The organism is Spirosoma luteolum (assembly GCF_054778875.1).
This window is the reverse complement of record NZ_BAAGZE010000001.1, coordinates 285,216-342,886: the sequence shown is the minus strand read 5'-3', so window position 1 is coordinate 342,886 and position 57,671 is coordinate 285,216. Positions and strand designations below refer to the sequence as shown.

At 59.6% G+C, this 57,671-nt stretch carries 48 protein-coding genes (2 of these 48 cut by a window edge); 26 read left to right on the top strand and 22 right to left on the bottom strand.

Features of this window, described 5'->3' with window-relative positions; genetic code table 11:
* Both ACYVAC_RS01515 and guaA read left to right on the top strand, forming a co-directional pair.
* Positions 1–1,509 carry the 3' portion of a sialate O-acetylesterase gene (locus tag ACYVAC_RS01515; protein WP_461095779.1) on the top strand. Its footprint begins 543 nt before the window's first position, so only the last 1,509 of its 2,052 coding nucleotides appear in the window; the start codon falls outside the window, past its left edge; it ends in the stop codon at positions 1,507–1,509.
* Positions 1,510–1,571: 62 nt separating this feature from the next.
* Positions 1,572–3,104 carry a glutamine-hydrolyzing GMP synthase gene (gene guaA, locus ACYVAC_RS01510; RefSeq protein ID WP_461095778.1) on the top strand — a complete coding sequence of 511 codons (1,533 nt, stop codon included), beginning with the start codon at positions 1,572–1,574 and terminating at the stop codon, positions 3,102–3,104.
* Positions 3,105–3,192: 88 nt separating this feature from the next.
* Here the strand turns inward: guaA and ACYVAC_RS01505 are convergent, their stop codons facing one another.
* The 3 genes from ACYVAC_RS01505 to ACYVAC_RS01495 all read right to left on the bottom strand — a co-directional run bounded on the left by ACYVAC_RS01505 (position 3,193) and on the right by ACYVAC_RS01495 (position 8,985).
* The gene (locus tag ACYVAC_RS01505) at positions 3,193–3,756 is read right to left on the bottom strand and encodes an RNA polymerase sigma factor (protein ID WP_461095777.1); all 564 of its coding nucleotides are present in this window, start codon (positions 3,754–3,756) and stop codon (positions 3,193–3,195) included.
* 170 nt (positions 3,757–3,926) lie between these two features.
* On the bottom strand, positions 3,927–8,015 hold the full coding sequence (locus tag ACYVAC_RS01500) for a hybrid sensor histidine kinase/response regulator transcription factor (RefSeq protein ID WP_461095776.1): 4,089 nt from the start codon (positions 8,013–8,015) through the stop codon (positions 3,927–3,929).
* A gap of 253 nt (positions 8,016–8,268) precedes the next feature.
* Positions 8,269–8,985: an SDR family oxidoreductase gene (locus ACYVAC_RS01495; protein WP_461095775.1), complete on the bottom strand. Its 717-nt coding sequence runs from the start codon at positions 8,983–8,985 to the stop codon at positions 8,269–8,271.
* A gap of 112 nt (positions 8,986–9,097) precedes the next feature.
* Here ACYVAC_RS01495 and ACYVAC_RS01490 point away from each other — a divergent pair, with 112 nt between their 5' ends.
* The 4 genes from ACYVAC_RS01490 to ACYVAC_RS01475 are packed head-to-tail and all read left to right on the top strand — an operon-like array spanning position 9,098 to position 13,219.
* On the top strand, positions 9,098–10,081 hold the full coding sequence (locus ACYVAC_RS01490) for an NAD(P)H-quinone oxidoreductase (RefSeq protein ID WP_461095774.1): 984 nt from the start codon (positions 9,098–9,100) through the stop codon (positions 10,079–10,081).
* Positions 10,082–10,127: 46 nt separating this feature from the next.
* On the top strand, positions 10,128–11,315 hold the full coding sequence (locus ACYVAC_RS01485) for a glycosyltransferase family 2 protein (protein ID WP_461095773.1): 1,188 nt from the start codon (positions 10,128–10,130) through the stop codon (positions 11,313–11,315).
* Positions 11,312–11,959: a glycosyltransferase gene (locus tag ACYVAC_RS01480; protein WP_461095772.1), complete on the top strand. Its 648-nt coding sequence runs from the start codon at positions 11,312–11,314 to the stop codon at positions 11,957–11,959. The genes ACYVAC_RS01485 and ACYVAC_RS01480 overlap by 4 nt, the downstream gene beginning before the upstream one ends.
* A 27-nt stretch (positions 11,960–11,986) precedes the next feature.
* Entirely contained in the window at positions 11,987–13,219 is a 1,233-nt protein-coding gene (locus ACYVAC_RS01475) for a glycosyltransferase family 4 protein (protein WP_461095771.1), read from the top strand.
* A 5-nt stretch (positions 13,220–13,224) separates the two neighbouring features.
* On the opposite strand, the gene ACYVAC_RS01470 is transcribed toward ACYVAC_RS01475, so the two are convergent.
* Both ACYVAC_RS01470 and ACYVAC_RS01465 read right to left on the bottom strand, forming a co-directional pair.
* Positions 13,225–15,063, bottom strand: a complete 1,839-nt coding sequence (locus tag ACYVAC_RS01470; RefSeq protein WP_461095770.1) for an ABC transporter ATP-binding protein — start codon at positions 15,061–15,063, stop codon at positions 13,225–13,227.
* A gap of 27 nt (positions 15,064–15,090) precedes the next feature.
* Positions 15,091–16,116: a glycosyltransferase family 4 protein gene (locus tag ACYVAC_RS01465; protein WP_461095769.1), complete on the bottom strand. Its 1,026-nt coding sequence runs from the start codon at positions 16,114–16,116 to the stop codon at positions 15,091–15,093.
* 397 nt (positions 16,117–16,513) lie between these two features.
* On the opposite strand from ACYVAC_RS01465, the gene ACYVAC_RS01460 reads away from it, so the two are divergent.
* Both ACYVAC_RS01460 and ACYVAC_RS01455 read left to right on the top strand, forming a co-directional pair.
* Positions 16,514–17,584 (top strand): glycosyltransferase family 4 protein, encoded by a 1,071-nt coding sequence (locus tag ACYVAC_RS01460; RefSeq protein WP_461095768.1) that lies wholly within the window; start codon positions 16,514–16,516, stop codon positions 17,582–17,584.
* Positions 17,585–17,656: 72 nt separating this feature from the next.
* On the top strand, positions 17,657–17,803 hold the full coding sequence (locus ACYVAC_RS01455) for a hypothetical protein (protein ID WP_461095767.1): 147 nt from the start codon (positions 17,657–17,659) through the stop codon (positions 17,801–17,803).
* 142 nt (positions 17,804–17,945) lie between these two features.
* Here the strand turns inward: ACYVAC_RS01455 and ACYVAC_RS01450 are convergent, their stop codons facing one another.
* The 4 genes from ACYVAC_RS01450 to ACYVAC_RS01435 form a co-directional block, all read right to left on the bottom strand.
* Entirely contained in the window at positions 17,946–19,523 is a 1,578-nt protein-coding gene (locus ACYVAC_RS01450; protein WP_461095766.1) for a RagB/SusD family nutrient uptake outer membrane protein, read from the bottom strand.
* A 36-nt stretch (positions 19,524–19,559) separates the two neighbouring features.
* Positions 19,560–22,784, bottom strand: coding sequence for a SusC/RagA family TonB-linked outer membrane protein (locus ACYVAC_RS01445; protein ID WP_461095765.1), 3,225 nt, complete (start codon positions 22,782–22,784; stop codon positions 19,560–19,562).
* Between the two features lie 310 nt (positions 22,785–23,094).
* Complete coding sequence (locus ACYVAC_RS01440) at positions 23,095–26,340, bottom strand: TonB-dependent receptor (protein ID WP_461095764.1); 3,246 nt, start codon at positions 26,338–26,340, stop codon at positions 23,095–23,097.
* Between the two features lie 177 nt (positions 26,341–26,517).
* Positions 26,518–27,093, bottom strand: coding sequence for a Crp/Fnr family transcriptional regulator (locus ACYVAC_RS01435; protein ID WP_461095763.1), 576 nt, complete (start codon positions 27,091–27,093; stop codon positions 26,518–26,520).
* A gap of 198 nt (positions 27,094–27,291) precedes the next feature.
* On the opposite strand from ACYVAC_RS01435, the gene arr reads away from it, so the two are divergent.
* From arr to ACYVAC_RS01410, 5 genes are all read left to right on the top strand, one after another.
* The gene (arr, locus tag ACYVAC_RS01430; protein WP_461095762.1) at positions 27,292–27,747 is read left to right on the top strand and encodes an NAD(+)--rifampin ADP-ribosyltransferase; all 456 of its coding nucleotides are present in this window, start codon (positions 27,292–27,294) and stop codon (positions 27,745–27,747) included.
* A gap of 237 nt (positions 27,748–27,984) precedes the next feature.
* The gene (locus ACYVAC_RS01425) at positions 27,985–29,121 is read left to right on the top strand and encodes an acyltransferase family protein (RefSeq protein ID WP_461095761.1); all 1,137 of its coding nucleotides are present in this window, start codon (positions 27,985–27,987) and stop codon (positions 29,119–29,121) included.
* Positions 29,122–29,272: 151 nt separating this feature from the next.
* Positions 29,273–30,151, top strand: coding sequence for an SDR family NAD(P)-dependent oxidoreductase (locus ACYVAC_RS01420; RefSeq protein ID WP_461095760.1), 879 nt, complete (start codon positions 29,273–29,275; stop codon positions 30,149–30,151).
* A gap of 80 nt (positions 30,152–30,231) precedes the next feature.
* Complete coding sequence (locus ACYVAC_RS01415) at positions 30,232–31,152, top strand: helix-turn-helix domain-containing protein (protein WP_461095759.1); 921 nt, start codon at positions 30,232–30,234, stop codon at positions 31,150–31,152.
* Between the two features lie 170 nt (positions 31,153–31,322).
* Entirely contained in the window at positions 31,323–32,339 is a 1,017-nt protein-coding gene (locus ACYVAC_RS01410) for an alkaline phosphatase D family protein (protein WP_461095758.1), read from the top strand.
* Between the two features lie 97 nt (positions 32,340–32,436).
* Here the strand turns inward: ACYVAC_RS01410 and ACYVAC_RS01405 are convergent, their stop codons facing one another.
* The 4 genes from ACYVAC_RS01405 to ACYVAC_RS01390 form a co-directional block, all read right to left on the bottom strand.
* Positions 32,437–33,420 carry a Kelch repeat-containing protein gene (locus ACYVAC_RS01405; protein WP_461095757.1) on the bottom strand — a complete coding sequence of 328 codons (984 nt, stop codon included), beginning with the start codon at positions 33,418–33,420 and terminating at the stop codon, positions 32,437–32,439.
* A 92-nt stretch (positions 33,421–33,512) separates the two neighbouring features.
* The gene (locus ACYVAC_RS01400; RefSeq protein ID WP_461095756.1) at positions 33,513–34,871 is read right to left on the bottom strand and encodes a glycoside hydrolase family 88/105 protein; all 1,359 of its coding nucleotides are present in this window, start codon (positions 34,869–34,871) and stop codon (positions 33,513–33,515) included.
* A gap of 102 nt (positions 34,872–34,973) precedes the next feature.
* A complete protein-coding gene (locus ACYVAC_RS01395; protein WP_461095755.1) occupies positions 34,974–35,867 on the bottom strand; it encodes an alpha/beta hydrolase in 894 nt (297 codons plus the stop codon).
* Positions 35,868–35,923: 56 nt separating this feature from the next.
* Positions 35,924–36,331 carry a helix-turn-helix domain-containing protein gene (locus ACYVAC_RS01390; RefSeq protein WP_461095754.1) on the bottom strand — a complete coding sequence of 136 codons (408 nt, stop codon included), beginning with the start codon at positions 36,329–36,331 and terminating at the stop codon, positions 35,924–35,926.
* Positions 36,332–36,521: 190 nt separating this feature from the next.
* Here ACYVAC_RS01390 and ACYVAC_RS01385 point away from each other — a divergent pair, with 190 nt between their 5' ends.
* From ACYVAC_RS01385 to argB, 7 genes are all read left to right on the top strand, one after another.
* On the top strand, positions 36,522–37,196 hold the full coding sequence (locus tag ACYVAC_RS01385; protein ID WP_461095753.1) for a ClpP family protease: 675 nt from the start codon (positions 36,522–36,524) through the stop codon (positions 37,194–37,196).
* A 343-nt stretch (positions 37,197–37,539) separates the two neighbouring features.
* On the top strand, positions 37,540–38,772 hold the full coding sequence (gene clpX / locus ACYVAC_RS01380) for an ATP-dependent Clp protease ATP-binding subunit ClpX (RefSeq protein ID WP_461095752.1): 1,233 nt from the start codon (positions 37,540–37,542) through the stop codon (positions 38,770–38,772).
* Between the two features lie 160 nt (positions 38,773–38,932).
* A complete protein-coding gene (locus tag ACYVAC_RS01375) occupies positions 38,933–39,547 on the top strand; it encodes a hypothetical protein (RefSeq protein WP_461095751.1) in 615 nt (204 codons plus the stop codon).
* A 178-nt stretch (positions 39,548–39,725) separates the two neighbouring features.
* On the top strand, positions 39,726–40,355 hold the full coding sequence (locus ACYVAC_RS01370; RefSeq protein ID WP_461095750.1) for a hypothetical protein: 630 nt from the start codon (positions 39,726–39,728) through the stop codon (positions 40,353–40,355).
* 203 nt (positions 40,356–40,558) lie between these two features.
* Positions 40,559–41,692 carry an aspartate aminotransferase family protein gene (locus ACYVAC_RS01365; protein WP_461095749.1) on the top strand — a complete coding sequence of 378 codons (1,134 nt, stop codon included), beginning with the start codon at positions 40,559–40,561 and terminating at the stop codon, positions 41,690–41,692.
* A 40-nt stretch (positions 41,693–41,732) separates the two neighbouring features.
* A complete protein-coding gene (locus tag ACYVAC_RS01360; protein WP_461095748.1) occupies positions 41,733–42,692 on the top strand; it encodes an N-acetylornithine carbamoyltransferase in 960 nt (319 codons plus the stop codon).
* Between the two features lie 280 nt (positions 42,693–42,972).
* Complete coding sequence (gene argB, locus ACYVAC_RS01355) at positions 42,973–43,755, top strand: acetylglutamate kinase (RefSeq protein ID WP_461095747.1); 783 nt, start codon at positions 42,973–42,975, stop codon at positions 43,753–43,755.
* A gap of 87 nt (positions 43,756–43,842) precedes the next feature.
* Here the strand turns inward: argB and ACYVAC_RS01350 are convergent, their stop codons facing one another.
* From ACYVAC_RS01350 to ACYVAC_RS01335, 4 genes are all read right to left on the bottom strand, one after another.
* The gene (locus ACYVAC_RS01350; RefSeq protein WP_461095746.1) at positions 43,843–44,394 is read right to left on the bottom strand and encodes a C40 family peptidase; all 552 of its coding nucleotides are present in this window, start codon (positions 44,392–44,394) and stop codon (positions 43,843–43,845) included.
* 231 nt (positions 44,395–44,625) lie between these two features.
* Entirely contained in the window at positions 44,626–47,616 is a 2,991-nt protein-coding gene (locus ACYVAC_RS01345; protein ID WP_461095745.1) for an outer membrane beta-barrel protein, read from the bottom strand.
* Between the two features lie 307 nt (positions 47,617–47,923).
* Positions 47,924–48,871, bottom strand: a complete 948-nt coding sequence (locus ACYVAC_RS01340) for a hypothetical protein (protein ID WP_461095744.1) — start codon at positions 48,869–48,871, stop codon at positions 47,924–47,926.
* Positions 48,872–49,105: 234 nt separating this feature from the next.
* Positions 49,106–49,954: a GLPGLI family protein gene (locus tag ACYVAC_RS01335; RefSeq protein WP_461095743.1), complete on the bottom strand. Its 849-nt coding sequence runs from the start codon at positions 49,952–49,954 to the stop codon at positions 49,106–49,108.
* Between the two features lie 112 nt (positions 49,955–50,066).
* On the opposite strand from ACYVAC_RS01335, the gene ACYVAC_RS01330 reads away from it, so the two are divergent.
* Entirely contained in the window at positions 50,067–50,810 is a 744-nt protein-coding gene (locus tag ACYVAC_RS01330; protein ID WP_461095742.1) for a helical backbone metal receptor, read from the top strand.
* Positions 50,810–51,823, top strand: coding sequence for an AraC family transcriptional regulator (locus ACYVAC_RS01325; RefSeq protein ID WP_461095741.1), 1,014 nt, complete (start codon positions 50,810–50,812; stop codon positions 51,821–51,823). The genes ACYVAC_RS01330 and ACYVAC_RS01325 overlap by 1 nt, the downstream gene beginning before the upstream one ends.
* Here ACYVAC_RS01325 and ACYVAC_RS01320 read toward each other — a convergent pair.
* Together ACYVAC_RS01320 and ACYVAC_RS01315 are read right to left on the bottom strand one after the other, a co-directional pair.
* A complete protein-coding gene (locus ACYVAC_RS01320; RefSeq protein WP_461095740.1) occupies positions 51,820–52,185 on the bottom strand; it encodes a DUF4260 domain-containing protein in 366 nt (121 codons plus the stop codon). The two genes, ACYVAC_RS01325 and ACYVAC_RS01320, sit on opposite strands and share 4 nt — an antisense overlap.
* 19 nt (positions 52,186–52,204) lie before the next feature.
* Positions 52,205–53,218, bottom strand: a complete 1,014-nt coding sequence (locus ACYVAC_RS01315) for an NAD(P)H-binding protein (protein ID WP_461095739.1) — start codon at positions 53,216–53,218, stop codon at positions 52,205–52,207.
* Positions 53,219–53,387: 169 nt separating this feature from the next.
* On the opposite strand from ACYVAC_RS01315, the gene ACYVAC_RS01310 reads away from it, so the two are divergent.
* Both ACYVAC_RS01310 and ACYVAC_RS01305 read left to right on the top strand, forming a co-directional pair.
* Positions 53,388–54,029 (top strand): acyltransferase, encoded by a 642-nt coding sequence (locus tag ACYVAC_RS01310; protein WP_461095738.1) that lies wholly within the window; start codon positions 53,388–53,390, stop codon positions 54,027–54,029.
* A gap of 26 nt (positions 54,030–54,055) precedes the next feature.
* A complete protein-coding gene (locus ACYVAC_RS01305; protein ID WP_461095737.1) occupies positions 54,056–54,421 on the top strand; it encodes a DUF1304 domain-containing protein in 366 nt (121 codons plus the stop codon).
* A gap of 88 nt (positions 54,422–54,509) precedes the next feature.
* Here the strand turns inward: ACYVAC_RS01305 and ACYVAC_RS01300 are convergent, their stop codons facing one another.
* The 3 genes from ACYVAC_RS01300 to ACYVAC_RS01290 form a co-directional block, all read right to left on the bottom strand.
* Positions 54,510–55,742, bottom strand: coding sequence for a 3-phosphoshikimate 1-carboxyvinyltransferase (locus ACYVAC_RS01300; protein ID WP_461095736.1), 1,233 nt, complete (start codon positions 55,740–55,742; stop codon positions 54,510–54,512).
* Between the two features lie 38 nt (positions 55,743–55,780).
* On the bottom strand, positions 55,781–56,353 hold the full coding sequence (locus ACYVAC_RS01295) for a hypothetical protein (protein WP_461095735.1): 573 nt from the start codon (positions 56,351–56,353) through the stop codon (positions 55,781–55,783).
* A 71-nt stretch (positions 56,354–56,424) separates the two neighbouring features.
* Positions 56,425–56,712, bottom strand: coding sequence for a hypothetical protein (locus ACYVAC_RS01290; protein ID WP_461095734.1), 288 nt, complete (start codon positions 56,710–56,712; stop codon positions 56,425–56,427).
* Positions 56,713–56,847: 135 nt separating this feature from the next.
* Here ACYVAC_RS01290 and ACYVAC_RS01285 point away from each other — a divergent pair, with 135 nt between their 5' ends.
* Positions 56,848–57,285: a hypothetical protein gene (locus ACYVAC_RS01285; protein ID WP_461095733.1), complete on the top strand. Its 438-nt coding sequence runs from the start codon at positions 56,848–56,850 to the stop codon at positions 57,283–57,285.
* Between the two features lie 197 nt (positions 57,286–57,482).
* Positions 57,483–57,671 carry the start of a hypothetical protein gene (locus ACYVAC_RS01280; RefSeq protein ID WP_461095732.1) on the top strand. 312 nt of this gene lie beyond the right edge of the window, so the window shows 189 of its 501 coding nt (coding positions 1–189); it begins with the start codon at positions 57,483–57,485; the stop codon falls past the right edge of the window.

Genomic DNA, 57,671 nt, shown 5'->3' with positions numbered 1-57,671 from the left:
TGGGGAATCGAACTGCAGCGCTACATCGAGCAAAACCACGGTATTCCCACGGCGGTTATCAACGGTGCCGTAGGCTCCACCGATCTGCTGGCCAACCTGCCCGGCCCCGCCAACTATATCTACGACAACATTCGCTGGCGCCTGCAGAAAGGAAACCTGGCCGATAAAGCCTTTACCATGATCTGGCGGCAGGGAGAGGCCGAAGCCAGCAACAATACCGACACGTACCCGACCCTCTACGAGCGGCTGCTGTCGACCTGGCGACGCGACTACCCGAAGATGGCCCGCGTGTACATGCCGCAACTCAACATCCTGACCGATGTGGCCAACAATGCGGGCAGTATCCGGGAGTTTCAGCGCCGGATCGGCGAGATATACGCCAACCACGTTACGCTGGCTACCATCGGCCTGCCTGGCTACCAGGGGCTGCATTACAGCGAAGCTGGCTACCGGCAATTTGGCCTCGAACTCTACCGGCTCATCGCCCGCGACAACTACCGGTCGGCCGATACCAGCAACATCAGTTCGCCCAATCTGCGCCGGCTGTTTTACAGCAAACCCGACTACAGCGAGCTAACGCTGGAGTTCGAACCGGGGCAGGAGCTGCGCTGGCAGGCCGATACGCTCGTCACCAATCCGGCCAATAACAACACCTACAGCCGGCGCATGACCGATTTTATCTACACCGATTTTCCAACCGGCGAGTCGGGTGTGGTGCAGTCGGGCGTGGCGCAGGGCAACCGCGTGGTGCTGACCCTGAGCCGGCCCGTTGTGGCCCGCACGCTGACGTACCTGCCCTCGTCGTACAAAGACAACGAACTTGGCTACTACGCCGGCCCGACGCTTAAAAATCGGCGCGGCATGCGGGCGCTGTCGTTTCATCAGGTGCCGATTACGGCTCCGCTGCCGGTAGCCACCGACCTGCGGGCGGTGCCGCTCGATACAACGGCGATCCGGCTGAGCTGGAATCAGCCCATCAGCGGAGTCGAAGGCTGGCTCGTCGAACGGGCCGACTCGGGTGGCGTATTCCGGACGATCGCGAGCGTATCGCCACTGGCCAGCAACTACGACGATCGGCGCCGGCCCGGTACGGCCGATTCGCTGCGCATTGGCCGCGTGTATCGCTACCGGATTCGGGCCATCAGCAAAAACGCCGAAGCCGCTTATTCGCCCGAGGTGTCGGCGTCGCTGCAGGTGGTGCTGGCCATTAAGCCCGGGCAGATACTGCCCACCGGCGAGCCCGATGGCAACTACACCAGTGCCCTGCTGTATCCGAATCCGGCCAGCGACCTTACCTGGGTACGGATGCCGCCCGAATGGGCGGGGGGGGCGGTACTGTTTACGCTGACCAACAGTGCCGGCGTGGTGGTGATGATGCAGACGCGCACGGTGCGGGCGGGCACGGCCCGACTGCCTGTTTCGGTGGCGTCGCTGCCCACAGGCAGCTACGTGCTGACCATCCGGATCGGTACGGGTGTACTGCGTGAGCGGCTGGTGATCGCCCGATGAGTGGCCGTTTGGGGGTGCGCGTATAGAAAAATGCCCTACCTTTGCATTTTAGAGACCAATCCATGGCCACCGAACAGATTCTGATTCTGGATTTCGGTTCGCAGTACACCCAACTCATTGCCCGCAGGGTACGCGAACTCAATGTCTACTGCGAAATCCATCCCTACAACAACCTGCCGACCATCAGCCCCGATGTTAAAGGAGTAATCCTGTCGGGGAGCCCGTCGTCGGTGCGCGATGCCGATGCACCTGACCTGCATCTGGCAGCCTTTCGCAACAAACTGCCCCTGCTGGGGGTCTGCTACGGCGCTCAGCTGCTGGCACACACCAGCGGTGGCGAAGTGCAGCCCTCGTCGATTCGGGAGTATGGCCGGGCCCGGCTCGGCACCGTCGACGGCAGCAGCCCGCTCATGCGCGGCCTCGACCAGCACTCGCAGGTCTGGATGTCGCACGGCGATACCATCACGAGCATTCCCGAGTCGTTTCATATCATTGCCTCGACCGAGTCGGTGCGGGTAGCTGCGTTCCAGATCGAGGGCGAGCCTACTTACGGCATTCAGTTTCACCCCGAAGTAACGCATTCGCTGCAGGGTAAGGAACTGCTCAAAAACTTCGTGGTCGACATTTGCGGCTGCTCGCAGAACTGGACCGCCGAGTCGTTCGTCGAATCGACCATTGCCCAGCTGCAAACCAAACTGGGCGACGATAAAGTGGTGCTGGGACTGTCGGGTGGTGTCGATTCGTCGGTGGCCGCCATGCTCATTCACCGGGCCATCGGCAAAAACCTGTACTGCGTTTTCGTCGACAACGGACTGCTGCGTAAAGATGAGTTCGAGAGTGTACTGGCGTCGTATGAGTCGTTGGGTCTCAACGTGAAAGGGGTCGATGCCAAAGAGCAGTTCTACACCGCACTGGCCGGCCTGACCGATCCGGAAGCCAAACGCAAAGCCATCGGCAAAACCTTTATCGACGTGTTCGACCACGAAGCGCACCTGATCGAAGGGGTGTCGTGGCTGGGGCAGGGTACGATCTACCCCGACGTGATCGAGTCGGTATCGGTAAAAGGGCCATCGGCGACTATCAAATCGCACCATAACGTAGGCGGCCTGCCCGATTTCATGAAACTGAAAGTGGTAGAGCCCCTCAATACGCTCTTTAAAGATGAGGTTCGGCTGGTTGGGCGCACGCTCGGTTTGCCCGAAGCCATTCTGGGCCGGCACCCCTTCCCCGGTCCGGGGCTGGCCATCCGGATTCTGGGCGACATTACACCCGAGAAAGTCGCCATTCTGCAGCAGGTCGATGCGCTGTTCATCGACGGGCTGAAACGCGACGGTCTGTACGACAAAGTCTGGCAGGCGGGCGCCATGCTGCTGCCCGTGCAGTCGGTTGGCGTCATGGGCGATGAGCGGACCTACGAACGCGTAGTGGCCCTGCGCGCCGTTACGAGCATCGATGGCATGACCGCCGACTGGGCGCACCTGCCCTACGAGTTTCTGGCCAACGTTTCCAACGACATCATTAACCGGGTCAAGGGCGTCAACCGCGTCGTGTACGACATCTCGTCGAAACCCCCCGCTACCATCGAGTGGGAATAACTGTCTTGTTTATACAGCAGGGCCTCCGCAACGTGCGGAGGCCCTTTTTTTTATCGGCTTAGTGTAGGTGTGTCTGGTAGGGAAAGAATCAGTCCAGGTGGTTGCGCTGCAGTTGCTGAAGCCGGTCGCGGCTGCGCTTGAGCCGCATCTTGACGGCGCTCACCGAAAGCTGATACTGATCGCTGAGCGCCTGAATCGAAACGCCCTGTTCGTATTTGAGCCGCAACAGGTGTATCTCGTCGTCGGGCAGCGTGTGCAGGATGGCGAAACGCTGCTGCAGCAGCGTTTCGGCGCCCGGCAGCTCATCGTCGTAGGCCTGGCTGGCCACCGCTTCCTGCGTCTGTTCGTCAGACAGCGAATCGGTAGGCAGGCGATCGCTGCGTCGCATCTGGTCGAGGCAGTAATGATAGGCCACTGAGTAAAGCCAGGTTGAAAAGGCCGACTGGCTCCGGAAGTTGTGCAGCTTGTTGTAGACGCGCAGAAAAATGTCCTGGGTATAGTCCTGGGCCGTAACCGGGTCGTGGGTCATCGACACACAGGTACGATACACTTTCCTGACATAGCGCTGGTAAAGCTGGCTGAAGCTATCCGACGACTGGGTAATCTGAAAACGGTCGACCAGGTCCTGGTCGGCGGGGCGTGGCATCTTCATGGGTTGGGTTGGGTAAGCTGATCAATTGTGCAAAGCTGTTTTTTTGTCACCGATCGCACTTAACTCGTTTTCACCAATTTGTTGCTCATTTTCGGCAAATAGCGCAGAATGCCCCTCCAGGCGAATCTGCACACCCGCGCCCGTACCACGCCGGCCCCGGTAGCTCCCTGTCAGCCGGGGCGTCGGGTAACTGCGCCGTTGCCCGACAGCAGGGTGGAAGGCAGTACACCATAGACCGCCTGGAAAGCCCGGGTGAAATAAGACAGGCTCTCGAACCCCACCGCGTAGGCAATTTCCGACACCGTTCCGTCGCCCCGCCGGAGCCGGTCGGCCGCCTGCCGAAGCCGCACATGCCGGATAAATTCAACGGCGGTCTGTCCCGTCAGGGCTTTCAGCTTACGTACGAGCTGACTCTGGCTCATGCCCATCTGCAGGCAGAACGTGTCGACACCGAACTGGCTTTGGCTTAGGTTGTCGAGCACCACCTGCCGGGCTTTCTCCAGAAAAATGGCTTCGGGTTTCAGGGCTACAGGGGCCGTGATGGGGTCGCCCACGGGGGGACGGTTGCTGAAGTAAGCCTGCAGCCGGGCCTGTTTCTGCAGCAGATTGCGCAGGCGGACCTGCACTTCGGCGCGGCTGAACGGTTTGGTCAGGTACGCATCGGCGCCCAGCTCGAATCCTTCAAGGCGGTCTTCGGTGCCGGCCCGGGCGGTTAGCATCATGACCGGAATATGACTGGTTACCGACTGAGTTTTCAGCTGCTGGCAAAACGCGAACCCATCGAGCCGGGGCATCATCAGATCGCAGATGATCAGATCAGGCAGATAGCGGGTAGCCAGTTCCAGCCCTTCCTGGCCGTCGGTCGCTTCCAGAATCCGGCAGGTGGGCGCCAGCAGAAGCCGCAGGTAAGCTCGAATATCAGCATTGTCGTCGATGATGAGCAGCAGCGTATCGGTACCTGCTCCGGCCTCTGCTGGCTCCGGCGTGGCTAAAGCGCCTGGCTCGTGGTCAGACAGGTGTGAACCGGCGGGGGACGGGGAGGTTGGTGCGTCGATGGGGTCGACCGGCAGGTGCATGGTAAAGGTGGTTCCCACGGCTTCGGTACTGGTCACACCAATGGTGCCGCCCAGTACCCCCACCAGTTCGCGGACCAGCGCCAGGCCAATGCCAGTACTGTCGTTCAGGCGGTTGACGGGCCCGTCGACCTGGTAAAATCGCTCGAAAATGTGCGGCAGATGAACCGCTGCAATGCCCGTGCCTGTGTCGGCAACGGTAAGGATCAGGCTGCGCGGGGTATCGGTGGGGGCTGGGTACGCAACCGTCAGACAAACCGTCTGGCTGGCGGTTGTAAACTTGATGGCGTTGGCCAGTAGGTTGGTCACGATTTTTTCCAGCTTGTCGTGATCGAACCGGGCCCAGTAACTGGCGCAGTTCTGCTCAATCGTCAGCGACACCTGACGACTGTCGGCCAGGGGGTAAAAGGCACTGCCGATCATCCGGAAAAAAGCGGCCAGGTCGCCCGGCTCCGGCACAGGCCTGAGCTGCCCGGCGTCGAGCTTGTTGAGGTCGAGCAACTGGTTGATCAGACTCAGCAGGCGGGTTGCATTTTGCTGAATGAGCGGAAAACGCGGGTCGGTGGCGTAGTCGCGAACGGCTTCTTCTGCCGGCCCCAGAATCAGGGTAAGTGGCGTACGGAATTCGTGGGAGATGTTAGCGAAAAAGCGGGTTTTAAGCGCATCGAGTTCGGCCAGCCGGCTGGCTTCCTGCTGTTCGAAAGCTACCTGCTGCTGCAGCAGTAGCCGCTGGGTCTGAAACCGGTAGAGCTGCCAGACAAGCCCTGCCAGCAGCAGGGCGTAGGCCAGGTATGCCCACCAGCTGCGGTACAGGGGCGGTTTGACCCGGATCGACAGCTGAACGGGCGGGCTCCAGATCTGGCCATCGGCCGATCCGACCAGATAAAATGTGTAGCGACCGTCGGGAAGATGGGCGTAGTTGGCAAACCGCTGGTTACCCGCATCGACCCAGTCTTTGTCGAGGCCAGCCAGCCGGTAGCGGTAACGGTTGCCGGCCGAGTTGGTGAAGTCCATCAGGCTGAAGTTGAGCGTTACCAGGTTCTGGTCGTGGCGCAGGTCGATGTGCCGGGTGTGGTCGATGGCCTGGGTCAGTACACCGTCGGGCTGCCCGATACCAATGGGCTCGTTGTTGATGCGCAAACCGATGATGCGGACCCGTGGGCGCGATCCTGAGTGCCCTGTCACGTGGGCCGGCCGGAAAGCCGTCAGCCCGTTGATGCCTCCGAACAGCAACTCGCCGGTGGCGGTTTTCAGCAGCGAGCCCGTATTGAATTCGTCGTCCTGCAGCCCATCGGATTTGGTGAATTGCCGAATCTGGAACGTGCGCGGATTGAGCTGGGCCAACCCCCGGTTGGTACTCATCCAGAGATAGTTTTGCCCGTCGGCCAGCAGTCCGTAAACGACCCGGTTGGGCAGGCCCTGCGCTTCGGTAACGTGCCTGAACAGCCCCGTCAGCCGGTCATACCGGTTCAGGCCGCCCCCTTTGGTACTCACCCAGAGGTAGCGCGTTGGCTGCACTGGGTCGTCGATCACGCCCGATACAAAATCATTGCTCAAACGCTGGTGACGGGTGGCACCGCTGCGAAAAACGGTGAAGGTGGGGTTGATCAGCGGATTGGTGATGCGTATGAGCCCCTGCTGGGTACCGGCCCAGAGAACACCGGCATGGTCGAAATAGAGCGCATAGGTTTCGATGGTGGCCCCGCCCGGCGGCAGCAAATGCCGGTACGAATACACCCGAAACGTTTCGGTGGCCGGATCAAAGCGCAGCAGCCGACCGTCGGTAGCGCCAATCCAGAGCTGGCCAGCTCGATCTTCAATGGTCTGGTTGCCCATGAACCCAAACGCCTGCCGGATGGGTAGCGCGTAGCGATGGAGCAGCTGCCAGTCGGGCGAAAACTGCAGCAGGTGCTCGGCATGCGTGATGAAGTTGACGTTGGACACCCAGAAATACCCCCGCTTATCCTGCATCATGTAACGCTGCCGGTGGTCGGGCGGGGGGAGGCTGCTGCTCAGAAAAGGGCGTAGCTGCCCGGTCGATGGGTCGATTGCCTGATAGGCCAGTTCGTGACGGACGTAGCGTCGGCCGCGCTGGTCTTCGAGCAGATAGCCCAGCGATTTGCCCGCTACCTGCAGCCGAAACTGCCGGACCCGCGGATTGAATCGGCGTAGCCCGTAGCCGCTCGTGCCAACCCAGATATTACCGCTACGGGCCCGCAGCAGATTCGTAACGCCGTAGACGTTGGGCGGCATGGTGGTCAGCGCGTTCGCGGGGGTCAGGCTGTCCCGCTGCATCAGCTCGTCGGGCGAGAGCAGCCACAGATAAGCATTGGTGACGACGGCTACCGTACGGGCATCCAGCGCAATCAGGTTGATGCTGCTGTCGGTCGTGTGCGGCAACCGGACAACGTGCTGCCCCCCGGGGCTGTGGGCAAGTATCCACTGCGGAGTGGCGGCAAACCACGTATCGGTGCGGGGGGCGGGCATCAGGGCAAAACTGGTGAAACGGGTTTTACCCGCCAGCAGCAGCGGCACGGCCCGCGTGGGCGTGCGCCAGTTGAAGGCGAAGAGGCCCGTGGGCGTTACGGCCACGCCCTGCCCGTTGGGCCGGAAGTCGATGGCGCGGGCGTAACCGTTGGCGTCCAGATGACGGGTGGTCATCGACTGCTGCTGCACCTGGCTGGTGAAGTCGGGTCGATTGGGGAACCCCGTTTTAATCGCTGTCGGGAGGGTCAGCCGAAACAGCCGCCCCTGGTTGGTGCCGGCCCAGATAGACCCGTCGGGATCTTCCCGCAGCACCTGAATCTCGTAGTTGCCGGCGTGGGGTGCGCCCTGATCGGCAATGTCGACATGGTAGAAGCGTTCGGTGCGCTCGTCATACAGGTTGAGGCCGTGGTTGAGCGTGCCAATCCAGAGCCGGCCCTGCCGGTCGAGCAGCAGCGCCGTGCAGCTGTTGTCCGACAGGCTGTAGGGGTTGTCAGGATCGTGGGTGAAAACCCGGAAGGTGTGTCCGTCGTAGCGGTTCAGCCCATCTTTGGTCGTAACCCAGATAAAGCCGCTTCGGTCCTGTTTCAGATCGAAAATCATACCCTGCGACAGCCCGTCCGAAATGGTCAGCGCCTGCCAGCCCGTTGCCTGAGCCAGCAATAGATAGGGCAGCAGAAGAAACAGGGCAACGAAGCGCATTGGCCGATCAGCTAAGTGCCCGATAAGGTAAAACAACGAATCGGCCCGTGCAAGCAGTTAACTAAGAGCCTGTTTCGGGCGGCAGGTTAGCATGACCAAACCCATGGGCAGGGCATCGTTTCAGCAACAAGCCCGATCGTCCGGACGGACAATCGGGCTTTTATTTAGTTTTCAGTTTGTGGTTTTCAGTTCGACACCCGCGTTGAGACGCGCGCTGTAAACCGTAAACCACAAACTCTAAACCGAGTACTCCTTATTTCCCGCCGGGGCGGGTGGGGCGCACCTCGACCTTGCTGGGCAGGGTACGGGCGGGCATGTTGATGAGGTCGACCACGATCTGGCCAATGTCTTCGGGCTGGATTTTCCAGGCGTCGGCATCGCTGACCTGGTGGTCGTTGAACTCGGTGGCTACCGAGCCGGGCATAATGGTCGATACCTTGATACCCTGGCTGCGCAGGTCGAGCATGATGGCCTGGGTATAGCCTACCAGCCCAAACTTACTGGCGTTGTAGGCCGAGGCTTTCTCGAAGAAGTTGGTGCCGGCGAGGCTGGCAATCGAAATGAAATACCCCTCCGATTGGATGAGCGCATCGAGCGTTGCCTTGGTGGTGTAGAATACGCCCGTCAGGTTGATGTCGATGGTTTCGCGCCATTGCTCGGGCGTCAGTTCCTGGATGGGGGCAAAGTGGCCCACACCGGCATTGGCAATCACGTAATCGAGCCGATCCCACCTGGCCAGCAGCGCATCGACGGCTTTTTGCTGCGACGCCATGTCGCGTACGTCGGCTTCGAGGCCCAGGGCGTAACCCGGTTTGATGGCGTTGAGGCTGGCGGCTGCCTGATCGGCACTGGCCTGCGACCGGCTGGTGATGGCCACCCGGATGCCCTGGTTAATCAGCGCTTCGGCCACCCCGTAGCCAATGCCCTTCGAACCACCCGTAACAAGGGCGGTTTTGATCGTGTCTGCCATAGTTGTAATCAATCGAACTGGTTGAATAAATACTCGTGTCGATAACCGCAGGCCCCGTCCGAAGGTTTCACCCAGACGGCCCCCGGTCGGGGCGCTGTTGACAAAACGCTGTATGAAGGCAATTGTGATCACGCAACCCGGCGATGCCGACGTGTTGCAGCTGCGCGACGTAGCGCGCCCCGAGCCGGGCCACCGGCAGGTGCTGATTCGGGTAGTAGCCGCCGGTCTGAACCGCAGCGACATCATGCTGCGGAAGGGGGGGGCCTACGGGGGCGATCCGTCGGGCGAGATTCCGGGCCTCGAAGTGGCCGGCTACGTGGCCGCCTGCGGGCCGGGTGCCAATCGCTGGCAAACGGGCACGGCCGTGTGTGCGCTGCTGTCTGGCGGGGGCTATGCCGAGTATGTGGTGGTCGATGAGCGGCACTGCCTGCCGGTGCCGGCGGGTATGCCCCTGACCGATGCAGCCGCCCTGCCCGAAACCGTACTCACAGTCTGGTCCAACGTATTTCAGCAGGCCCGGCTGGCGCAGGGCGAGCATTTTCTGGTACACGGGGGCAGCAGCGGCATCGGCATCACGGCCATTCAGCTGGCCGTGGCGTTTGGGGCCAGGGCCTTCGCCACGGTGGGCAGCGCGGCAAAAAAAGCGGTGTGCGAGACGCTGGGTGCCAAGGTGGTCGTTAACTATAAAACAGACGATTTCGAAGCGGTCTTACAACCCTTTGGCGTCGATGTGATTCTGGATATGGTGGGGGGAAGCTATACGCCCAAAAACCTCCGCCTGCTCCGACCCGACGGACGGCTCAATTTTATCAATGCCATGGATGGGCCAACGAGCGAACTCGATATCCGGCTGGTGATGCAGAAACGGCTGGTGATATCGGGCAGCATGCTCAAACCCCGTTCGGCCGATGCCAAAGCCGCCCTGGTGGCCGACGTAACCGACCGGGTGTGGCCGCTACTGGCAACGGGACAGCTCAAAGCCCTGGTGCACGAGGTGTTTCCACTGGCCGAAGCCGCCGACGGACAGCGGCTTATGGAACGCAGTGACCATATTGGTAAGATCGTGCTGCGGGTCGGGGACGAACAGGCTGGGTAGGGCACTGGCTGCCCTCCCGACATTGGCTACCCTAACTCCCCGACTGATGCCCGCTTCGCTGCTGATTGGCCTGAAAAATAACCTCGACTACACCCGGCATGTGTATGCACACACGCGTCGGCTCTACCCGACGCTTGAGATCGTGCTGGTGAGCTACAACAGTATCGATGGTACGCACGCCTGGCTCGATGAACTGGCCGATCCGTACGTTCGCTATTATTACGACACCACCGACCGCACCCTGTCGGATACCTACAACAAAGCCATCGAACTGGCCACGGGCGAATACGTGATTTTTGCCCACAACGACATGGTGCTGGCGCCAGGCTTTATCGAAGCACTGGCGGTGCTGCAGGCCCCCGATCGGGTGGTCTGCTACACCACGGTGGAGCCGCCCGTGTTTGCCGATGACCCGCGGCCGGGCAAAATTGTCCGCGATTTCGGGACCGATCCAGAAACGTTTCAGGGTGAGGCCTTCATGGCTTTTGCGCGGGGGCAGCAGCGGCAGCAGGAACTGACCGGGCAGCACGTGGCCGATCGGGCTCAGCCTTCGTTTTTTCTGTGTGCCGCCCGCGCACTGCTGCTGGAACTGGGCGGCCTCGACCCGCTCTTTGCGCCCATGTTCTGCGAAGACGATGATCTGCTGCTGCGATTGCGGCTGCACGGCCTTACCACGGTGGTGTCGCTGGATGCGATCTGCTACCATTTCGTGAGCAAGACGTCGCGCTTCTCGGCCGAATACCGCGCCCTTACCCGGCAGATCGAAGCCCAATCGAACCGGAATTTCGTGCGAAAGTGGGGGTTTCGGCCCAACGGACCCGTGCAGCAGACCTACGATATCGGGCTGGTAGTGCCCGGGGCCGATCAGGCGGTGTTGCACCGGCTGGAGCCCTGGTGCCGCACGCTCTACACCGATGCCGACACGGAGGCTTACCGGCAGGCCGAGCAGCCCGCCACGGCTATCGACCTGCGGACCCGGCTCAAGCCGCTCCACGCGCCCAGAACCAACGGGGTGCTCGTAACGGGCCCGGCCCGGCGCCTGCAGCGGCTAACCGACGAACAGCTGGCTACCCTGCCGGCGGTGCTGCACAGCCGCATCAGCCAGCCCCGGTCGGGGCTGAGTCAACTGCTGGCGCGGCTGTTTCCGACTTTTCGGTGGCAGGGGCTCCGCATTCGGATTGCCAACCCGGCCACTACCGAAATGAACCTTATTCGTAAACCCCTGACTCTATGATGCGCTGGATACGCCGGCTGAAAATTCGCCTGACCTACGCCGTTACGGTGTGCCATGAGGCCGATGAACTGGCGCAGCTGCTGCCGCTCTTACTGGCTCAGAAAGACAGCCGGGATGAGGTTGTTGTGCTACAGGATACCACCACACCCAGCCCCGCCGTCGATGCCGTGCTGGCCACCTACGCGTCGCAGGTGCGGGTGGGGCGGGCGCAGCTCAACGGCGACTTCGCCACCTTTAAAAACACCCTGCTCACGCTGGCCACGGGCAACTACCTGTTTCAGATCGATGCCGACGAGCAGCCCGGCTCCACGCTGGTGCAGACCCTGAAAACCCAGCTGGCACGGCACCACCGGGCCGACTGTTTTGCCGTGCCCCGCGCCAATTACGTGGCCGGCCTGACGCCGGCCGATGTAAGCCGCTGGCAGTGGACCGTGGACGGGCAGGGCCGGATCAATTTTCCCGATTATCAGCTGCGGCTGTTCCGGCTGGGGCAGGGCATTGCCTGGAAAAACCGGGTGCACGAAGAACTGCACGGGTTCGGCCACTGCCACTACCTGCCCGCCGACAGCAACGCGCAGTGCCTGCTCCATCGCAAAACCATCGACCGGCAGCGCCGGCAAAACGATTATTACGACTCGCTCTGACCGCCGGCCCGTGCGGCAAGTCCCTGTATGCCTCTCCCGAAACTAGCTTTTATTGTGCAGCGATACGGCCTCGAGGTCAACGGTGGCGCCGAGTACCACTGCCGCATCCTGGCCGAACGCCTGACCGATCGCTACGACGTGACCGTGCTGACCACCTGCGCGCAGGACTACACCAGCTGGGCCAACGTGTATCCGCCCGGCCTCAGCGTACTCAACGGCGTAACGGTGCGCCGGTTTGCCACGCCCCACCCCCGCGATGAGGCCGGCATGGCCCGGTCGGCCCATAAGCTCGCGAAGTGGTCGCAGCCCGACGCGTGGCGGGGGCTCAGCCGGGTGCAGATGTGGGGCCGGGCGCTGGTGGGCAAATCCATCGGACGCTACAGCCGGCGGTGGGCGCGGCAGCAGGGGCCTTACGTACCCGGCCTGATCGATTACCTCCGGCGCGAACACCGGCAGTACGACGCGCTTATCTTTTTTACGTATCTCTACTACCCCACCATCGAAGGGCTGCGGGTGGCCCCCCGCAAGTCGATTCTGATTCCGACCGCCCACGACGAGCCGCCCATTTACCTGCCGGTGTTCAGCAAGCTGTTTGGCCGACCCCGCGCCATGCTGTACAACACCCGCGCCGAGCAGCAGTTTGTGCAGAGGCTGTTTCACAATGAGTCGGTCTACAGCGACATCGTGGGCGTAGGCGTCGATCCGCCCTGGCCTGCTACGTACCCGGCCCGATCGGTACCGCCCGGCACCGACTACCTGATTTACATCGGTCGCATCGACACGGCCAAGGGGTGCGCCACGCTGTTCGACTGGTTTCGGGCCTACAAGCAGCAACACCCATCGGCGCTGAAGCTGGTGCTGGTGGGGCAGGCGTTTATGCCCATACCAGCCGATCCCGATCTGGTAGCGGTAGGCTTTGTCGATGAAGGGGAGAAAACAACCTTGCTGCAGGGTGCCCGCGCCCTGGTGATGCCGTCGGCCTTCGAGAGTTTGTCGATGGTGGCGCTGGAGAGCTTTGCGGCCGGTATTCCGGTGGTAGCCAACGCCGACAGCGCGGTACTGCGCGACCACATCGACAGCAGCGGAGCGGGGTTTCTGTACAACAGTGCCGCCAGTTTCGCCGATGCCCTCGGGCAGCTCGCCACCGCCGACCGCAACAAGCTGGCCACCAACGCCCGCGCCTACGTAGCCACGCACTACACCTGGGATCGGGTGCTGGCGCGCATCGACCAGGCCGTAGCCGTCGTTACGGGTGCCTGAATGGGCTACTGCAGTACCTCGTGCATCTGGTTGAGCCGCCGGTACACCCCGTCGTCCTGACTGAGCAGTTCGTAGTGGGTGCCCCGTTCAATGATTTCGCCCCCTTCCATAATCAGAATTTCGTCGGCCTCGCGGATGGTGCTGAGCCGGTGCGCAATTACGAGTGTGGTACGGCCTTCCATCAGGTTGTCGAGAGCTTCCTGCACCGATTTTTCCGACTCCAGATCGAGCGCCGACGTGGCTTCGTCGAGAATCAGAATCGATGGCTTTTTAAACACCGCCCGGGCAATGCTCAGGCGCTGACGCTGTCCGCCACTGAGCCGGATACCCCGGTCGCCGATCACCGTGTTGTAGCCATCTTCAGTGTCCATAATATACTGGTGGGCGTTGGCAATTTTGGCCGCTTCGATCACCTCGTCGAGACTGGCGTCGGGCTTGCCGAGGGCGATGTTGTTGAAAATGGTGTCGTTGAACAGGATGATTTCCTGCGTAACGAAGCTCATCTGTGCCCGCAGCGACTCCATGGTAAAGTCCTGCACGTCGACCCCGTCGATGCTGACGCGGCCCTGGTCTGTTTCGTAGAAGCGGGGCAGCAGATCGGCAATGGTCGACTTGCCCACGCCCGAGGGGCCCACCAGGGCTACTTTTTTGCCTTTGCTGAGCGTGAAGCTGATGTTTTTCAGCACCGGTTTATCGCCGTAGCGGAAGCTGACATTGTCGAACACAATGGCGCGGCTGAAGGGCGGCATCGGGCGGGCATCGGGCTTATCCTGAATGTCGATGGGTTTGTCGAGCAGTTCGAGAATGCGTTCGCCGGCGGCCTGGCCCTGCTGAATGGTGGTCAGGGCCACCACGATGGCTTTGGCAGGCCGGATTACCTGCGAGAAAATGGCGATGAACGCAATAAACGAACTGGCCTGTAAGCCGCTCTGGCTGCTCAGTACCAGACTACCGCCGTAGACCAGAATACAGGCCACCACAAACACCCCCGATGCCTCGGAAAAGGCGGGGGCCAGCTCCCGGCGTTTAAAGCCTTCCAGACTGGCCTTGCGGTAAAAATCATTCTCGACACTAAACCGCTTTATAATGAAATCGGTGGCGTTGAACGCCCGCAAAATCCGCATGCCCATGAGCGTTTCATCCATCAGCGTCAGCATCCGGCCCATCGACGACTGCACATCCTGCGCTTCTTTCTTCAGCTTTTTGGTCACGGCCGCAATGCCCGTGGCCGAGATCGGAATAATGACGAGCGTAAAGAGCGTGAGTTTGGTGGAGATGGCGAACAGGGCAATGAAGTAGCCGATAAACATAAACGGCTCTTTGAACACCACCTCGACCGAACTGGCCGCCACCCCTTCGATGGCGTACACATCGCCGTTGAGCCGCGACAGCAGGTCGCCCTTGTGCTCTTTGGTAAAGTAGCCCAGGTGCAGGTGGTTGATTTTCTCGAACAGCGCTTCACGCAGGCGTTTCACCAGCAGCGTACGGGCACCCAGCAGACACCGCTGCGCCAGAAACCGGAACAGGTTGGTCATTACCACCGCCACCACAATCATACCCGCCAGAAAATACAGCGCGTAGACCGGGTTAGTGGTTTTGAAGTGGTAGATGAGGTGGTAGAAAATATCCTTGAAATAATCGGGGCGCAGGGCTGGCTCCGGAAATTGCGCGTAACGGGCCGAATCGGCCGTGCTGACCGGATTGAACAGGAAATTGAGCAGCGGAATAATCAACGCGAACTGAAACACGTTGAAAAACACGCCGATCAGAGTAAAAAAGAAAAATGGAACGATAAAGGGTCCGTATGGCCGGGCGTAGGCCATGAGCCGTCTGTATATTTTCATAGCATCTGTGGGCGCTGCGGGCCGCGCCTAGCCTGCCAGCGACTGGTAAACGTCGATGTATTTGCGGGCCGAATCGGCCCAGTTGAAGGTCGCACTGTAGGCTTTCATGGCATCGCCGAGCTGGTTGCCTGCTTTCTGATAACGCTGCATACCGGCCGTAAAGTCGTCGTGCATGTTGTCGAAATCGTGAAAATAAAAGGCGAGGTCTTTGCCAATCTCGGGCAGGGCGGTGTGGCGCGAAAGAAAAACGGGCTTGCCCAGCTGCATAGCCTCGACCACGGGCAGGCCAAAGCCTTCGGCCAGCGACGGCATCACAAAGGCTTCGCAGTTGTGGTAATACCACGATTTTTCGCCTTCCGAAATCTCATCGATCAAGTGCAGGCGATCGTCGACGGCCAGGTCCGACGCGTGCTGCCGCAGAAAATGCGCGTAGTCTTTATCGGCATGCCGGCCGGCCAGCACCAGCTCCAGCGATGGGTTCGACTGAAGCAGGGGCAGAATACGGTGCTGGTTTTTCATGCGGGATATCACGCCCACGTTGAACAGAAACGGTACCCGGGGACGGTAGGATTTGGGTTCCAGCACCGGCTTCTGCAACCCGTTGGTGCCGTTGTAGATCATGTACACGGGTTTGTTGCCCGTATCGCAGTGGGTCAGCACGTCGTTGCGGCTATACTCCGAAATGCAGACAATGGCATCACTGCGGTCGATGTTCTGTTGCACCTGCGCCAGGTAGCGGGCTTTTTTATGGGCCGGCTTGTCTTCGTTCAGGAAGTTCAGATCGTGGATGGTGAGCAGTACCCGGATGCGTTTGTTGCGCCGGGGAATGTAATCGGAGCTCTGGTAGGTACTGTGCCAGATATCGAAGCCGTTGAGTGAGGGCATCAGAAATTTCTGGAGCGAATGCTGGGGCAGCAGCGGGGCCGAGGCATCGAAGGCCGACCGGATGTGACACGGCCCAAACAAACTAAGTTCGCCAGTGACGGCTCGTTGCTGCAGGGCCCGGCCCAGGTTGAGGCAGTAATAGTACAGGCCCGTGTTAACGTACTTCATTCGTTCGCAGTCGAAAATAACGCGCGTCATACGTGATGGGTCTCCACAAGGGATGGTTTCGTTGAGTAAAGCGTGGGCTCCCAAAAGAACCCTATAGCGGGTAACGACGACGAACGCGGGACTGGTACAAAAAACCGAGTAACTGACCAGGTGAACCAGACTGATTGGCACAGCCGGGCGCGTTCGGGCGGTGTTGCCTGCAACCTCTGGACCCCGGATCGGGTCGGAGTGTTGTAGCGATGACCTGCATTTTTTCCTGAATACGGGTCAATACCCGCCCGAAGTAACTGAGCTGTAAGTAGTTTTGATTATAGTTTATCAGAAAAATACCAGTATTCCCCGGTAAAACCGTTAAAAAAAAGGAGCTGGCCTGCTCGTGCTGGCTCCAAGCAGTATAATGGCGCAGCTGATCCTCGATTGTGAGTTGATGAAACACCCCTTCTCGGGTTTATATACGTACTGCCTGAATCTGGGCGAACACCTCAATACTGAGCTGCGGGCTGCGGGCCGCGATCCGTTGCTGATGTACCTGCCACCCCGCCGGAAACTGCGCCTGCCGGCCGAGCCGCACCACCTGCCCGAGCGCCGATGGCACCGGCTGATGCAGCCCTTTCTGCGCGACTGTCGGGTGTGGCACGCGCCCTTTCAGTCGGGCCGGTTACTGCCCGACAAGCGCCGGTACCCAAACCTGAACGTCGTGCTGACCGTGCATGATCTCAACGTACTGCACGAAGGTAAATCGCCGGCCGACCAGCAGCGGAGTCTGGCCCATACGCAGGCCCTGATCGACCAGAGCGATGCCATCGTGTGCATCTCGGCCTTCACCCGTTCCGATGTGCTGACCCATTGCGATACGGGCAACAAGCCGGTGCAGGTGATCTACAACGGTGCCGGGGCCGTGGCTGCCCCGCCGGCTATGCCTCCCGCGGGGGCGCCCCCGGGCCCGTTTGTGCTGGGCATTGGCTACCTGAACCGCAAGAAAAATTTCCACGTATTGCTGCCCCTGCTGGCCGATAACCCCGACCTGTCGCTGGTGCTGGTGGGCCGCCCCGACGACCCCGATTATGTAGCGCAGCTGCGGGGCACGGCACAGGCGCTGGGCGTAAGCGATCGGCTGCACCTGCCCGGCCCCGTATCCGAAGCCGACAAGAGCTGGTATCTGCACCACTGCCAGGCGCTGCTGCACCCCTCGCTGGCCGAAGGGTTCGGGTTGCCCGTGGTCGAAGCCATGCAGTTGGGAAAACCTGTTTTTCTCTCGCGCCACACCGCCCTGCCCGAAATCGGGGGCAGGGCGGCCGCGTATTTTGCCGATGAGGAACCGGATACCGTTCAGGCCGTATTTCGGCAGGCCCGTCCCGATTTTCAAGCCGCTGACCAAGTTGCGGCCCGGCGGGCGCAGGCAGCCCGCTTTACTTGGGCGGTCAGCGCCCGTCAGTATCTGGCGGTGTATGACAGCCTGCTGGGCTAGGCCGGCCGGGGGCGGCCAGATTTAATTTAAAGCGATTTGGGCTGGGGGGTGTTCTACCCTAAAGCAACCATCATGGCCCACGAGGAGAAGAAGAACAAGAACACCAAGAAGGTAGCAACCAAAGCGCCCAAAGGCAGTGGCCCGAAGGTGCCCAAGTATGAGCAGAACGAAACGAGTATCTCGCCACTCGACCTGTCGCCGAAGGCAAAGAAGAAGTAAGCACCGGTCTGAAGCCGGCACGTTTGCCTGCCGACCAAGACCAGAAAAGCCGCCCTCACGCATGGTGAAGGCGGCTTTTCGCTTTTGACTGATACGAAGCCTGCTGACGCAGGGACGCAAAGGTGCGCCCCTGCGCAACGACTTAGGCGCCGGGATAGCCCGGGTTCTGCGTTTTCAGGTTCGGGTTGTTCAGCAACTCCTGCCGCGGAATGGGCAGCAGCAGGTGCTTCTCCTGCAGCGGACGGTTCGAGCTAGGGTTGATGTGTCCAACGAAGGCGTCGAAACCATTGGTTTTGTCGTTATACACCTTCCGGAGCCGAACCATGTCGAACCAGGTGATCTGCTCGTAGCAGAGCTCGTGCCAGCGCTCGCGCAGCACCGCATCGCGGAAGGTCGCCTGCGTGAAGCTGCCCAGGGCGGGCGTCGTCAGCGTGGCCCGGTCGCGAATCTGCTTCATGGCGTTGTAAGCGGCCTGGGTAGGACCACCCACTTCGTTCTGCGCTTCGGCGTAGATCAGCAGCGTTTCGGCATACCGTATCTGGGGCACGTTTAGGTTGTTCTGCCGTGTACCGGCTACGCCCGACGTACCGTTGGCGGTGCGGTTGAAGTGCTTGAACACGTAGGGGGCGCCCAGGCTGAACGGCGCACCGTTGCCGTTGGTGTAGTAGGTGGTGTAGAAGTACCCCACCTGATCTTTGGCCCGCAGGTCGCCGGTTTCGTAGGACGTGTAGAACGACGGCGTTGGTACCGAGCTACCCGTACCACCCGGCCCGTTGTAGGTAACGGGCTTGAAGTTGGGGTAGAAGTTGTCCATGGGGTTGCCGGCCACCGACGTGTTGTACTGAATCATGAACAGGTGCTCCAGCCGGTTTTTGTTGCTTTCCCGGTGTACGTCGTCGTAGGTCGGGAAGAGGGCAATCGACGCGGGGTTGGCGTTGGCGTAGGTGATCACCTCAAACGCTTTGTCGGCAGCCAGTTTATAGTGCGAGGCACCCTTGCTGAGCGGGAAACCGGCCATGGTCAGATACACCTTGGCCAGCTGCGTTTTCACGGCAGCCTGATTGACCCGGCCCGTGATGTTGGTCCAGGGCAGGCCGGCCGCTTCGGCCGCTACCAGATCGTCGACGATAAGCTTGTAAACATCTTCCTTCGACGTACGACCCGGCATGAATACATCGGCCGGTACTTCCTGCGGATTGAGAATTGGTCTTGTTACCAACGGGATATCACCCCATAGCTGCACCGCGGTGAAGTAAGCCGAAGCCCGCAGGAACCGGGCTTCGCCCAGGATCCGGGCTTTCTGGTCGGCGTTCATCTGCGGGATGCCCGGCGTCCGGTCGAGCACCAGGTTGGCGTTGGCGATTATCCGGTACAGCCCGTTCCAGTAGTTCACGACGTGGATGGTATTGCCGTCGTGCACCAGCCCGTAGAGGTTGTTGAGGTCGGAGTTCTGGGCGGTCTCGGTGGTCGAGGTACCGGTCAGGGCTTCCAGCAACTGCCAGTTGTTGGAGAAAATCCCTGCTCCGTCGCCCATGAACCGCAGACTGGCGTAAGTAGCGGCAATGCCGGCTTCAGCGTGGTCGGGCAACGTGTAGAAAGTATTCGGACTCAGGTTAGACGGGGCCTGTTCATCCAGGAAGCTTTTGCAGCCCGTAAAGGTAGCCAGGGCAAAGCCAACGAGCAGCGCCCGGCTGATGTGTTTGACGTGAGTATGCAGCATACGAAGTAAAGCGGTCTTGTGCGTATCCGGAACGGCTTACAGGCCAATCTGAATGCCCAGCAGATACGTGGTTGGTTTGGGGTAGTTGTGCCAGATCATGCCCTGCGAGAAGGCGCTGTTGCCCGTGCCCTGGTTGGTGGGCGTTACTTCGGGATCGCCAACGATGGGGTCGTCGACCAGCAGGAAGAAGTTCTGAGCCGATGCGTAAAGCCGGAGCCGGTTCATCTTCAGCCGGTTGGTGATTTCGGCCGGGAAGGTGTAGCCCAGCAGCAGGTTACGACCGCGCAGGAATGAGCCGTTTTTGATCCAGTGGCTATCGACGTTGGTTACGTAGCCCGCCCGGGTATCACGCACTTCGGCGATAGGCGTGTTCTGGTTGGAGGGTGTCCAGGCCATCAGCACCGAGGTGTAGCTGTTGGCCAGCGCCTGCCGGTCTTCGCTGGAGTGCAGGTTCATCAGCATCACCTTGTTGCCGTACATATACTGCATCTCGAAGGTGGCATCGAAGTTGCCGAAGCGGAAGTTGTTTGTCAGCGCACCCCAGCCTTTCGGGCTGCCATTGCCAATAATGCTGCGGTCGGCGTCGGTGATGGCGCGGTCGCCGTTCACGTCGAGGTACTTGATGTCGCCGGGCAGAATCGTCAGTCCGTTGCGGTAGCTCGTAAAGCGGGCGGCTTCTTCGCGCTCGGCCTCACTCCAGGTACCCAGGCGCGTCAGGCCGTAGAACGAGCCGACGGGTTCGCCCACCCGGATCACGTTGGTCGGGTTGGTGAAGTTGGGCCCGCCCACGTTGAAGATATCCGAAGGCGTTGCCAGCGAGAGTACCTTGTTGCGGTTCAGCGAGATGTTGAAGGTGGTGTTCCAGGTAAATTTGCCCCGATTCACGTTGACCGTGTTGACTGAAAACTCGAAGCCCTGGTTCTGCATCGAGCCCACGTTGCGCCGGATGGTGGCGTAGCCGCTTGACTGGGGGACCGGTGCATCGAGCAGCATGTCGGTAGTCAGGCGGTAGTAGTAGTCGGCTTCGAGGTTTACCCGGCCCTTAAACAGGCCCAGTTCAACGCCCACATCGGTCTGAGCCGTTTTTTCCCAGCGCAGATCGGGGTTGGCCAGCCGGCTGATACCCGTACCACCCGCCCGCGTGTCGCCATAGACCGTGGCATAGTTCGAACTCAGCAGCGAGAGCGAGGTGTAAGGCGGAATTTCGGAGTTACCCGTCAGCCCGTAGCTGGTGCGCAGTTTCAGGTTCGAAACAACCGGATTACCCTTCAGGAAGTTTTCTTCCGACACCCGCCAGGCCAATGCTGCCGAGGGGAAAAAGGCAAACTTGTTGTTTTCGCCGAACTTCGACGATCCGTCGGCCCGACCCGTCAGCGTAAACAGGTACTTGTTCTGGAAGCCATAGTTGATCCGGCCGAAGTACGAGTTGAAGGCAAACCGATCGGCAAACGACGTCACCTGCGGGTTGGTAGCCCCGGCCCCCAGGTTGTTGAAACCGAAGTAGTCGGTCGCAAAGCCACTCACCGATGCTCCGATGCCGAAGCGGCTGGTTTCCTGCCACGAAATACCCAGCAGTCCCGTAAACGAGTGGTCGGTACCGATCTGCTTGTTGTAGGTCAGGTAGTTTTCAATCGACCAGAAGTTGGTGCGGTTGTTATTGCCCGACGCGTTGCCGTTGCCGCCGATGTTCAGTGTGCGGGTCTGCGACTGGTTGATTTCCTGGGTCTGCACGTTGGTACCCAGTACCGACCGAAACTCCAGCCCTTTGGCCAGGTTGAGGTTGAGGTACAGGCTTCCCAGAATGGTCTGCGTGTTCTGGATGTACCGGCGATCCATCAGGCGGTGTACCGAGCTCATCGATCCCTCGGCCTGCGGATAATCGCGGTTCTCGGCGAAAATACCGGTGTCGGGGTAGCGTACGGGCAGGAAGGGAAAGTCTTCCACAATTTGCCGCGCCACGGCGTCATTCACGTCGACGAGGTTTTCGGTCTGGTAGTTGTAGTTCAGCGTACCGCCGATTTTGAGCCACGACTTCACCTGATCGTCGATGGTGAAGCGGCCCGAATACCGTTTCATGTACGAGGTTTTGATCAGCCCCTGATCGTCGCGGTAGTTCAACGACAGCGAGTACTGGGTGCGTTCGCTACCCCCGCTGAAGCCCAGCTGGTGGTTTTGCGACAGCTTGTTCTGGGCCGATTCCTTGAACCAGTCGGTATCGTAGAGCGGGTTCAGGTTGGCATCGAATACGCCCGGGTGGGCTGCGCTGAACGATTTGCGTCTGGCAATGGGGTCGAGGTTGGCGTATTTGCCGGCTGCCCAGCCTGTGGGGTCATACTTGGCGATATTGGCGTAGGCCAGGTCTTCAACGGCCAGGTACTCCTTGGCATTGAGTACTTTGGGCTTGTTGGGACCGATGGTGTTTACGCTGAATTGCCCGTCGTAGGTCACCCGGCTTTCGCCCGCTTTCCCCTTGCGGGTTGTAATCAGGATAACGCCGTTGGCACCCCGCGCCCCGTAAATGGCCGTCGACGAAGCGTCTTTGAGCACTTCGACGTTGGTGATGTCGTTGGGGTTGATGTAGTCGATCGGGTTGCTAAACTGATCGCCCGTGCTTTGCGGCAGCATAACACCATCGACCACGTAAAGCGGGTTGTTCGAGGAGTTAATGGAGCTGAAGCCCCGAATCCGTACCGTGGTCCGGCCACCGGGCCGCCCCGAGTTGGTGTTGACCTGCACGCCCGGCAACCGGCCCGACAGCTGCTGGTTGAGCGACGGCGCCGGCCGCTCGAGCAGCTCGACTTCCTTCACGCCCGATACCGCCCCGGTCAGGTCCGACTTGCGGGCCGTACCGTACCCGATCACGACAATCTCATCGAGCACCTTGTTGTCGGGCTTCAGCGACACCGTAATGGCAGTCTGCGATCCCACAGTAATTTCCTGCGGCACGTAGCCAACGTAGGAGAAAACCAGCACTGCATTGGTTTCCGGCACTTCGAGCCGGTAGCGGCCCTCGGCGTCGGTGACGGTACCGCGCTGTGTCCCTTTCAGAATAACGCTGACGCCCGGAATGCCTTCGTTCTTCTCATCCGTCACCCGTCCGTCGATGGGCCGGTCGGCCCGAAGACGGGCAAACGCACCGGGCGTGGCGGCATAGGCGTCGGTAAACGCGGGCTGGCCGGCTGTCAGAAAGCAGGCGAGCAGAAACTGGCCCGTAAGCCAGCCCGCGGTGGGCCGGATCGATACAGGTAAGGGTTTGTTCATACCGTTAAGGTGTTTAGATACCGATAGGTTGTAGATCAGTTAGCTATCTACTTTTCCTTTCGGATCTATAGAGAAAATACACCGTTGTTTATACTGATACTTTTTAAAATTTTATTAAAATAGTGACAGGAAAGGTTGACCAGTGGATGCGTACAGGGGCCAGCGCAGGTCAGGCGTCGTCTATTGCCTGGCCTATCGGATGATTGGGGGGCTTGTGGGGGGCGTAACCATCGTCGAAAACAACGGCAGCCGCCCCCACGCATGGTGAAGACGGCTGCCGGCCGCTGGCCGATTCGGACGAAGCAGCGTATCAGAACGTGTACCGGGCGCCCAGCTGTACGGAGTAGGGGGTACCCTGTTTCTGGGTGGTGCCTACGTTCTCGTTAACCCGGTAGTTATACTGGCGCGTGGTGGCGTTGAAACCCGATGGGGTTAGCAGCGTCTGGTTGACCAGGTTATAGTTGCCGCCCCAGTTACGCCGGGAGACTGCTTCGCCCCCCCGCGTCGTTACGCCGTCGAGCACCTGGCCCAGCAGGTTGGCAAAATTGAACACGTCGATGCTCAGGGCCAGCGACTGGGTTTTATAGGTTTTGATCGACTTGGCCAGCCGCACGTCGAACGTACCCGAGAACGGGTTTTCGCCCCCGTTGCGGTCGAAAATGCGGCCCAGGCTGTTGCGGATCGCGCCGGCCGCTCGGTTGTCGGGGTTGTCGAGCACTTTCTGCATCGATGTCCGCACCGCCTGGCTGACTTCCGGATTGGCCGGATCGAACACAAACGCCAGATCGTTATCGGTACCGGGGCCACCCACAAAGTCGCCGTTGATGTCGCCGTCGACCGTCAGGGAGTAGCGGGTGCCGCCCATGCCCGTAAACCGGACGCTCAGTACCACTCCGCCAAACGAGGGCGTCGAGCCGTACGCCACAAGCTTATGCCGGAACTGGTTGTCGGAGTAGTTGATCTCGTCGAGGCTGCGTGGATCGCTCTTGATGGGGCGGAAGGTGGAGGTGTTGGCCACGTTGCCGTTGTAGGAGGTGTTGTCGCGGGCATCGTTCCAGGTGTAGCTGAACGCCAGCGACCCGTTGCGGGGCAGCCGGATTTCACCATCGACAATGAAGCTGAGCGTTTGCAGTCTGGCACCGTTGGTCAGCATCAGCGTGCGGCCCACGGCCTGCGTTTTGCGACCCAGCACGTTGTTGGTCTGGCCGCTGTTGGGCGCAATCGAACTGGCCGGTACAAACACGCCCCGGTTGGCTTCGTTGCTCAGCGTAAAATACGGCTGGTCGACCAGGTTACGGTCGAGGTAGACGTAGTTATTCACGGTGCGGGCGTAGAGTAGGTTGGCACCCAGCCGCACGTTGTCGCCGAAGAAGTGGCTATACGACAGGTTGGCTTTGTAGATGGTCGGCACCTGGAAGTTCGGGTCGTTGAGGTTGATCGTCGACACGTAGCTGGCACCGGCCGGGATGCCGGGGGCCGTGCCCGGATCGTTGCGATAAGCCACAAAGTCGGGGCGGGGCACCAGATTGGGCTGGCTGGCATTGGCCGGCCGTGTCACATCGATGGAGGCCACTTTGGTGCCGCTGTTCTGGATGTTGTTGACCTGCGCGTAGTTGATCACGTAGGCCGAGAACGCCCCGCCCCCCAGCCGGATAATGTCGCGGTTCTGGTTTTTCACGTTCCAGGTCAGCTGCAGCCGGGGCTGAATGTTGTTCCAGTCGGTTGGGTTGGCATCGGTGCGCAGCCCCAGTTCACGCGCCACCACCGGGTTGTAATCGCCCTTGGTGAGGTAGCTCGTCAGGTCCCAGCGCAGACCGGCCTGCACCGCCAGATCGGGGCGGGGGTTAAACTGCACCTGCCCGAACAGCGACGCGTTGAGGACGTACTGCTGTACCGACGGAATGCCGTTGATGGGCACTTCGCGGGCATAACGCGACGGGTTCAGAGCCGCAAACTCGCGCAGGTTGTTGAAGACAAACCGCCCGTTCTGTTCGTTCGAAATGTAGGTGTCGAGGTACGTCAGTGTGTTGTCGGTGCCGAACGTAAAGTCGTAGCGGCCCTTGTTCCAGTAGAGCGTATTCACCAGCTGAACCTGCTTCTCCAGGTTGCGTTCGGGCGTAAAGCGCTGCCCGCCCAGCTGCACCGACGTGCTGCCGTTGCGGCCGTTGGGCAGCACCGAGTTGACCGTGACAATGGCGCGCGGAATGTTGGCCGAGGGCAGCAGGCTGTTGGTTTCGTAGTTCCGGGTCGAGTACTGGTACTGCACTTTCAATTCGTTGACCAGCGTGGGTTTGATGGTCGACCGCAGCGAGAGCAGGGTGCTGTTTTCGCGCGATTTGAAGTTGCCATACACCTCAAACAGGTTGATGGCCGAGTTGTCGTTGTTGCTGTTGGGGTTGTTCCAGTCGCTGTAGTTGTTGCGCAGGGTCAGCGTGTTTTTGGCGTTGATCTGCCAGTCGAACCGCGTAAAGACGGTGTTGGCCACCGTTTGCCGGTTAAACTCGCCTACCTGCTGCGCCGTGCTGAGACCGTATTTCTCGCGGCCAATCTGAATCACACTGTCGAGTACGGCCTTGCTGATGTTCAGGGCGTTGGCATCGGCATCCTGCCGGATATCGGCAATGTAGAACGGGGCCGACTCCGTTTGCCGGTCGAGGGCCACGAAGTAATGCAGCTTGTCTTTGATGATGGGGCCACCCAGGCTGAAGCCATACTGGAAGCGGCTGAAATCGGCCACCCGGACGTTGCCCCGCATGTCGCGCGGACTCGACAGCCCATTGGCGTTGTAGTAGGTAAAGGCCGTGCCGGTAAGGGTGTTGGTGCCCGATTTGGTCACGGCGCTTACCGTGCCGCCACCCTGCCGGCCCTTGGTTACGTCGTATTCGTTGGCGACTATCTCAAACTCGCGGATGGCCTCGAGCGAGAGCGAAAACGGACCACTGCCCAGCGCACCACTCGTCAGGTTGTTTCGGGCGCTGGCCCCGTCGATCAGGTAGTTGGTGCTGGACGCGAGCTGCCCGCCCACGCTGCCGCCATTGCTCAGGGGCGAGAGCGCCAGCAGGTTGGTGAAGCTGCGGTTGAAAACGGGCAGTTTGGTCAGGTTATCGGCCGTGATGGCGGTGCTGGCCCCCAGCCGGTCGACACGGTTTTTGAGGCTCGTACCCGTAACCACCACTTCCTGCACCTGCTGCTCGTTTTCCGAGAGGGTGGCGTTCACCGTAATCAGATCGCCCTGGTTGAGCTGGTAGCCAGTGCGGGTCTGGGTGGCAAATCCGATAAACGAAAACGTAAGGGTGTAAGGGCCGCCCAGGGGCAGTTGCTGGATGATGAACCGGCCGTCGACTTTGGTTTGGGTGCCGGTTTTAAACCCGGTCGATTCGTTGCGAATCTGTACCGTAACGCCGGGCAGAGCGGCCCCGGACGCATCTTTGACCAGCCCCGACACGGTAGCGTCGGTAGCCTGTCCGAAGGCCGACAGCCGACCCAGCAGGAGCAGGGTCAGCAGCAGCACGCGCGAACGTTGTTGAGTGAGGAAGGAATCGAAAACGTGTTGCATAAAACGGGTTATTGTTGAAATCGGGTGCAAAAGTCCCGCTTCCCGGCCCGCACCAGGTGTTAAGTTTTAACATGGCTTTAAGGCTTAATAAACCGTTGATCTGCGGACGTTTTGGGCCCGAAATCTTCTCGATTCGATAACAGTAGCGCCACACCGGCGTAATGGCGGCTGCTTATACTACCGGACCGGCTGCCGGTTGAGCTTTTTGGAAACCGTCTGGCGGGTCGTACCGGTTAGGTCGGCCATTTCCTGGTAGGAGAGCAGACGCAGGGCGTTGTGGACGCGTCCGTCAGCGTCGGTGATCGACTGGTTGTAGGCGCGCTGGAGCGCCTGCAGCCGGGTATCGGTGTCGGCATGAGCCATGTGGAGCAGCCGCGTCTCGGCCTTGCACCACCGCCGAACCACTACCCGGTTGAACCACTCGGCCACAACCGGATCGTGGATGATGATGTGCCGGAAGTAAGCCAGCTCTACGGCCAGCAGGCTGGCTGCCGTAGCGGCCTGGGCAAATTCGAAAAACTCGACCCCATCGGAATCGAGGTAGTGGAGGTTGCCAAACGTTTCGCCGGGCAGCAGCAGGTCGTAGGTGACCCGCTCGCCCAGGGGTCCCAGGCTCCCAATCTTGACCGCCCCCGTGTCGATCAGAAAAATAAACGGCGATTCATCGGTGGGTTTATAGAGAAACTGCCCAGCCGCCACCCGCATGGATGTAACGGCGGACTGCTGGCGGAGGAAGTCGGGTATAGCGAACATAACGACCGATCCGTTGTCTCGGCTCGTCACCACCGTGACGGGCCGAGACAACGGATCGGTCGGTAAAGGTACCGGTAGCGGCAGGCTTCTGATGCCTGTTTTACAGGGACGGTGCGTACTTGTACCATTCTTCCGACTTTTGTGTACCGGCCACCTGTGTTGGAGGAGCCTGTTGCAGCATACATTCCCGTCGACCTCATGAACGACCCCACGCAGACCGGGCCGCAGCCGCCCACGCCCTTCGCCCAGACGTACTTCCACGGCACCAAAGCCGACCTGCGGGTCGGCGATCGGATCGAGTGCGGGTATTCGTCGAACTTTGGCGCCCGGCAAAAGGCGGGCTACATTTTTCTGACGGCCACCCTCGACGCGGCTATCTGGGGCGCTGAACTGGCACTGGGCAACGGCCGGGAGCGGATTTACCTCGTCGAGCCGACCGGCCCCATCGAAGATGATCCCGATCTGACCGATCGGAAGTTTCCCGGCAATCCCACCCGATCGTACCGGTCGCAGCACCCGTTTGTGGTCGTGGGCGAGGTGGTGGGCTGGCAGGGACACGATCCCGACCGGGTGCAGGCCATGAACGAGGGGCTGGCCCGCCTGCACGCGGAGGGCATACGGTCGCTCAATGACGAGCCGGCCTCCGACAGTTAGTTGAACGAGGAGCGAAAGGCCAGTGGTGTCTGACTGGTCTTGCGTTTGAAAAACTTGCTGAACGACTGCAAATGCTCGGACCCCACCCGGTTTTTTAGTACTTACCTGTGCCAGCCGGTCAATTCGAGCCGTGGCACCGGTCCCCGGGGTAGTGACTTTTAGCCCCTGCGTCGGTCTTGCTAGTGCAAGGTTCCGTCGCTACCAACTACCGGTCGGGGCGGCCCACCCACCGAAATCATGAAAAAACTCGCGTTTATCGACGCACTCAGAGGGCTGGCCATTCTGTGTGTGCTGATGATTCATACCGATCAGTACGGAACGACCAGTGTGGCCCGGCTACCGCAGCTGGTTATTGCGCAGGGCATGCGGGGCGTGCAGCTCTTTTTTCTGGTCAGCGCCTTCACGCTGTTCTACTCGTTCCGGCACCGATCATCGGCCGATGCGAAGCCCATCCGGAATTTTTACATACGCCGGTTTTTTCGCATCGCCCCGCTCTACTACCTCGGTATTGTGTATTACCTGTTTCAGGAGGGGCTGGGACCGCGCTACTGGCTCGGCGACGAAACGCATATTACGCCCGCCAACATCGTGGCCAATGTTCTGTTTCTGCACGGGTTCAATCCCTACTGGATCACGAGTGTGGTGCCCGGCGGCTGGTCCATTGCGGTCGAAATGCTGTTCTACGCGGTGCTGCCCGTGCTGTTTTTTCAAGTTAAAAAGCTGAACGACGCCTTTACGGCTTTTGTGATGAGTCTGCTGCTGAACGCCGGGCTACGGGCCCTGTTCACGACGTTTCCGCTTATCACTGACAGCCGGCTCTGGAACGACTACCTCATTATGTACCTGCCGAGTCAGTTGCCCGTTTTCTGCCTGGGTATCCTGCTCTATTTTGTGGTGGTCGCCAACGAAAGCATACGCCAGCTATCGGGCCGGTCGATTCTGCTGCTGACCGGCTTGCTGTTTGCCCAGCTGATCACGGGCAACCAGTATCTGTTTCCCGATTACCTCGTGTTCAGCTTCGGATTTCTGGGGTTGGCCTATGGGCTGAGTCAGTACCGGTTCGTCGGGTTTGTCAACCCCGTTGTCAACTACATCGGCACCATCAGCTTCAGTCTGTATCTGGTGCATTTCGCCGTACTGCATGGCCTGACCAAACTGGGACTGGTCGACTTCGTGGCCGATGGTACGCTCAATTACCTGATCCGGTTTGCGCTGGTGCTAACCGTGAGCGTGGGCGTAGCCAGTATCGTGTACCGGGTGGTCGAAGTGCCGGGGCAGGCGCTGGGGCAGAAGCTCATCGACGGGCTGGAGCAGCGGGCAGGCCGCCGGGCTGATAGCCGCGCCCGCGTCGTTGAAGTTCCGGAGCGCCACTGACGCGAACTGGGCTGCCAGCGGGTACGGCCGGCCGGTCGCCGGGGATTATGAAATCCGCAATCCTCATTCTGGCTACAAACTACCCGGATCTGACTACAGCCGTCATGTCGTCGACGCGGACCTTTGCCCTGTCACTAAAAACATGACAGCTATGGAGACCTACACAGGTAATGAACAGGAGCAAGGCGCACCAACGCCGATGACGTCTGAGTCGACCGCGTCGAAAATTTGGTTGATCACGGGGGCTTCGAAAGGGTTTGGCCGGGTCTGGGCCAACGCGGCTTTGCAGCGGGGCGATCGTGTGGCTGCAACGGTCAGAGACGAGGGAACCCTGTCGGAACTGGTCAGCCAATACGGCGACGCGATACTGCCCATTCTGCTCGACGTAAACGATCGCGATGCCTGCTTTGCAGCAGTCGACAAGGCACTGGCGCATTTCGGCAGGATCGATGTGCTGGTCAATAATGCCGGGTATGGGCATTTCGGCTTCGTCGAAGAAATTTCGGAAGCCGAAGCCCGGCAGCAGGTCGACACCAACCTGTTTGGATCGCTCTGGCTGATTCAGGCCGTTTTGCCCGGTATGCGACGCCAGCAAAGCGGTCATATTCTGCAGGTATCGAGTATTGGCGGGGTGATGGCTTTTCCGAACCTGAGCATTTACCATGCCACCAAATGGGCTGTGGAGGGCCTTTGCGAATCACTGGCGCAGGAAGTAGCCCCGTTCGGCATCCGCGTCACGCTGATTGAACCCTCGGCTTACGCTACCGACTGGGCAACGGTGTCCGCCAGTCGTAGTGCGCCAAACGATGCTTACAACGGTATGCGGGAGGCCATTCTGGCCAACAGCGGTGGTATGACCTTTGGGCGGCCCGAAGCAACGGCAGCAGCTGTCCTGACGGTGGTCGATGCCCCCGTTGCGCCACTTCGGCTTTTTCTGGGTAAAATGCCGTTCAGCCTGATCGGACCAACCTATCAGAAACGGCTGGAGACCTGGGCGCAATGGCGAACAGTGTCTGAGCAGGCCGACTAACGAAAAAAGCGTATCATGGTATTAGGGAAACCTGATCGGCGTATCGCAACCAGGTTTCCCTGCCCTCGTTTAGCGTCGCTATGAGTACTACGGCAAAACACATGCTGGTAAAGTCGGTATCTGAACTGCACAGGCTAATGCGGTTGCCCGGACCTTTGCATCCGCTGATCAGTCTGATCAATATGGATCAGGTGACGCCGGCAGGCTACACCGAGCCAGTTCAGGTCGTACTCGATTTTTACGGAATCTCCCTGAAGAAAAACGTAGTCGGCAAACTGCGCTATGGCCAGCAGTACTATGATTTTGATGAAGGCGTGCTGGCCATGACTGCCCCCAAACAGGTACTGTCGGTCGCCAACGGCGAAACGTATCAGGTATCGGGCTGGTGGCTGGTTTTTCATGCCGATTTCATTCTGAACTACCCTTTGGGAAAACGAATCAGACAGTACGGCTACTTTTCCTACGCGGTCAACGAAGCGCTGCACCTGTCCGAAAACGAAGAAGCGATGCTGGAATCTATTTTCCGGCAAATAGAACGGGAGTATAAGACATCGATCGACTCGTTCAGCCAGGACGTTATGGTGTCACAGCTCGAGTTGCTGCTCAACTACTGCAACCGCTTCTACAACCGACAATTTCTGACCCGAAAAGCGCCCGGCAACGAACTGCTGGTCAGACTGGATAGCCTGTTGGTCGACTATTTCGACCACCGTGTGCAGGAGCAGGGGCTACCTACCGTGCAGTACGTGTCGACGCAACTCAATGTGTCGGCCAATTACCTGAGCGATATGCTGCGGGCTATTACCGGGCAGAGCACCCAGCAGCACATTCACAATAAACTTATTGAAAAAGCGAAAGAAACACTGCTCACAACGGATTTATCGATCAGCGAAATAGCCTTTCAACTGGGATTTGGGCATTCGCAGTCATTCAGCAAACTGTTCAAACACAAAACCGATTATTCGCCCCTGGCTTTCAGGCGGTTATTCAACAACGGCTGATACACAAAACCCCGTTTATGCGGCAGGTGCAGGCCCGCCTGGGGGGGGGGCGGGAGCCGGATAGCACGGGCTGGGGCACGGGGCGTCGGGCCGATTAACAAATTGTGAACAGGCCTCTCGGCCGGCCTAAACCGCGTAGGTTTGCGGCCTGTTTCCTCTTTACAACCGTCATGAAACTCTGGATTACCCTCGGCGTACTCGGTGGTTTGGCCCTGTCTGGCTGCCACTCGACCCGCCCCACCCGTTCGGCTCCGGCCCAATCCGTCACTACCATTGCGTTCGGCTCGTGCAGCGACCAGAAACGCCCGCAACCGCTCTGGGATGATATCGTGGCCCAGAAACCCGATGTATGGGTGTGGCTCGGCGATAACATTTATGGCGACTCGGAGAATATGGATACCCTACGCGCCAAGTACAACCGCCAGAAAAATAATCCTGTTTATCAGCAGCTGCGTCGGCAAACGCCCATCATCGGCGTCTGGGACGATCACGATTACGGCGTTAACGACGGCGGCAAAGAGTACCCGCGCCGGCGCGAAAGCCAGCAGCTGATGCTCGATTTTATGGACGTGCCGGCCGGCAGTCCGCTGCGCACGCAGGAGGGCGCTTACTCGGTACATACCTACGGCCCGGCGGGGCAGCGCGTGAAAGTGATTCTGCTCGATGGCCGCTACTTCCGCGACCCGCTCCGGAAAAATGGCAAAGACAACGTGCCCGATCCAACGGGCGATATGCTCGGCGAAACGCAGTGGCAGTGGCTGGAGCAGCAACTGACCGGCTCCGACGCCGATGTGCACGTAATCGGCTGCGGCATTCAGTTTCTGTCCGATCAGCATCCCTACGAGAAGTGGGCTAATTTTCCGGTGGCCCGCCAGCGTCTGCTCGATCTGCTGGCCCGCACCAAACCCAAAGGCACGCTGCTCATTAGCGGTGACCGCCACATTGCCGAGTTTGCCAAAACCCGCCTGCCCGGCCTGAACTACGACCTCTTCGAGATCACGAGCAGCGGCCTGACGCACGTGTCGAAAGCGCACGAAGAACCCAACCCGTACCGTGTTGGCGAGATGGTAGCCAAACTCAACTATGGCCTCATTACGATCAACTGGGACGCCAAACCGCTGTCGGCCACGCTGCGCATCAACGGCGACGAGGGGGCTACCCACGCTGAGCAGACAGTGCAGTTCTAGGCGCTGCTGAATGCATACCCGTATCGTACGCAAACGGGGTGTTGGTACCAGATCCGGTCTGGCGCCAACACCCCGTTTTTGATCTGGAGCAGACCGCTTACTTCAGCATCTCAACGGTGTTGATTTCGGGCCCACCGCCGTGGTTGGCCGAGCCCGCCACAATGTAAATGTGATTGTTGTAAACGACGGCCTGCGTGCCGTGGCGCCCCTGGTTGAGTCGGGGGCCGGCTGTCCAGCGCCCCGTTTTGGGGTCGAGGGCTTCGGCTTCGTTGTGAGCCAGCACCTGCTCGGTTTCGCCCCCGATGATCCAGACCTTGCCGTCTTTGGTGACGGCTGTGCTGCCCCCCCGCAGCGTGGGCAGGTTCGATGCCGCCGGCAGGGTAGACCATCGGGCCGTTTTGAAATCGTACACATCCACGTCGGGCACGGTCAGCTGCAGCACCTTGTTGATGCGGGCCGTGGAGAGTCGGCCGCCGGCCACGTACAGCTTACCGTCGGCCACGGTTACCTGTACATGATCGCGGGGGTGGGGGGCGTCGGCCAGTCGTTTCCAGGTATCTGTTTTCGGGTCGTACTCATCGAGCCAGGCCACATGCCCGTCGTAATGCCCGTCGGTAATGCCGCAGACCATGTAGATTTTGTCGTTGTAAACCACCGTACCACCGGCCCCGCGCTGTTTCTCGGCCGGAATAACCGGCCCCAGCCGCCACGCGCCCTGTTTGGGGTTGTAAATGTAGATGTTGGGCAGCACCGTTTCGTGCGGGTAGCTGCCCCGGAAAGCCCCCATCACGTAAATCTCGCCCCGGTAGCTGACGGCCTGAAAGTGGTTCATTTCGACCGGGGGAGCAGGCAGCCGTTGCCAGACCAGCGTTTTCAGGTTCAGCGCTTCGAGCGGCTTCATGCCCCGCCCGCCCAGCGCGTACAAACTGTCGCCGATCAGCGTAGCCGCATTTTCGTGGCGGGTCGAGCAGGTATTCTGGGGCGTAACCGGCTGCCAGGTCTGCGCCTGAGCGAGTAGGCAAAAGGGGAGCAGCGAGCTGCCAAGCGCCAGTGCAAAACGGGTTAGAGACGATGCGTGCATGAAACAGGGTTGAATGTAGGCGGAGTTTTGATTCCGGTCAGGGAAAGGTAGCGCATAGCCGCCGGATTTCGGCGCACAATCGGCTCCCCCGTTTACCGCGTCAGCTGTAGTGAGCTGTCGTTGATGGCGAACGATTTGTTTTTGAGCAGGGACAGCACCTCGGCGCCAGCCAGCAGCACGGGTCCGTAGCCGTGGGCCGCAAATACATTGATGGGCCGGTGGTAGTAGAAGGCCGGATCGAAGCCCATGCCCGTACCCACACACGTACCGTCGACCTGCCCGCCGGGCGTGACCTTGGTACTTACCGCATTCCAGCCCAGCAGTGCCATGGGTGCATAGGCCATGGGATCGAGCCAGCCCCGGTTGATACCGCGCGCCAGGCTGTAGACGTAAATGGCCGTTGCCGATGTTTCGAGGTAAGAGTCGGGCCGGTCGAGCAGCTGATGCCAGAAGCCTGAGCCCGATTGACAGGCAGCCAGGCCGCGCGCGTGGGCCCGGTACAGATCGAGTACGGCTGGCCGGCCGGGGTGGCTGGCGGGCAGTACCTCGAGCAGTTCGGCCATCGTCATCAGCGCCCAGCCGTTGGCCCGCGCCCAGCGAAACTCGGGATGAATGCTCATGCCTTCGACCCAGCCGTGCATAAACAGGCCCCGGTCGCGGTTAAACATCCGCTTCGAAAATTGCAGCACCTGCTTCACCGCTTCGTCGTAGTATTTTTTGTCGCCCGTCAGCTTGCCCATCTGCGCCAGCGCCGGAACGCTCATGAACAGATCGTCGAGCCAGAGTGTGTTGGCCTGGGGCCGGTTGCGGGCCAGCGTACCATCGGCCAGCCGGTGCTCTTTGGTCAGAATGTAGTTGATATAGGTATCGATCTGCGGACGCAGATTGGTTGGCAGGCTGCCCGCCCGCGACGCTTTGATCATGGCGGCACACATGGCGCCGGCATCGTCGAGGGCGTGGGGCGCCAGCATCGGCCGCAGGGGTGTGTTAGCCGTTGGGTCGGCCGCCACCTGCGCCTTGAAATACGGGATCAGGTCGACCAGAAAGCCCAGGCGCTTCGTGGTGTAGGCCGCATAGCGCGGGTCGCCGGTGGCCTCACTGGCCAGCAGCATACCGGCATAGGTAACGCCCCACTCGTAGCTCGTCAGTCGGAAATCGCCGGGCTTGATGATCGCGTTGGGGTTGAAGGGCTGCTTCAGATCCTGAATGGGGGTATTCGACTGCCGATCGATCAGTACAGCCGGGGTGGCGCCATCGAGGTACGTGTACACCCGGTTCAGCACGGCCTTCACGCTGTCGGGCCGGGGGGCGCCGTAGGGTACCGGGTAGTCGGGCTGCAGCAGGTGTAGTGGGGTGGTCGAGTCGTTGGCTTTGGGAGTGTTGGGCTGGGCAGACAGCAGGCTGGCCGCCGTAAGCAGGGCGGTACCGGTCAGTAGTAGTGATTTAGTCACGGGTTTGGCGGAATGGAAAAACGCAGGTATTTCGTTCTGAAAAGCCAAAACCACCCCGGCAATACTCACCCCCGACCGGTCTGGTCGGGGGTATCAGGTCCGTCAGCGCCGGGCACCCACCAGCGTCAGCAGTTGCTTATAGATCACGTTGTTTTTCCAGAACAGCTGCGCCACCATGGGCACGTGCTTTTTGCCGGGTATGGGCGTAAACTGGTGCTGCACGCCCAGGGCCTGGAGTTTCTGCCGGAATTTCTCACTGCTGCTGGCAATGCTGGGGTAGGTCTTGCCCCCCACAAACAGGAGCATGGGCGGGCTGTCGGCCGATACATGGTACATGGGCGATACCGCTTTCCAGACGGCCGGGTTCTGGCCGAAGGGCACCAGATACTGCCGGTCGTTGGGGTATTCCATCTTGGTCAGGTAATCGTACATGTCCAGTCCGGCCGGATCGTCGAGAATGGCGCCTTTCACGGGATTGGCGCTCAGGCCCAGGTCGGTAAAAAGGCGGGTGTTGGTGGCCAGCAGCGCAGCCAGCCCCGCCCCGGCCGAGTGGCCCATTACGTAGATGCGGGCGGGGTCGCCACCGTAGTCGGCAATGTGCTGCTGGGTCCAGCGCACGGCCCGGGCCGCGTCGTTTGCCATGGCCGGCACTTCTACCGCTGGCGCCAGCCGATAGTTGATCACCACGGCCACCACGCCCTGTTTGGCCAACTGCCGGCCAATAAACCAGTAAATGTTTTTGCTGCCGCTGTTCCAGCTGCCGCCGTGGATGAATACCACCACCGGGCGTTTGGTGGCCGACGACCGGCGGGGGGTATACACATCGAGCCGATGCCGCTCGGTATCGAAATCGGGCGCGTCGGCCGCCACGTAGGCCAGGTTCTTAACGCGCCGGCTGGCGGGCCAGGCCAGGGCGTTGTCGCAGGTAAAAAACAAACCGATGAGTAACAGGAGGGTGATGGCCAGCAGTGGGCGGCCGAAACGGTAGGTACGCATGAAGCAGGAATGGTGGTTAACGATCGGCAGCGGACCAGCCGGCCCCGGCCATACCGTTAAAAACCAATTCGCTCGCGCGTTTGTTGGAGGCCCATGGCGCGGGCCAGTTCGAGCGCTATCCGGTCGTCGTACCGGCGCTTCCAGTGGTCGGCTTCGAGCCGCAGCTTGTCGAGTTCGATCTGCTGTTTCTCGACCAGCAGCTGCAGGGTTTCAAGCGCGTGGGTATCGAGCTGGGGCGTGGCCACGGCGTCGAGGGCCAGCGGCTCATCGGTCAGCAGGGCGACCACCGAAACCTGCAGGACCTCGGCAATCTGGGTCAGCCGGGCAATGGTCAGGTCTGTTTTGCCCCGCTCAATGTCGCCGTAGGCTGTCGTCGACAGGCCCAGCAGATCGGCCATGTTTTCCTGCGAAAAACCGTGCTGCAGGCGATGAAGTCGTATTTTTTCGGCAATTGCCCGTTTCATCTCAAGTAGGAGCGATAAATTGTAAACCAAAACCGACCGGGATTTTCGGGAGGATAACGCAATTTTGTGCCAATCGGTGCGGTTTCCAACGCCCGGCCCACCGGACGCAGGCTAACCGGGCGGGTGGGGCTGCCAGCCGAAACTTACCGGCTCGTTAAACTGTTTTTAAACCAGGAAGTAAATACCCTTTATGAATTACGAAAAAGAATTCCGCAAGTACGCCGTGCATCACATGGGCCTCAACGGCCTCACGGTGGATGGATATGTAAACCATACCGTCGAAAACATGACCCGTTCGGTTATCGAAGAACGCCCGATGAACTTCCGCGAAGTGGACGTTTTCTCGCGATTGATGGCCGACCGGATTATCTTCATGGGCCTGCCCGTCGACGATAACATCGCCAATATCATTGTGGCCCAGTTGCTCTTTCTGGAGTCGGCCGATCCCAAGAAAGATATCCTGATGTACCTGAACAGCCCCGGCGGTTCGGTTTATGCAGGGCTGGGTATCTACGACACCATGCAGTACGTTCGGCCCGATGTGGCTACTGTCTGCACCAGCCTGGCAGCCTCGATGGGTGCCGTTCTGCTGGCTGGCGGTGCCGCCGGCAAACGTACGGCACTGCCCCACGCCCGGGTTATGATTCACCAGCCATCGGGTGGCGCACAGGGACAGTCGGTCGACATCGAAATCACCGCCCGCGAAATCGTGAAACTCCGCGTGGAGCTGTACGAAATTCTGGCGCACCACTCGGGTAAGACCGTCGAAGAAATTGAGCGTGATTCGGATCGCGACAAATGGATGCGTGCCGAAGAAGCCAAAGAATATGGTCTGATCGACGAAGTACTGCGTCGGGAAAAATAAGCGGCTGCCATCGGCCGGTCGGGGTCGTTTGGGGCGACGGTTCACATGGGTGGGCCGACGCGCCAGACGACCTTTTTTTGTGGCCCGCCGGGCTGGCCGGCAAGCGGGTCGCCCGATCAGGCAACAAACTGACAGCCAGCCGGCGCGGAGTGGCCTGCGGGGCCGTCGCGGAAACGTCACTGAACCGGGCTCAGGCGTTGCCTTTCTGGCCGTATAGTAATAAATTTGCTCGGAACCGACGACCCTGGTCAACTGGGGTCGTTGTTGTTTTAGGGCCTTTATCCTGCCAGCGGACAGGCCCGTTTACTGGCTGGCCGTACACCTACTGATAAGTTTAGCGTTCATGACCCAAATTAGTTGTTCGTTCTGTGGACGACGGAAGAATGAAGTGTCCATGCTGCTGTCGGGCATCGACGCGCACATCTGTAACAACTGCATTGAGCAGGGACACCAGGTGGTGATGGAAGAAGCGCGCCCGCAACGGAGCGAACCCGCCGACATCAAGATCAAGCTCATCAAGCCGGTGGAGATGAAACAACACCTCGATCAGTACGTGATTGGGCAGGACGACGCCAAAAAAGCCATCACTGTAGCCGTCTACAACCACTATAAGCGGCTGATGCAGCCCAAAACCGATGACGGTATCACGATTGAGAAATCGAATATCATTATGGTGGGCGAAACCGGCACCGGCAAAACGTACTTGGCCCGCTCCATCGCGCGCATTCTGGAAGTGCCGTTCTGCATTGCCGATGCCACGGTTATTACTGAAGCCGGCTACGTGGGCGAAGACGTCGAAACCATCCTGACGCGCCTGCTGCAGGCCGCCGATTACAACGTGGAGATGGCCGAGCGGGGTATCGTTTACATTGACGAGATCGACAAGATTGCCCGCAAGTCAGACAACCCGAGCATTACCCGCGACGTAAGTGGCGAGGGGGTACAGCAGGCGCTGCTCAAGCTGCTCGAAGGGTCGGTGGTACACGTACCCCCGCAGGGTGGGCGCAAGCATCCCGATCAGCGGCTGATCGCGCTCAATACCGAGAATATTCTGTTTATCTGTGGCGGGGCGTTCGACGGGGTCGAGCGGCACATCACCAAGCGGCTCAATACCCGGCCCATCGGCTTCTCGGGCAACCGCCCCCTCAACGAAAGTCTGGAACGGGGTCACCTGATGCGTTACATCTCGGCCCTGGACTTGAAATCGTTCGGTCTGATTCCGGAACTGATCGGTCGCCTGCCGGTGCTGACCTACCTCGAGCCACTCGACCACAGCGCCCTGCTGCAGATTCTGACCGTACCCCGCAACGCGCTGACCAAACAGTACAACAAGCTGTTTCAGATGGAAGGCATTGCCCTGACGTGGGACGAGGCTGCCCTAAACTACATTGTGGAACAGGCCATGATTTACGAACTGGGCGCGCGCGGACTGCGCTCGATCTGCGAGTCGATCATTACCGATGCCATGTTCGAACTGCCGTCGCAGCCGGGGGTCGACGAACTGGTGATCACCGAAGCCTATGCCCGCGAGAAATTCGGCAAAAGCAGCGTATCGCTGATGCGTTCGGCCGCCTGATGGCTCGGCCAAATTTTCTCCTGCAAAGCCCTCACTTGTCGCCAATGTGAGGGCTTTTTTTGTGTTTTTGGGAAAATACGTGTACCCGATTCAACAAATAGAGGTGCTGGCAGTTTACCCGTTGTTCATCTGATCAGTTCACCTACAAGACAACACGTTGATGAAAGCTCTCTCCCTGTCCGTACTGGCGTCATTGACCGCCGTTAGCCTGCTGTCGTCGTGCAGCCGCCCCACTGCCTATTTCCAGCGCACACCGGCCGTTTCGTATGCCACGCCAGCCCCCGCAGCGGCCCCGGTAGCCACGCCGGCCGTCGTGACCGAACAGCCCGCTGTAGCGGCAGCCCTGCCGGCCCCGGCATCCGAAACAAGTCCGACCGTGGCCGTGCAGGCTAAAGCTGCGCTCGATCAGATCGACGCGCTGGCCAGCACCAAGGCAGGCCTGACCCAAAACAAACGGACGGAGAAGCGACTGAACCGCGTGCGTACGATGCTGGCATCGATGACGGCTCCGTCGGCAACGGCGGCTCCGGCTACGCCCAAAAAGGCGAGCCTGCTGGAGCGGATGATGCTGAAAAAAATGGATAAAAAGATCAGCCGGCAACTGGCGCCTGCCAACCCCGAAAAAACCATGATCAGCACCGGTACGCTGACACTGGGTGCGGTACTGGTTATCGTTGGCTTGCTGCTGGTACTGCTGACCACCGGCGCGGGTGCCACGATCGGTATCATTGCCCTGCTGGCGGGTGCGGTAGTGCTGCTGCTGGGCTTACTCTAGTGCGTCGATGGGTGGAGCCCACTGGCCAGAAATGCGCCCGACGGCGCTCTCAGGGCAGTTGACTCCACCCGATGTTCAGTCAGATTTCATCATATTTCTTTGCGATTCCCCAACAAACCTCTAAGCTTGCAGTTGTTGTGTGAGTTAGTTTAACGTTTCACTTAAAATTCAGTAGTCAATGAGCATGCTTTCCAAAAACATTATGATGGCCCTGATGGGCGCAGCCATCCTGTCGTCGTGCAGCCGTCCTGTTGCTTACTTCCAGCGCACACAGGCTGAGCGGTTCGTTACCAAAACGGAAACGGCAGCACCGGCTGCTACCGTGGCCGCTACCGAGGCTACGCCCGTTGTTGAAGCTGCTCCTGTTGCGCCAGCCGTTGCCGCTGCGCCTGCTGTAGCTGCCGAGAAAGCCGCTAAAGTAGCCGAAGCGGGTGCTGCCCTGAATCAGGTTGAAGCCTACGTTCGCAACGACAGCAAACTGGCCGCCAACAAACAACTCAGCAAGCGCATTGCCCACGCGAAAGAACTGCTGGCTACGGCTTCGACCAAGTCGACCCTGAACACCAATAGCGCATCGACCAAGAAACTGTCGCTGATGGAGCGGGCCGTGCTGAAAAAGCTCGACAAAAAAATCAAAAACCACGTAGCTCCCGAAGAAGCAAAGGCGCTGAACAAGAACCTGCGTAACGGTATCATCCTGGGCGCGATCGGTCTGATCCTGTCGCTGTTCGGTGGGGTTATCGGCATCATCGGTCTGATTCTGCTGGTAGTCGGTATCGTGCTGATCCTGCTGGGCGTACTCGAATAGGTCAGACGGCTTATTGGCGTGCGTAAGCAGGCAACATACCCAGGCGGCTGCTCCCCACGGAGCAGCCGCTTTTTTGTGCCCGGCGCCACGGGTTACTGGCACTGGCCGCGTTTAAAGCGCCATTTTCGGCTGATTATCCGTAAACTTGCACCCAATTCGACCGGATGCCTGTTGGCGACCGGCTTCTGCAATCAACGGTTTGTATGGCTGAGCTTTTTAACGTCTACCCGCTTTACGACATCGAGCCCGTTCGGGCGCTGGGTAGCTACCTCTGGGATAACAACGACACCCGCTATCTCGACCTGTACGGCGGTCATGCCGTCATTTCGGTGGGGCATACCCACCCCCGTTACGTACAGGCGCTGACCGATCAGCTGAACCGGATTTCATTCTATTCAAACTCGGTGAAGATTCCGCAGCAGCAGGAGCTGGCCGATAAACTGACGGCGCTGTCGGGCCACCCCGACTACGCCCTGTTTCTGTGTAATTCGGGGGCCGAAGCCAATGAGAATGCCCTGAAACTGGCGTCGTTTCATAACGGCCGGACAGAGGTGGTGGCGTTCCGGAAAGGATTTCACGGGCGGACGGCCGGCGCGGTGGCTGCCACCGATAACCCCGCCATCGTGGCGCCCATCAACGGCAACAGCCACGTCCGGTTTCTGCCCTACAACGATGTCGACGCGGCTCTGACGGGCATCACCGACAGCACCTGCGCCGTGATTGTCGAAGGTATTCAGGGCGTGGGGGGGATACACGTGGCTACCGATGCCTTTCTGCAGGCCCTGCGGCAGCGCTGCGACGAAACGGGAGCGGTGCTGATCCTCGACGGCGTGCAGTGCGGGTATGGCCGGTCGGGTCAGTTTTTCTCACACCAGTTCAGCGGCATCCGGGCCGATATTATTTCGATGGCCAAAGGCATGGGCAACGGCTTCCCGATCGGGGGAATCCTGATTGCCCCCCAGTTCAAGGCCAGCTACGGGCTGCTGGGTACCACGTTTGGCGGTAACCACCTGGCCTGCACGGCTGCCATTGCTGTGCTCGACATCATGCGCGACGAGGGGCTGATCGAGAATGCGACCCGTATGGGCGATTACCTGATGAGCGGGATTCGCCAGATCGGGGGCTATAGCGACCTGCGCGGCCGGGGCCTCATGATCGGTATCGAATACGGTTTTCCCGTCGAAGAACTGCGTAAAACGCTGCTCTTCAAACACCACCAGTTTACGGGCGTAGCCGGTAAAAACACCATCCGGCTGCTGCCATCGCTCGCCCTCGGCGTCGACGAAGCCGATCAGTTTCTGGAAGCGCTGGCCAGCGAAATCAGCGTACTGTCTTAATTACCACCTGCCTGTCTGGGCGTAACGCCTGTTCATACGAATGACCAATTTTCTGTCGCTTGCCGACGTAACCGACCTCGACGCCCTGATACAGTCGGGGCGGGCGGCCAAAGCCAGCCCATTTGCCGATCAGCACCTGGGTAAAAACAAAACCATTGGCCTGCTTTTCTTCAACTCCAGCCTCCGTACGCGGCTCAGCACTCAGAAAGCGGCTCAGAACCTGGGCCTGAACACCATGGTGATGAACGTGGGGCAGGACAGCTGGGGTCTGGAAATGGAAGAAGGGGTGCTGATGAACGGCGACAAGGCTGAGCACGTCCGCGAAGCCGCTGCCGTGATTGGCCGGTACTGCGACATCATCGGGATTCGGGCGTTTGCCGGGCTGCAGGATCGTGAAAAAGATTACCAGGAGCAGGTAATGCACCAGTTTGCGCGCTACGCCGGCGTGCCCATCGTGAACCTCGAGTCGGCTACGCGGCACCCGCTGCAGTCGCTGGCCGACTGTATCACGATCGATGAAGCCAAACGGGTGGCCAAACCCAAAGTGGTGCTGACCTGGCTGCCCCATTTCAAACCCCTGCCGCAGGCCGTGGCTAACTCGTTTGCCGAGTGGATGAACGCCCGGGCCGCTGCCGGCGAAATCGAGTTCGTGATGACTCACCCCGAGGGCTATGAACTGGCCCCCGAATTTGCTGGCAATGCCCCCGTGATCTACGACCGTGCTAAAGCCTTTGAAGGTGCCGATTTTATCTACGGCAAAAACTGGTCGTCATACACCCACTACGGGCAGGTGCTCACCCAGGACCCCTCGTGGGCGGTAACCATGGATGATATGCAGCGTACCAACAACGGTAAGTTTATGCACTGCCTGCCCGTACGGCGCAACCTGAAAGTATCGGATGCCGTGCTCGACAGCCCGCAGTCGCTCGTAGTGGAGCAGGCGGCCAACCGCGAATGGTCGGCGCAGGCGGTACTGAAAGAAATTTTACTTGGTCTGTAAACTGTTTTCAGTGAACGGTTTGTGGTGTGAAGTGTTCAGTTTACGGTTTTCAGTTTTCAGTGGGTTGGCGGTCTTGCGTTCTGTGTACAGGGACACTACCAGCCGTTGCTGTCTACACCAGCAACTGTATGCCATTTTCAGGATACAGTGTATGTTTTTCCGGTATACTGAAAACTGAATACTAAAACTGAATACCCGAAGCAGTATCCGGCATACTGAAAACCGTAGACTGAAGACCGTAAACTGAAAACCAAAACCTGAATACCAGGCGCAGTACTTAATGGAAGGACTTACCGTATTGAAAATTGGCGGCAACGTCATTGACAATCCCCCGGCGCTGCAGGCGTTTCTGACGGCCTTTGCCGGACTGCCGGCCAGCAAAATTCTGATTCACGGCGGGGGGAAAGTCGCCACCCAGATGGCCGACAAACTGGGCATCGAAACCACGATGGTCAATGGCCGGCGCATTACCGATCAGCCCATGCTCGATGTGGTGACGATGGTCTACGGCGGTCTGGTCAACAAACAGATCGTGGCGAAGCTGCAGGCACTGGATGTCAATGCTATTGGCCTGACCGGCGCCGACGCGAGTACGGTGCTGGCCCACAAACGGCCCGTTGGCGAGATCGACTACGGGCTGGTGGGCGATATCGACGAAGTCGACTCGGGCCAGATTCAGTTTTTTCTGCGTCAGGAATTGACGCCCGTCTTTGCACCCCTGACATACAGCCTGGCCGGTGAGCTGCTGAACACCAACGCCGATACGATGGCGTCGGCCATTGCGGTCGACCTGGTGAAACACAACACGGTAACGCTGGTCTACTGCTTCGAGAAGAAAGGCGTGCTGCGCAATCCCGACGACGACACGAGTGTCATTGCCGAGCTTACCCCGTCGCTGTACGACACCTATAAAGCCGAAGGAACGATTAACAAAGGCATGATTCCCAAGCTCGATAATGCGTTTTCGGCCCTGCGGAGTGGGGTGTCGCGCGTGATTATCTGCCACGCCGATGAGGTAGCCGACGCCCTCGCCCAGCGTGCCGGCACAACCCTGCGCCTGTGACCAATCGAACAGGCATAACAGCAAAGGCCCCGATACCACTGTGGTATCGGGGCCTTTGGTTGATGGGCTGGCCGAAAAGCCGGCGGTTTATTTCATAGCGAGCAGGGAGGCCACCCGGCGAACGCCAACAAAGCGACGCTGGTAGTAGTCGGCGCTCAGGTAATCGTAGCGAACGCCCCCGTTCCAGGCCGAATGAATGAATTTGATGCGATTGCCGACCACTTCGGTGATCAGGCCAACGTGGCCAATGCGGCTGCTGCCGGCGCTGTGCCCTTTAAACAGGATCAGATCGCCGGGCTGTGCATTCTCCCTGTCGACCGAGTGGCCAACCTGGCCCTGAGCCGCACTCGAGTGGGGTAGCGAAATACCAAAATGGCTGTAGCAGAAACGGGTAAAACCAGAGCAGTCGAAGCCGCTGCGGCTGGTGCCGCCTGACCGGTACCGAATCGACAGGTGCTGACGGGCGAAACTGATAACGTCGTTGACCAAGGGCAGCGTCTTGTAAAACGATTCGTTGGTTTCTGACGGAGAAGTAGTCGTTACGGAGGGTACGTCTTCAGATACGGTGGGTACGGCCTGGGCCTTACAAATGCTGAGCGAGACAACACAAAGTGCTGTCAGGAGCACGTTCTTCATCATACGAAAGCGGTTAAATCCGAGTCAGGTTGGATAAAAATAGGGCGTTGGGGAAAAAATGCCAAATAATTGGGTATTAAATTCCACAATCTTAATACAAAATTCATGTGCCATACTTTTTAGTCGACTGGTTTTCAGAGGCATGACTTAGTGAACGGAAGTAACCTGCGGTACACAGAAAAAGCCCGGTCTACAGCGGACCGGGCTTTTTGGCGACAGATCAGGGATCGGTGGTCAGTTGTTGGGGCGGAACCCCCGGCCGCCCCCGCCAGTGCCCCGGTTGCTCCCCCCGTTGCCCCGGCCCGGCCGGTCGAACGGAGAGGCCGGGGGCGTGACGCCGGCACCGAACCGGCGCAGGTTGTACACGAAGCTGACCATGAAATACTGCGTCAGCACCTGCGACTGTACTTCTTCCACATAGGTGTCGGTGACGTTGCGCACCACGCTCCGGTTCTGGTTGAGCAGATCGAACGCCTGGATGCGGAGTTCGCCCTGCTTTTGCTTGAACAGCTGCCGGGCCAACGCGGCATTCCAGAGCGTGAACGACTGGCTGTAGGCCGATGAACTGCCGCCGTAGTGGCTGAACTGCACGTTGCTGGTAAACGTGAACCGCAGGGGCAGCTGGTAAAACAGATCGAGCGAGGCCGTCTGGTTCAGAAAGGTGGTGTTTTGCTGGGGTTGCAGCGTGTAGCGGGCCGATTGCAGCGTGATGTCGCCCCGCAGGTTAATGTCGAGTTTGTCGTTGATGTTGGCGTTGAGCCCCGCGCCCTGCCCGATGAGCCAGTTCTGCGACAGGTTTTCCTGGCTGTTCACAAAACTGGTGCCCCGGTTATAGGTCAGGTTAGTGGTCAGGTTGAGGTTGATACGCTGTTCGCTGAACCGAATCGGACGCCCCAGCGACAGGTTTCCGTTCAGGGTATAGTAGCCGTTAGTATTGATAGGTTGGGTGGTCTGCGCGCCCGACCGATCGAAAGTGGTGGCGTTTACGATTTTGTTGTCGGTGCGGCTGCCGTTGAGCGCCACGAACAGACTGCGAAACGACGCGGGATCGAAGCGGTTGTAGTTGAGCGACAGGTTGTGGCTGTACTCAGGCTTCAGACCGGCGTTGCCAAGCCGGATGTTGAGCGGGTTGGTGTTGTCGGGAACGGGTTGCAGCTGGTTGACCGATGGGGCGTTGACCCGTGTTCGGTAGTTGAACCGCAGCCGCTGATTCTTGGCGAAATTATAGGTAAACAGCGCATTGGGCAGCAGGTTGCTGAACGACCGGCTCAGGCTGGTATCCCGGCTTAGATTGACCGAACTGAGGCTGGCCTGCTGGGCGTCGATCCCGAGGGCGTAGGTGTACTTGAGCCGGTTGGTCTGCCAGGTCAGGCCCCCCCGGTTGGTCAGGTACGTATTCACGAAGTTGTTGCTCAACTGGGTATTGGGCCGGTCATACTGCCCCGTGGCTTCGTTGGAGTCGGCCACGGCCCGATTCGAGGTGTTGCGGTTGTTGCTGAGCGTGTAGTGAAACTCGAGCGTTTGCCGGAGCGACAGCGGTTCGGTGTACGACAGGTTGATGCTGTTGCTGACCGATTGCGTCTGCTGGTCGTTGCGCTGGTTGATACGCCGGGCAAACAAACCGCTCGTGGCTGTTCCCGACGTGCCCGTGGTCGATACGCCCGTGGTAGAGATGGGGGTGTTGGGCTGGTTGAACGTATTGACCGAGCGGTTAAAGCCTTCGGTGTTCTGATTGTTGAGGCCTGCGGTCCAGTTGAGCGAGAGGGTGCGGCCCCGTTTCTGGAACTTGCGCAGCACCAGCAGGTTGTTGTTACCCGTAAAGCCCGAGCCCGTCGACCGGTAGTCGGTGCGGCTGGTATTGGTGACCGCCCCCGATCCGTTGAGCGTCTGCGACTGACTGTTGTTCTGGTAGCCCGAGCTTAGCCACGACACGTTCGGAATCAGGCGAATGGTGGTCATGGAGTCGAGCCGGTAGTCGAGCCGGAGGTTGGCGCGGTGGTTCGTATTGGTGTTGTCGGAGCCGTTGGTGCGGTTAGTAATAAAGGTGGAGTCGGCGCGGTCGGTACCGGTTGTACTCGTTGTGGGCAGGATGTTTTCGCGCCGGCTGCGCTGGCTGGTCAGGGTGTTGGTATTCGACGCGTTGTAGCTGGCCACCACATCGACTTTTTTACCCCAGCCGTCGCGGTAGTTCAGGCCGGCTGCCCATGACTGGGTAATGGCGTTGCTGCCCACCTGGCCGCCCCCGCCACCGGTACTACCCCCGCCCCCCAGCCGGATCAGGTTGCCGCCCCCGGCATTGCCGCCCTGTCCCTGGCCGGCCCCTCCGAAATTGCTGCCCAGCCCCAGATCCTGCGCACTGAAGCCCTGCTGGTTGATATTGTTGGCCATACCGAGCACCGATAGCTGCTGTCCGTCGTTGAAACGGTTGAGGCTGACGCGGGCCGAATAGCGCGGGTCGGCCCCGGGCCGCGGCCCCACGGCCACCGACTGCTGGCCAAACGACCCTTTGCGTTTGTCGCGCTTGGTGGTGATGTTGATGGTTTTCTCGCGGTCGCCATCGTCGACACCCGAAAACTGCGATTGCTCCGACGCCTGATCAAACACCTGCACCTTGTCGATGATGTCGGCGGGCAGGTTGCGGGTGGCCATCTTGGCGTCGTTGCCGAAAAAGGGTTTGCCGTCGACCAGCACCTTCCGGACTTCCTGCCCCTGGGCTTTCACGGTGCCATCGGTACCCACCTCAACACCCGGCAGCTTTTTGAGCAGATCTTCGACAATGGCGTTGGGCTGCGTTTTAAATGAGCCGGCGTTGAATTCGAGCGTATCGCCTTTTACGGCTACCGGGGCTTTTTCGCCCTGCACCGATACCTCGGTAAGTGTCTGCGACTGCGCTTTCAGCTCAAAGACACCCGCGTCGGCAGGAGTGGCTGCGTCGCCGAGGGTTACCCGCCGAGCCCGGCTGCTGTAGCCAACATAGGTGACCAGTACCCGGTACGTGCCGGGGGCTAGCCCCGTAAATACAAAACGGCCGTCGCCATCGGTGATGCCAAACGACACCAGCGACGAGTCGCGGCCTGCCAGCAGCGACACAGACGCTTCGAGCAGGGGCTGCCGCGATACCGAGTCGACGACCGAGCCGCGCAGGGTACCGGGTTTGACGGCTGAGGTCTGAGCCAGCCCGGCCAGTGAAAACAGACAGCAAAGGAGCAGATAGAACGAACGCATACCGTTGAGAAAAGAGAAAGCCCGCGCGCGTCGCAGACGGAGATAAAGATTAAGGTTGTATTGCAGAATTACATGTGGCGAGCGGTCCTGGCTGATTGTAACCCCTGATCGTTTTGTTGGCTACGCAGGGCCAAGATACCGGAGCCGATGGGCCGCGAGCCGACTGAGGCCGGAAGGTTGTTTTAATTCGGGCCGCCGGGCGACTACGAAGTCGGTCTGACTGCCCGCTTGTTAGGGTTCCCCGGTACGCTCTCCGAGCAGACGGATGCTCAACACCGCTACCGTTCGTAGGCATCGCCACTTGTTTTCATAAGCACCTTGTCAAATAATCGTCACTTGGTACATTGTTGATCATGGAAGCCTGATAATAGCCACCCAGAAAGGGCTTTCTGGTAAACGGGTTCGTCTTGATTTTTTCAAAGATGTCCTGCATGCCCGTAGAATAAGCCTTGAAATTGCCGCCAATTATGCCAGCGCAGGGCGAGTATAAAAAATCATTTATTCCACTGCCATAACCTGGTCCATCGTAAACAACTGCCGGCTTAAGCCAGAAAGTAAATAATTTCCGCGAAGCGTCTTTCTTGCGCAGAAATACATAGTCGGCGAACACATTTTCTCCTCCAAGCGGAAAACGAGTATTGGTTGCACGACCCATTTCCAGTATCACTTGTTTTTTGTGCGCGTCAACCAGCTCTTCTGAAAAAGGATCGGCGCCAATATTTAAACTGTAGGGGCGCGCTTCGTCCGGGTTTTTTACGGGTGAATCAATTAATTGCCAGCATTGATTTAGTTGTGGATTCGTAAACATATAGTAGTTTCCATTTTGCACCGTGACTATCCTGATATGGCTGACTGTCACCGGCTTGTACGGATGAGTCTTTGCGTCTTCGACCCAGTGTATTAATTCATTTTCGAATGCATACGCTGACAATACGTTCCGCTCAACCTGGCTTCTGTCGACTAAAACCCAGTCGGGATGAACCCTGTCTTCAGCAGGAAGAATGAATGCAGCGAAAAGATACCGGTTACTGGTTTCTGTCCCATTCGAGCTTTTTACTGGTTGATTGAAAAAATAATTATACGCTCTAATACTTGACGAATGCTTCTGGTCCGGATGCGTCCAGACTGATTCAATGAACCCGGTGTTCTGATTTACTATAACGTAGCGCGTAGCATCCGTAAATCTGGCCTGAGAATAACATGGTTTAGTACTGGTCAATACTACAAGTCCCCAAAAAAATAGGATGTTCTTCATTAGACAGATGCTTGATTTTTGTAAAAAAGCAACCTGCCAGCCTGTTATGATGACCGACAGGTTATTGTCCAATTTATCTGCAATTAATCAAATCGGAATGGAGCGTTTTGGGGTTCGTTGGCGCACTGGCAATGAACGCTGGTAAACAGGTGTCATGGTAGAAATTGAGTTGCTGTGTTCAAGTGTCATCGCCATGAAAAAGGAGCTGGCGTGCCAATCACACAGCAGCCAGCCCTAGTTGCGGCCGGGGAAACCGCCGTTCTGCATCATCCGCTGCCGAAAGTCGGCCATCTGCTTCTTCCGCAACTGGTCCATCTCCTCCATCGAAATGCGTTTGGCGTCGGCAGGGGGCTGCAGACTGGCCCCGTCGACCGGCTCCAGCGATACGGCCGAGGCTTTATACGACTCATCGTCCGACTCGATCTGCAGTACCACGCCCGCGGTCGGCGTCAGGTCGGCAATGGGCGAGTAGGTGAAGGGCAGATCGGTGGTATACCAGATGGTATAGGGCAATTTTTTGCGGGTCGTGGTTGCCTTGTGGCACACATAGCCGGCAATCTTCTTGGTCTTGTCGCTAAGCTGCCAGTCGACGGGTTGGGGAAACGGCTGGTCGGTGCGGTAGCGCTGCTGCGTCGAGTCGCGCCGGCTGGTCATGATGCTGATGCGCTGCCGGTTGGCAAGATCGATGTACGTTTCCTGCTCATTGGGGCGCATAAACCGGCGCTGGGGACGGTCGGGCGCGCCGGCCTGCCCATCGGGTACGGGGGCCGACGTGCCGTTTGCGTCGCGGGTTCGGCGGAACGCCATATTCTGCGGCCGGTCGCGCTCTTCCTTCGCAAACGAGCCAGAAAACAGGAGTTTCTGGGTAAACGACACGACCTCGGGCATACCGTCGGGGGCGTCGACGCTGCCGGGGCGCACCTCCTGGCCGTTAATCACCATTCGGACCTGCGACATATCGATTCGGCGCAGGCCATCGTATTGTATTTTACCCGACAGGGTCGACGCGCTGGTCGACTGGGCTGAAACGGCCCCACTGGCAACCAGACCAGTCAGGCACAGAAGTAGTGTAAATCGGATCATGCGGGAAAGAGGGCGTTTGGCCCGTAAAAGTTGCGTAATTTTCCCCCAATCCAACGCTGATTCCGGGCGAAAGCCGCCAAACAATAGCCTAATGACCCATTTGCCCGTACGAATGCCCAAGCCGCCCCGGCGTATTGTGTCGGTAGTGCCGTCTCAGACCGAACTGCTGTTTACGCTGGGACTCGATGCCGAGGTGGTGGGGCTGACCAAATTCTGTATCCATCCGGCCGACCGGGTACGCACCAAAACTGTGGTTGGCGGCACCAAAACCCTGGATCTGGCCCGTATCGATGCCCTGCAGCCCGATCTGATTCTGGCCAACAAGGAAGAAAATACCCGCGCACAGATTGAGGAGTTGCAGGAACGGTATCCGGTTCATGTAACCGACATGATTACCCTGCCCGACGCGCTGGCCATGATCCGGACGGTAGGGGCGCTGGTGGGGCGGGCCGATGCGGCCCATGCACTCGCCGGGCAGCTGGCACGCGATCTGGTGCCGCCGGTGGTAACGGCTCTGCGGGTGGCGTATCTGATCTGGCGACGGCCTTACATGGCAGCCGCCAGCCAGACCTTTATCGACGCCATGCTGCACGCAGCCGGCTTTCAGAATGCCTTTGCCGACCGCGAGCGCTACCCGGTGCTGACCGCCGACGAGTTAACGGCGGCCCGGCCCGATCTTGTCTTTCTGTCGTCGGAACCGTATCCGTTTGCCAGCCGGCACCGGGCCGAACTGGCCGCGTGCTGCCCGGACGCGCGTGTGCTGCTGGTCGATGGCGAGCTGTTTTCGTGGTACGGCAGCCGGCTCCTGCACGCAGCCCCTTATTTTCACCGTCTTCACCAGCAACTGGCCAACTGATGCATACCGATACACTCTCGATCGCTTCGGCAAACATGGTTCTGTTTGCGGCCCGGCAGAAAGGCATCGACGATGGGCTGGTGCTGGAACAGGTAGGGCTGCAGGCCGACCAGCTGGGTAACCCCGACGGGCGGCTCACGATCGGGCAGATGCAGCACATCTGGCAGCTCATTGCCGAACAGACCGATGCTGCCCGGCTGGCCCTCGAACTGGGCGACCTGATTAATCCGGTGGCGGTGGGGGCGCTGGCCTATGTCATGATGCACTGCCCCACGCTGGGCGACGCCATGCAGCAGTTGTGTCGCTATCAGGCTATTGTTTGCCAGGGTACCCGCACGACGCTCACCCGGCAGGGCGATCATATGGCCATGACCGTGGCCATCACCAGTAGCAGCATTCGTTTCCCGAACTATATCTACAACGCCGAACTGTCGGTCTGTCTGGCGGCTTTCCGGGCGCTGACGGGTCAGCCCTTGCCGCTGCTGGGCGTTGAGCTGGCTTACCCGCAACCTGCCGATACGGGGGGCCTGCACCGGACGTTCGGAAACGTTCCCCTCGTGTTCGATGCGCCCGAAACCAGGCTGCTGTTTCCGGCATCGGCGCTGACCCTGTCGGTCATCAACGCCAGTGCCGAACTGATGACCCTGTTTGAAAGCCGTGCTACGCAGCTGCTCAGCCAGCTCGACAGCCCTCCGCTGGCCAGCCGCGTGCGCACCGAAATTATAGCGCTCATGAAGGGCGAAGAGCCCACCCTGGCCGCCGTGGCCGACCGGCTCGCTCTGGGCGTCCGCACGTTGCAGGGACACTTGCGGAGCGAGGGCCTGACCTACCAGACCCTGCTCGACGAGGTACGCAAAGAAATGGCGGTGCAGCACCTGCGCCAGGCGCACCTCAGTGCCACCGACATTGCCTACCTGCTGGGCTATGCCGAACCCAGCGTATTTTACCGCTCGTTTAAAAAATGGACGGGCCAGACGCCGGGCGCTTTCCGGCAGCAGGCGCTGGCCGCCTAAACCGGCGACTGGCGGTTGCCGACCCAGCCTTCGCTGGTGTGTTTGAAGCTGTCGGGGTATTTCAGGCCGTAGCCCAGCATTCGGTCCAGGGTGGTGTGGGCCAGCAGGATAACTCCCGCCAGCAGCAGTGGCTGACTCGCCAGCACCAGCCCCGCCAGCCCCACGACTAGGGCGGTGGCTTTATGGTGGACCAAATTATACAGCACGGCCCCGACCCGCGTGTCGACAAGATAACCGACCATGCTCAGGTCGGGCAGCAGGAGCAGGGCCGGAAACCACCACCAGGCGAAGGGGAGTCGGCTAAACAGGTATATACTGGCCGAAAAGAGCGCGGCTTCTTCTAGCTTGAGGAGTGTTTTCATGGCGTTGTTGGGGAACTGGTCAGTCGAGGGCGGGTACGAACGGGCGCCCGAGCTGAGTTTGCGAAAACCAGGCAAGGGTGTCGGTCAGGGCCTGCCGCATGGGCGTGGGCTGGAAGTCGGGCAGCGCGGCCCGGGTCAGGCTGTCGTCGAGCAACACCGTGTTGCGGTACAGGTAGCGCATTTCGGCTACTTCGCCCATCATCGGGTCGACCAGCCCCATTACTGGAAATAGCCAGCCGGGGTAGACCAGCAGCCGAGGGCTACGCCCGGTTAGTTGGGCAATCGCCCCGAACCAGCTCCGCATCGACGGAACGGTGGTGCCGCCATAGTGCCAGACCTGCGTGGCGGGTTGGTTGGCCGCGTCGGTTTGCCAGTCGCGGTCCATCAGCCGGACCGTCACCTCGGCCGCGTCGACTGTGTACACCGCCTGGTGGGGCCGGTCGGCATCGATGAGCCAGGGCATCGGCTTACCCGCCAGGGCCGCCATAAAAATGGGCTTGATACCCGCGTTGAGTACGTTGGGACCCCAGAAATCGGGTAGCCGCACGGTCAGCAGGCGGCAGCGCCCGGCCTCGGCGGCCCGGGTCATTGTGGCCTCCAGCTCGACCCGCAGCTGCCCCTTGCGGGTGATGGGGGCGGGTGGGGTGTCGGGCCGGATAGGACCGTCGGGCAGCCCGAAATTGTAGATATTACCCGGGAACACGATGGTGGCCGGTGCGCCGGGCCGCCGGCTGGCCGCATCGATCACGTGCTGCGTAGCGCGGGCCATGTTGCCTGTCCACTGGTGGTAGGGGTAGTTCACGGCGTGCACGATAAAGTCGGCGCTGGCGGCTGCATCGGCCACGCGGGCCGCGTCCTGCACATCGCCGTCCAGAATAGTCAGCCCCGGCGTGCCGGCAAAGAGCGCCTGTGCTTTGGCCCGGTTTCGAACGAGCAGGGTTACGGGCCACTGTCGCTTCAGCAGCGCCTGGGTAATGGCGTAACCGATGCTGCCGGTAGCGCCCAGAACGAGGGTATGGGGAGGAGTAAACATGCGGGGTTGCGGGTAACGAGTTGATGGCAACAAAGGTCGGCGGGGGGGCTGGCGTGGCTGGTGACCAGGTACGCAAATCGACTGACCAATTGCGAAAAAGCGCGGCCTGTCTTGTCGCCAGCCCGCAGTCGCCTATCTTCACCCTGATTTATCGTTTTCACCCCCGTGCATGAAAGACCTGCAGCGACTCTATGCCCTCTGTAAAAAATCGAATTCGACGTTTCTGATCGTACTGCTCCGCTATGTGTACTACCGGCTGAAGGGCCGCACTATTTTTGCGCACCAGCGGGCCATTATCGTCAATCCGGATCACATCACTACGCAGGGACCGCTGAAAGTAGGGCTCGATTATGCCGGCTTTGCCCACCAGCACGACGTGACCTACCTCAACGTGGATGGGCAGCTGATCTGCCAGGGGCCCGTATCCATCGGGCGTGGCTGCCGGCTGGCCGTGGGGGCACAGGCCCGCATCGAACTGGGCGAGCGGGTGTTTATCAACGCGCTCACCAACTTCATCATCATGCACACGCTGCGCATTGGCCGCGACTGCAACATTTCGTGGGAGTGCCAGTTTCTGGATGACGATTTTCACGAGATCGACTACGAAGGCCGCAAGACCCAGACGGTAACGGGTATCACCCTGGGCGATCGGGTCTGGGTCGGGTCGCGGGTGTCGGTCTATAAGGGAACCGTGATTCCGGATGGCTGCGTCATTGCGTCGAATTCGGTGGTGAAGGGCGTTTTCGACGAGCCGAACACCCTGATTGCGGGTAACCCCGCCAAAGTAATCAAGCGTAATGTAGTCTGGTAGTTCGTCTGTACCTATACCCGTAGCCGATGCACCTTATTTCCAAAATTCTGATTCTGCTCGTTGCCCTGGAACACGTCTATATCCTGTGGCTCGAGATGTTTGCCTGGACCACGCGCGGCCCGAAGGTGTTTCGGACCATTCCGCCCGAGCTGTTTGCGCCCACCAAATCCATGATGGCCAACCAGGGACTCTACAACGGTTTTCTGGCGGCTGGCCTGGTCTGGTCGCTGCTCATCGACGACCCTATCTGGGCACCCAACGTGGCCTTCTTCTTCCTGGGCTGTGTGATCGTAGCCGGCGTATACGGCGCCCTGACGGCGCAGCGCACCATTTTCGTTACCCAGGCACTGCCGGCCATCATCGCCTTTCTGGTGGTGTGGGTCGTGCGGTAGACAGGGCCGTAAGTGCATAAACGGGGGACATCCGATACGCCAGCTGGCGCCGAATGTCCCCCGTTTGTGTATGAATAAGCCGTGGTCGTTAGCTGACCTGCACAACCCGGGCCATATCGTCCCAGAAACTGGGGTACGACTTAGCCACTACGCCCGGCTCTTCGATCGTGATGGGCTGGAGCATCGCCACCGGCGCAAAGGCCATGGCCATGCGGTGATCATCGTAGGTATCGATGGGGGCGGTGGTCGGCTGGCCCGGCGTTACCGTCCGGACTTCGTAGCGGTGGTTGGGCTCGACTTCAACCAGTTCGGCGCCCAGCTTCTGCAGTTCGGCCTGCAGGGCGGCCACGCGGTCGGTTTCCTTGATTTTGAGGCTTTCGATACCCGTCAGGGTCAGTCGCACCTGCTTCATGGCTGCGCAAACGGCTACCGTCTGCGCCAGATCGGGGCAGTTGGTGAAGTCCCAGTGCAGGGTGGGTTCGGTCGGGCGCTTGGTGAGCCGGACGCCTGTTTCGGTAAACTGGCTTTCGACGCCTAGCGGCCGCATGATGTCGACAATGGCGCTGTCGCCCTGGAGCGATTTGGCTTTCAAACCCAATAGTTCCAGTTCGGTGGTGGGGTCGGTGGCCAGGGCCGCTACGCTGTACCAGTAGCTGGCGCCCGACCAGTCGGATTCGATGGCGTAGGGCTGTGGGGTGTACGGCTGCGGCTCTACCCGAATCTGACCCGCTTCCCAGTCGGTGCTGACCAAGGCGCCGAAGTGCCGCATCTGCTCGATGGTCATCTCGATGTACGGCCGCGACCCGACCGGGCCGGTTAGCTGAACGGTCAGGCCCTGGGGCAGGCGGGGCGCAATCATCAGCAGCGCCGACACGTACTGACTGCTTACGTCGCCCCGCATACTGACCGTACTGACCCCCGAGGGCGTGAAGCCGTTGAGCTGCAGTGGGGGGTAGCCTTCCTGGTTGAGGCAGGTAATGTCGGCACCGAGGCTGCGCAGCGCATCGACCAGCAGGCCGATAGGGCGCTCGCACATGCGGGGGGTGCCGGTCATGGTTTTTTGCTGACCCGTTACGGTAAAGTAGGCCGTCAGGAAGCGCATGGTCGTTCCCGCGTCGAGCACGTCGGCCACGGGCGAATCGACTTTCAGCAACCGGATCATGGTCTGGGTATCGCGGGCTGTGGCCAGGTTGGTCAGGTCGCAGCGAAAGCCGGTGAGGGCGTCGATAATGAGGGCGCGGTTGCTTTCGGATTTCGACGAAGCAAGCGGGATGGTGGCCCGGACGGGGCTAAGAGGTTGGGAGAGTCGAACGGCAGTCATTGGCGCAAAGATACGCCCCCGCCCGGCGATCGGCCAACTCAGTAGGTCCGTAATAGCTTCAGCCGGTGGTTTTTGTTGATGCGGATGTGCGGATTGCTGAGCCAGTGAAACAGCAGGCCGCTGCCGATAAAGGCGCCCGTCACGGGCAGTACGTTGCCATTGAGCTGCCCATTGTTGACCAGATCGGCGATCAGATACACCCCGCCGGCGAGCGGAAAAATGGTGCCGGCCGCCGTCACGAACGGAATCCGCCGATGCAACAGTACGGTCTGTACCTCGTCGAACCGAAACGTAACGGGCTCATCGCGGTTCATGACCTCGTTGGCCATCAGAATCGTGAACGTACTGTCGCTGACGGCATAAAGCTGTTCGCGGTACCTGACGCCCCGGGCCTTGAAATGCAGCTCATCGCCCTCGAAAAACCGGTAGCGCCGGAACCCGCCGAAGGTGTGGTTTACATCGAGCGCCAGGTAGCGCGAAGGCCGCGCCTGAGCCGCGTAGGCCGTGCCCTTGCGCTGGAGCAGCTGCTCAACCGTAAGCACTTCCTGCGGCTGGGCGAGGGCGGTGGTGACCAGACCAATGACGAGGGCGAGGGGGGCAAACAGGTGCATAGGTGGCGGGGAATAAGCGTGATACTGTATAGCCTAAACGCAAACCACCGTTTTTGTTTCTTAAAAAAGCATTAATGCCGGCGGGGCCGGAAGGGGTTCGGGCCGGTCAGCAGGCTCCTGAGGGTATAGTAAAAGCCCAGAAACCAAAGCGTTATCAGGATCGGATCGATCAGCCACAGCCCCTGCAGCAGGACGGGCTTGTGCTGCTGAATGAACAGAAGCAGCCGTTGCCAGTACATACCGGCCATACCGGTCAGGAATAGACTGCTGCCCAGGTACCAGCGCGCCCGATGGGCATAGCGTCGATGGGCTGCCAGGTGGGCGGAGTCGTCTGGCTGGTGCGGAGGTTCTGGGGCCATAGTCGTATTGGTTTATGAATACCGTAACGCTAATAAGCAGGACCATTCTAGCTGTTCGGCTCTTCATTTCATTCACAAGCAGAGAACATAGGCTTGTGAACGGAACCGTGTATCTTGCCTTTTTCGCCCCAACCCATGAGACAAGCCGATTTACTGAACGATATTAACCAGCGGTATCACTGGGCAACGTATCCAAACCGCAAGCCCAGCTATTCCAGGCGACATCGCCATCGGCGGGGCATGATGATTTTCCGTGTGCGAACAAAAGGCCCTAACCGGGCAAAGGCAGCGGGCTGGTTGCTCCGCCGGGAGATGAGCCGAATGATCGGCCCGGGTTCGCGTATTCAGTCCTTACTCATGGAGATTGCCACCGGGCCGAATACCCCATTACTCATGCGGGAAAAAATAGTCATGTCTACCGCGTTGGGCGGCAATTCGCCCATTGAGCAGCGGTGGGGCCAGGTGGAGGAATATACCAGAACCGAACTGGGAAGGAGACTGGAGGTGTCGGTTATTCTGCTGCTCGCTCCCAGGCGTACCCCATCCAAACCATTTACAACTTGGCGGTGGTGATAACCGCTATCGTCCGCTGGCATGGATCGCCCGCCTGGCAAACGGTCCTTTGCTTACCGTTCTACAGGGGTTTGTATGCAAATTCAGGTAACTCATATACAAACCAGACGCCAGGCATCAACGCCAGTAGGGCGCGATAGTATATTTAAATGATTAATTAATCATTTCTATTCGCCAAACCCATTATAGTCCGTATCATGTACAAGATTCTGTTTAGTTTTCTATTCGTAGGCGCGTCCTTAACGGCTCACGCGCAAGGCGCTACGGGCCAGATGAGTCCCGACGTGTTGCAGGCTGGCGAAATGAGCCACGTACCAGTCAGAGGCCCCAATCAGCTGGTCGCTGATCGGGGCTTCACTCTAGCCATCAATAAGCCAATCGTTCTG

Bases quoted from the DNA above. Each gene is read 5' to 3' on its own strand.
- guaA (WP_461095778.1), top strand. From the start codon at position 1,572: ATGGCCACCGAACAGATTCTGATTCTGGATTTCGGTTCGCAGTACACC.
- ACYVAC_RS01495 (WP_461095775.1), bottom strand. From the start codon at position 8,985: ATGGCAGACACGATCAAAACCGCCCTTGTTACGGGTGGTTCGAAGGGC.
- ACYVAC_RS01445 (WP_461095765.1), bottom strand. From the start codon at position 22,784: ATGAACAAACCCTTACCTGTATCGATCCGGCCCACCGCGGGCTGGCTT.
- ACYVAC_RS01305 (WP_461095737.1), top strand. From the start codon at position 54,056: ATGCACCTTATTTCCAAAATTCTGATTCTGCTCGTTGCCCTGGAACAC.
- ACYVAC_RS01390 (WP_461095754.1), bottom strand. From the start codon at position 36,331: ATGAAACGGGCAATTGCCGAAAAAATACGACTTCATCGCCTGCAGCAC.
- ACYVAC_RS01485 (WP_461095773.1), top strand. From the start codon at position 10,128: ATGCCCGCTTCGCTGCTGATTGGCCTGAAAAATAACCTCGACTACACC.
- ACYVAC_RS01395 (WP_461095755.1), bottom strand. From the start codon at position 35,867: ATGCGTACCTACCGTTTCGGCCGCCCACTGCTGGCCATCACCCTCCTG.
- ACYVAC_RS01360 (WP_461095748.1), top strand. From the start codon at position 41,733: ATGACCAATTTTCTGTCGCTTGCCGACGTAACCGACCTCGACGCCCTG.
- ACYVAC_RS01310 (WP_461095738.1), top strand. From the start codon at position 53,388: ATGAAAGACCTGCAGCGACTCTATGCCCTCTGTAAAAAATCGAATTCG.
- clpX (WP_461095752.1), top strand. From the start codon at position 37,540: ATGACCCAAATTAGTTGTTCGTTCTGTGGACGACGGAAGAATGAAGTG.
- ACYVAC_RS01320 (WP_461095740.1), bottom strand. From the start codon at position 52,185: ATGAAAACACTCCTCAAGCTAGAAGAAGCCGCGCTCTTTTCGGCCAGT.
- ACYVAC_RS01455 (WP_461095767.1), top strand. From the start codon at position 17,657: ATGGCCCACGAGGAGAAGAAGAACAAGAACACCAAGAAGGTAGCAACC.
- arr (WP_461095762.1), top strand. From the start codon at position 27,292: ATGAACGACCCCACGCAGACCGGGCCGCAGCCGCCCACGCCCTTCGCC.
- ACYVAC_RS01480 (WP_461095772.1), top strand. From the start codon at position 11,312: ATGATGCGCTGGATACGCCGGCTGAAAATTCGCCTGACCTACGCCGTT.
- ACYVAC_RS01410 (WP_461095758.1), top strand. From the start codon at position 31,323: ATGAAACTCTGGATTACCCTCGGCGTACTCGGTGGTTTGGCCCTGTCT.
- ACYVAC_RS01435 (WP_461095763.1), bottom strand. From the start codon at position 27,093: ATGTTCGCTATACCCGACTTCCTCCGCCAGCAGTCCGCCGTTACATCC.
- ACYVAC_RS01315 (WP_461095739.1), bottom strand. From the start codon at position 53,218: ATGTTTACTCCTCCCCATACCCTCGTTCTGGGCGCTACCGGCAGCATC.
- ACYVAC_RS01505 (WP_461095777.1), bottom strand. From the start codon at position 3,756: ATGAAGATGCCACGCCCCGCCGACCAGGACCTGGTCGACCGTTTTCAG.
- ACYVAC_RS01415 (WP_461095759.1), top strand. From the start codon at position 30,232: ATGAGTACTACGGCAAAACACATGCTGGTAAAGTCGGTATCTGAACTG.
- ACYVAC_RS01350 (WP_461095746.1), bottom strand. From the start codon at position 44,394: ATGATGAAGAACGTGCTCCTGACAGCACTTTGTGTTGTCTCGCTCAGC.
- ACYVAC_RS01460 (WP_461095768.1), top strand. From the start codon at position 16,514: ATGGCGCAGCTGATCCTCGATTGTGAGTTGATGAAACACCCCTTCTCG.
- ACYVAC_RS01285 (WP_461095733.1), top strand. From the start codon at position 56,848: ATGAGACAAGCCGATTTACTGAACGATATTAACCAGCGGTATCACTGG.
- ACYVAC_RS01405 (WP_461095757.1), bottom strand. From the start codon at position 33,420: ATGCACGCATCGTCTCTAACCCGTTTTGCACTGGCGCTTGGCAGCTCG.
- ACYVAC_RS01465 (WP_461095769.1), bottom strand. From the start codon at position 16,116: ATGAAGTACGTTAACACGGGCCTGTACTATTACTGCCTCAACCTGGGC.
- ACYVAC_RS01335 (WP_461095743.1), bottom strand. From the start codon at position 49,954: ATGATCCGATTTACACTACTTCTGTGCCTGACTGGTCTGGTTGCCAGT.
- ACYVAC_RS01300 (WP_461095736.1), bottom strand. From the start codon at position 55,742: ATGACTGCCGTTCGACTCTCCCAACCTCTTAGCCCCGTCCGGGCCACC.
- ACYVAC_RS01385 (WP_461095753.1), top strand. From the start codon at position 36,522: ATGAATTACGAAAAAGAATTCCGCAAGTACGCCGTGCATCACATGGGC.
- ACYVAC_RS01325 (WP_461095741.1), top strand. From the start codon at position 50,810: ATGCATACCGATACACTCTCGATCGCTTCGGCAAACATGGTTCTGTTT.
- ACYVAC_RS01345 (WP_461095745.1), bottom strand. From the start codon at position 47,616: ATGCGTTCGTTCTATCTGCTCCTTTGCTGTCTGTTTTCACTGGCCGGG.
- ACYVAC_RS01295 (WP_461095735.1), bottom strand. From the start codon at position 56,353: ATGCACCTGTTTGCCCCCCTCGCCCTCGTCATTGGTCTGGTCACCACC.
- ACYVAC_RS01290 (WP_461095734.1), bottom strand. From the start codon at position 56,712: ATGGCCCCAGAACCTCCGCACCAGCCAGACGACTCCGCCCACCTGGCA.
- ACYVAC_RS01420 (WP_461095760.1), top strand. From the start codon at position 29,273: ATGGAGACCTACACAGGTAATGAACAGGAGCAAGGCGCACCAACGCCG.
- ACYVAC_RS01340 (WP_461095744.1), bottom strand. From the start codon at position 48,871: ATGAAGAACATCCTATTTTTTTGGGGACTTGTAGTATTGACCAGTACT.
- ACYVAC_RS01475 (WP_461095771.1), top strand. From the start codon at position 11,987: ATGCCTCTCCCGAAACTAGCTTTTATTGTGCAGCGATACGGCCTCGAG.
- ACYVAC_RS01450 (WP_461095766.1), bottom strand. From the start codon at position 19,523: ATGCTGCATACTCACGTCAAACACATCAGCCGGGCGCTGCTCGTTGGC.
- ACYVAC_RS01470 (WP_461095770.1), bottom strand. From the start codon at position 15,063: ATGAAAATATACAGACGGCTCATGGCCTACGCCCGGCCATACGGACCC.
- argB (WP_461095747.1), top strand. From the start codon at position 42,973: ATGGAAGGACTTACCGTATTGAAAATTGGCGGCAACGTCATTGACAAT.
- ACYVAC_RS01440 (WP_461095764.1), bottom strand. From the start codon at position 26,340: ATGCAACACGTTTTCGATTCCTTCCTCACTCAACAACGTTCGCGCGTG.
- ACYVAC_RS01330 (WP_461095742.1), top strand. From the start codon at position 50,067: ATGCCCAAGCCGCCCCGGCGTATTGTGTCGGTAGTGCCGTCTCAGACC.
- ACYVAC_RS01490 (WP_461095774.1), top strand. From the start codon at position 9,098: ATGAAGGCAATTGTGATCACGCAACCCGGCGATGCCGACGTGTTGCAG.
- ACYVAC_RS01375 (WP_461095751.1), top strand. From the start codon at position 38,933: ATGAAAGCTCTCTCCCTGTCCGTACTGGCGTCATTGACCGCCGTTAGC.
- ACYVAC_RS01370 (WP_461095750.1), top strand. From the start codon at position 39,726: ATGAGCATGCTTTCCAAAAACATTATGATGGCCCTGATGGGCGCAGCC.
- ACYVAC_RS01500 (WP_461095776.1), bottom strand. From the start codon at position 8,015: ATGCGCTTCGTTGCCCTGTTTCTTCTGCTGCCCTATCTATTGCTGGCT.
- ACYVAC_RS01365 (WP_461095749.1), top strand. From the start codon at position 40,559: ATGGCTGAGCTTTTTAACGTCTACCCGCTTTACGACATCGAGCCCGTT.
- ACYVAC_RS01425 (WP_461095761.1), top strand. From the start codon at position 27,985: ATGAAAAAACTCGCGTTTATCGACGCACTCAGAGGGCTGGCCATTCTG.